This window comes from Planococcus notacanthi, from assembly GCF_030407825.1.
Classification (GTDB): domain Bacteria; phylum Bacillota; class Bacilli; order Bacillales_A; family Planococcaceae; genus Planococcus; species Planococcus notacanthi.
The window spans coordinates 628,647-686,317 of sequence record NZ_JASDCQ010000002.1 but is presented as its reverse complement, the minus strand read 5'-3'; the positions used below and the strand labels follow the sequence as shown (position 1 = coordinate 686,317).

Below are 57,671 nucleotides of genomic sequence, written 5' to 3'. Positions count from 1 at the left end.
ATATCCGTCGCCAGTACATTGTCATTGCCGTAGATGCTGCGCATTTTCCCGACAAGCTCCGACCCTATCTGTCCTAAAGCACCTGTAATCATAATTCGTTCCATTTTCAACACTCCTTTTCCGAAAAACATTTGTCCTGTGTAAAAAAACAAAAATTATCTTATAAACCTTGCTAATTAAACCTTTATTATCTAGCTATTATAAGTTGTTCTCTTTAAAAACACAAATACTTTATCGGAAAGCTTTGGTGAAAATGTCTTTTCTTTATTTAAAAGAAAAGCTGAAAAACTGCTATCTTCTGCTGTTCACTTCATTTGAGACTGTTGCGAAGGCGTGCTATAATAAATCAGCTCTAGGATTTCTGTTGGATTTCAAAACGGATTTTCCTTTTTTTAATCCTTAAACCAACTAATCCAGTTGGTTATAATGGCTTTATTGATATTTCATTTATTTGGATTAAATCAAAGAGAATGAAAGCCAGCAAGGAGTCTCGGAAACAAAATACAAACGAAACGAGGAGATTTACATGAAGAAATTCAGTTTGGCGTTTTTATTAGTCTTAGCAATGTTGGTTTTAGCTGCCTGTGGCGGTGGATCCCCTGAAGAAGACCCGACGACGGATGATGCGGCGGACAACGGAGGATCCGGAGAAGATGTCCTGGCTAAGGTCAAGGAAGAAGGAACATTGGTCATCGGTACGGAAGGAACCTACCCTCCTTTCACTTTCCATGACGCTTCCGGAGAATTGACTGGTTTTGATGTTGAAATTGCACGCGAAGTCGCCGAGCGCCTGGGTGTCGAAGCTGAATTTCTTGAAACCCAATGGGATGCCATGTTTGCAGGATTGGACGCCGGACGCTTTGATATGGTCGCCAACCAGGTCGGAATCAACCCTGAGCGCCAGGAAAGCTATGAGTTTTCAGATCCATACATCACTTCCACTGCGGTTTTGGTAGTTGCTGAAGACAATACGGAGATCCAAAGCTTTGAAGACTTGGATGGCAAATTGTCTGCACAATCATTGACAAGCAACTATGCTGAAACAGCCACTTCTTACGGCGCGGAACTTGAAGGCGTCGAAGGGTTTAACCAAGCGATTGAATTACTGAATTCCGGCCGCGTTGATGCGACCGTCAATGATAACTTGACCGTTTTGGATTTCCTGAAACAGCGCCCGGATGCAAAAGTGAAAGTTGTCGATGAATCCGGAGATGCTGCACAAAGTGCATTATTGTTCAGAAAAGACAGTGGCGCAATTGTGGATGAAGCGAATAAAGCGTTGGCTGATATGATCGAAGACGGCACGTACGATGAAATTTCCGAAAAATGGTTTGGTGAAAATGTACTTGAATAGTATTTTCTCAGATCCGGTCAGAATGGAACGGCTTGTGGATATTGCGCAATCCTCATTTCTTCCATTAATCGAAGCCACGCTGCAATTCACGTTGCCTTTATCGATCATTTCCTTTATTTTTGGATTGATTTTGGCGATTTTGACTGCTTTGGCGCGGATTTCGACGGTTAAAATTTTCCAGATCATTGCCCGTGTTTACGTATCGATCATACGCGGTACGCCTTTATTGGTTCAATTATTCATCCTGTTTTACGGATTGCCCACACTCGGCATCACCATCGATCCGTTTCCTGCGGCAGTGATCGGCTTCTCCCTGAACGTCGGAGCTTATGCTTCCGAAGTGATCCGGGCAGCGATCCTGTCGATTCCAAAAGGCCAATGGGAGGCAGCCGACACGATCGGCATGTCCTATACACAATCATTGCGCCGCGTTATTTTGCCTCAGGCGTCACGTGTTTCATTGCCGCCCTTGTCCAATACGTTTATCAGCTTGATCAAAGATACGTCACTGGCATCGCTGATTTTGGTTACCGAGATGTTCAGGGTCGCCCAGCAAATCGCCGCAACCAACTACGAGTTCCTGCTGCTGTACGGGCAGGCGGCATTGCTTTACTGGGTCATCTGCTTTGCCTTGTCGCTGGTCCAAGGACGGCTTGAACATCGCTTTGACCGCTACGTTTCCCGATAATACAAGCAGTTCACTGATTGCAGTAAGGAGTCCGATATGATTTCAATCAAAAATTTGCATAAAAAGTTCGGTGACCTCGAAGTATTGAAAGGCATTGATGCAGATGTCCAAAAAGGCCAGGCAATTGTAGTTATCGGCCCATCCGGTTCAGGTAAAACGACATTTCTCCGTTGCCTCAATACATTAGAAACACCCACTTCCGGTTCTGTAACGATCGACGAACAGACCGCCGACTTCTCCAAACCTTTGTCGAAAAAGCAGATTATGGCTTTTCGCAAGCAGTCGGCCATGGTCTTCCAGCACTACAACCTATTCCCTCACATGACCGCTCTTGAAAATGTCATGGAAGGACCCGTTACTGTCCAGAAGCAGGATAAAAAGCTGGCCCGAAAAAAAGCCGAGCAGCTGCTGACGAAAGTCGGGCTCGGCGAAAAGATCAATGACTACCCGTTCCAGCTGAGCGGGGGGCAACAACAGCGTGTCGGCATCGCCCGGGCACTGGCACTTGAGCCAAAAGTGATGCTTTTTGATGAACCGACCTCCGCGCTCGACCCCGAATTGGTCGGCGAAGTGCTGCAGGTCATGAAAGATTTGGCCGCTGAAGGCATGACGATGGTCGTAGTGACTCACGAAATGCGTTTTGCCAAAGGCGTCGCGGACGAAGTGCTGTTCATGGACGAAGGACGCATCATCGAACGCGGCAAGCCCGAAGACATTTTCAACCATCCGACAGAAGAACGCACAAAACGTTTCCTGAGTTTGATCCAGAAAACGGATGTCATCTAAAAACTCGCGGACCCAATGGGCCCGCGAGTTTTTTATGTTTATTTTTCTATAGTCCATTTCTTGACCGTCAGTTTTTCCAATTGTACTGGATCCACTTCTACGCCTAATCCGGGTTTGCCGGATAAGAAAACGTATGGATGTTTATAAGTCAAATCACCGATTTCCTCGCTGAACAGCAGCGGTCCCGTCAGTTCCGTGCTTTCAATATTGATGCGCGACATGGCTACATGATAGCCAGCGGCAGATCCGACGGAAGATTCCACCATGGAGCCGATTTGGCACTTCATGCCCGCTGCTTCAGCGGTTTTCGCCATTTGGGCCGCATGGAAAATGCCCGCACATTTCATCAGCTTGATATTGACGACGTCTGCCGCCTGCAAGCGGATGATTTCCAAGAGGTCTTCCATTGACTGAAGGCTTTCGTCTGCCATGATCGGTACAGCGGTCTTCGAACGGACTTCGGCCAATCCGCGAATGTCGCCCATACGGATCGGCTGTTCGATCCAGGCAATGTTCGCTCCTTCGAGCTGTTTAATGGCTGCAACCGCTATCCCTGAGGACTTCCACCCTTGATTGACATCCACGCGGATCGGCATGTCCTTGCCGACCGCTTCACGAACTGCCAAAATCCGGTCCACATCTTCCTGCGCCTGCCCTTTCCCTACTTTCAGTTTAAGGGAAGCATAGCCCATTTCAACAGCTTTCTTGGCTTTTTCCGCCATGATTTCAGGCGCTTCAATGCTGAGCACTTTCGGGTAATCAAGATGTTCCGTCGCCTGTCCGCCGATCAGGTTGTATACTGGTTGGCCGGCCGCCTTGCCCATCAAGTCGTAGCAGGCAATATCCACAGCAGCTTTGGCTGCAGGGTTCCGTGCCATCAATGCGTTCATTTTTGAATGAATCGATTCGATGTCGAACGGGTTCATGCCAATAATGGCCGGCAGGAACAGTTCTTTCAACACCTCAAAAGCAGCCGTGAAATATTCTCCAGTTACATGTTCATCCGGAACGGCTTCTCCGTATCCAACCAATCCATTGTCGGTTTCCAGTACTAGAATCAATGCCGGCATATCCGGGTACGTCGCATAGGAAATGATGAATGGTTCGTTGAGTGGAAATCTGACCGCATGCAATGACGCTTTTGTGATTTTCATTTGACAGCCTCCATTAAATTTAACTTATTGTATACTTACTACTATAGTGAAATTCGCGAATGAATGGTATTTTATTTTCATCACAAAGGAGTTTTGACAAATGACGTTAACTGAACAGATCCGGTCGCTCTACGGCGAAATGGTGGAGACCCGAAGATATTTGCATATGCACCCCGAATTGTCGCATCAAGAAATCGCCACGCCCGCTTTTATTGCGGATCGTTTGGAAAAATTGGGTGTAGAAGTTCGCCGGGACGTTGGCGGACGCGGTGTTGTCGGGACGATCCACGGCGGAAAGCCTGGCAAAACGATTGCATTCCGTGCAGATTTCGATGCTTTGCCGATCGATGACCAAAAAGACGTTTCTTATAAGTCCACGGTTCCGGGTGTGATGCACGCCTGCGGCCATGATGGCCATACTGCCGCTTTGCTGGGCTTCGCCAAAGCGATGGTGGCCATTCAGGAAGAACTGCCGGGCACAATTGTCTTGATCCATCAATTCGGCGAGGAACTATCGCCAGGCGGTGCACGCGCCATGATTGAAGATGGCTGCCTGGAAGGCGTCGATGCGGTCTACGGTGCTCACCTGCAAAGCAAGATGGACAGCGGCAGGATTTATGTGCGCGACGGATTCCTTCAGGCTTCTGAAGATACCGTCAAAATTATCGTCCACGGTTCCGGAACACACGGGGCAGAACCGCACAACGGCGTCGATCCGATTTTGGCAGCGAGCCATATCATGGTTGCTTTGCAGTCCATCGTCAGCCGCAATGCCGATCCATTGAAAGAACTGGTCGTCTCAATCGGCAAATTCCATGCCGGCGATGCCGATAACGTCATTTCGAGCAAAGCAGTGCTGGAAGGCACAATTCGCGTATTCGATCCCGAACTCCGCGCGCTCGCCAGCCAGCGCCTTCGGACCGTTGTGGAGAACGTCGCCATCGCCATGGGCGCCACCGCAGAAGTGATCATCGAAAATGGCTACGATTCTCTTTGGAACCATGCGGAAGAAACCGATCGTGTCCGCATTGCCGGACGCGGGGTAGTGGGAGTTGAAAATGTGGTGGAAATCGATCCGGTCATGCCGGTCGAAGATTTCACTTATTTTACACAGGCCAAGCCCGGCGCCTATTTCTTTGTCGGCGCGAAAATGGATGATGAACAGGCTGTTTACCCGCATCACCATGAAAACTTCGATTTTAATGAAACCGCTATGCTGGTAACAGCGGAAATGTTCGCTGCGATTTATTTTGAGGAGCAGAAATTGGCGTTGGACAGTATTGTGCCTGTTTTGGACAGTAAGTAAGCTGATTTCGACAGTGCTTCGCCAATTTGGACTGTATTTCACCCAACCAGGACTGTATATCCTATATCTGGAAATAAAAACACGCCCGGCAGCATAAAGCCGGGCGTGTTTTCGTGTTTTAGTTGATGACGCCTAATTCTTTGCCGACTTTTTCGTAAGTGGCAATGGCTTCATCCAACATTTCTTTCGTATGGGCAGCTGTCGGCATGTTGCGGACGCGTCCAGTGCCTTTTGGAACCGTTGGGAAGACGATTGATTTCGCGTAGACGCCTTCTTCGAACAAACGCTTCGAGAATTCCTGCGTCAACTTTTCGTCGCCGATGATGCAAGGAGTGATCGGTGTTTCTGAATGGCCGATATCGAAGCCTAGTTTATCCAGGCCTTTTTTCAAGTAATCGCCATTGTCCCACAATTTATCGTGCAATTCCGTTGAGTCGATGATCATTTGGACTGCCGCTGTGATAGCTGCAACGTCGCCTGGAGTCACCGCTGTCGAGAACAAGAATGGACGCGAACGAACTTTCAACCAGTCAATCAGATTTTTCTTGCCGGCCACATAACCGCCGACAACGCCGACTGCTTTGGATAAAGTACCCATTTGCATATCGATTTCTTTTTCAAGGCCGAAATGCTTCACGGTGCCTTTCCCTTTGCCGGTAACGCCTGAACCGTGCGCATCATCCACGTATGTGATCAAGTCGAATTCTTTGGCGATTTCTACAATTTCCGGAAGCTTGGCAATATCGCCATCCATCGAAAAGACACCATCTGTGATGACCATGACTTTATTGTAAAGGCCGGATTCAGTCGCTTCTTTCGCTTTCAGGCGAAGGTCTTCCATATCCGAGTGCTTAAATGCGATGATTTTCGCTTTCGACAAGCGGCAGCCATCGATGATGGATGCATGGTTCAACTGGTCAGAAAGAATCGCATCGTTCTTGTCCATGACAGCTGAAATGGCCGCCATGTTGCAATTAAAGCCGGATTGATAAGAAATAGCCGCTTCTGTACCTTTGAATTCAGCTAACTTTTCTTCCAACTTCACATGCAGATCCAACGTTCCGTTGATTGTACGGACTGCCCCTGCGCCGACACCGTATTTGTCGATGGCGTCTTTCGCCACTTGCTTCAAGTCTTCGTTGGTCGCAAGCCCCAAGTAGTTATTTGAAGAAAGGTTGATCAGTTCCTTGCCGCGCACTTTGATGATCGCGCCGTTCGGTCCTTCAACCGGATCGATTTCATTATAGAGGCCCTGCTCTTTTAATTCTGTTAAGTTCTCATCTAAAAATGCATCTAATTTTTTCGACAATGTCCTCTTCCTTTCACAAACAATCTCAGTTTCCATCTTACCATAAGGGTCATTTTCTCCAAAAGAAAAAGCGGACCGAGGTCCGCTTTTGCCTTATTTATTGCCTTTTCCGTTGTTCTTGCCTTTGCCTTTGTTCGGGTTGTCCTTTTTGTAGACGACTTCATAAGTGAATTCTTTCGCTTCTTTTTGCCCTTCTTCAGCAGCATAAGAAGTGATCATTTTCACATTGCCTTCACGGAGAACTTGTTGAAGATCCAAGGCTTGTTTCTCCGTCACGTTATACGGATCTACGTGGAAGACGCGTTCTTTGCCATTTTTCTTGGTTTGGATGAATGTTGTTGTAAAGTTGACGTAGTCACCTTTCAACTGCCCCAATGACTTGAAAACATCCGTTGACGTGCCGTCAGCCGAGAAATCACCTAATTTAATGTTCTTGATGAACCAGCCTGGGTTGTTGGAACCCCAGTCAGTCAAGTTACGGAATGAAACCAGGACATCTTTTCCTGCGTAAGCCGACAAGTCAAATGTTTCTGTTGCCCAGTCGCCATTTGTTCCCGTGAAGCCAGGTACGTTTTCCTTGATGGTCGGGTAGCCTTCTGCCACTACGTCACTGCGCGTATTGGCGTTTTCAAGCGAAGTCCATGTATCACCATTGTCAGTCGATACTTGAACCATGCCGAAATCCCATTGCTCTTCAATATCGTAGTAATGCTCGAACGTCAAAGCCGCGTTGGCAGCAGGCACTGTTGCTCCAAAGATCAATTCCTGATCTGCTTCGTCTCCGTTATTTGCATGCAATACTTGTGCACCAGACCCTTTTGGATCTGCTACAGTTTGCCATTGCAATGGCAGGAAGTCGACGCCGTCAAATTCCAGGCCGCGGACATCTTTGCCGAAATTGAACTCTTTAAAGTCGCCGCCCCATGCCGGAACGCCTTCTTTTTCAAATGTTTTCGCTTTTTCAAAGTCTACAGTTTTGCCTCTTACCTCACTTGCAGTGCCAACTGGCAGATTGCGAAGATCAATGCTGTCGATATTGTAGTCGCTGCTGACGTTTGAATTATCCAACGTCAATGCCGTCATGAAGTTCTGGTAAACTTCCGTGAATGTTTTACCAGTGCCATAATCTTTCAGCACTTTGTCGACGCTTGCCATCCCTTGGCTGTCGCCGTCTGTTGCCAATTCACGAATAAATTCCTGTCCGAATTTGTCGTACATGTATAGAGTGAACAGGTAGACCTGGCCATAATCTGCAATTGTTTCCGGGCCAGTTGCTGCTGTTCCATGCTCATCCCAGTTGACCAATGAGTTTTCCGGGTGATCCAAATAGAAGTTGATCGATCCTTCTCCATGGCCATAACCGCCCAGGAATTCAGAGAATGTCGACATGCCTTCGTTCAACCAGGTTTCCTCAGCGCCGTCGTTGTCGGCTTGGATCAAATGCTGCAACTCATGGATGGTTGTGCCGAAGAATGTGCTCTCCAAACGCGTTTCCCATGAATTCGTATCGATGGTGATGATGTTGCGGTCTGTGTAGTTTTCAAGCGTCTGCCAGAAGAAACCGGCAACAAAGAATGGATAGCTCGGGTCGTTCCAGCCTTCATCCTGGACATTGTCGACCAGCATGATGACTTTGTCAGATCCTTCGTAATAGTCATCAGGTAGTCCTACTATACCTGGAACAGTAGCCTTTGATCCGTCCAATTGGTCCGGTGTTCCAAAGAAATCCGTCGCTACCGGATAGATATTGCTGTCGAATTCAGCACGTAATTTATCCACCTGCGCTTGTGTTACCACATCGGCTGGTTTTGGGTTTTTCGGTCCATAAGCCAAATCATTGGCTACCCAGATTTCCACATTGTCGCCAATGCTGCGCAAAGTAAATTCTTTAAAGCTTAAGTTGCGGTCCAGGAATAATTTCGTTCCATGGTCTTCTGTAAATGCGCTGTCTGCTTTTGAATCAGACTCTCCGCCTGCCACTTCATCAGCCTGCGCCTTTATCTTTTTATCTGCTTCTTTTTTGAAATTTTCATCTTGCGTCAACTCATTCAGGCTTTGGTCGATATCGATCCGGTCCCCGTATCGTTCACTGTTCCAGTCGTTCATTGATGGCACTGCTTCGGTCGGTGCCGCTGCAGCTGCTGGCGCGAATAAAGATAGGGTTAACGCACTAGCCGATAAGATCGATACCCATTTGCTGTTTTTCATGTTGAATCCCCTTCCGAACTGTCAGAATATTATTTCTTTGAAAATCTTACCATGACAGAATAGTCAGAAGAATAGGCTATAAGATGTATTTCGAGTTACGAAATTTCAGGTAATATGGTTGTTTTTTCTAACAATCAACTAGTCCATATGGTTTCAATAACTTTAAAAGAACATAAAAAAACCGCCTGAAGTAGGCGGTTAGTCACTTATTTTAAAGCATTTTCCAGATCTTCAATCAAATCTTCCACATCTTCTATCCCGACTGAAATGCGCACAAGCCCTTCGACAATGCCCAGTTCTGCACGGCGTTCGATAGGAATGGAAGCATGGGTCATTTGGGCCGGTACAGAAATCAAGCTTTCAACAGCTCCTAAGCTTTCAGCTAAGGTAAAGTATTTCAGTTTGGCCAATAATTCTCCAGCTTTCTCTCTACTGCCTACATCAAATGAAATCATACCGCCAAATCCGTTCGCCTGCTTCTGCATTAATTCACGTCCCGGATGGCTTTCAAGCCCTGGATAAATGACTTTGCCGACCGCTTCATGCGCTTCCAGGAATTCAGCAATTTTCTGTGCATTCGAATTGGCTTCTTCCATGCGCAAGCCCAATGTTTTCAACCCGCGAATCAGCAGCCATGAATCCTGAGGCCCTAAAATAGCGCCGATGGAGTTTTGCACAAAATGTACTTGTTCCGCAAGTTCTGCTGAATTGACGACTACCAGTCCTGCTACAACATCACTGTGGCCGCCGATGTATTTCGTCGCGCTATGCACAACAATATCAGCGCCCAGCGAAATCGGATTCTGCAAATAAGGCGTCATGAAGGTGTTATCGACAATCGTCAACAAGCCCTTCGATTTCGCAAAGGCTGAGACAGCTTCAATATCCGTCACTTTCAATAGTGGATTGGTTGGTGTTTCAATAAAAATCGCTTTCGTATTTTCTTTGACCGCCGCTTCCACTTCTTCCAAATTCCCCGTATCAACAAATGTGAACTCCAAACCAAAACGGTTCAGCACTTTATTGATGACGCGGTAAGTTCCGCCGTAGACATCATCTGTCAGAACGACGTGGTCTCCCGCAGAAAACAGCATCATGACAGACGAAATGGCAGCCATTCCTGAACCGAATGCAAAGCCGGCGTGGCCGAACTCAACATCTGCAATCAACTCTTCGAGCGCGTGGCGTGTCGGGTTTCCTGTACGTGAATATTCGTAGCCTTTGAATTTACCGACAGCTTCCTGCTTGTAGGTGCTGACCTGATAAATTGGTGTAGATACGGCGCCTGTCGCTTCATCGCCGACAATGCCCCCATGGATTAATCTTGTTTTCGGTTTCATTCCTGATCCTCCTTAAAAGTTCGGCCATAAATATCCTGGCTCATATAGCGTTCACTCGAGTCCGCAAACACGGTGACAATATGGCTTCCCGGTTTGGCAGCTTCCGCTTCCCGCAACGCTGCCACATAAGCGGCGCCGGAGGAACTTCCGACTAATAAACCCTCGTTTTTCGCCAATTCCCGGACTGCCATGAATGCTTCTTTATCCGTGATTGTGTAGATCGCTTCGAAATAACGGTCATCCATGTAATCCGGCAAAAATTCCATGCCGATGCCTTCAGTCAAATGTGGTCCGGATGGTCCGCCATTCAAAATCGAGCCTTCAGGTTCCACTATTACTGTTTTAATGGCTTGTTTTTTTGATTTCAAGTAACGCGCAGTCCCCATGAATGTGCCACCGGACCCTGCTCCCGCAATAAAGACATCGATTTCTCCATTAAGCGCTTCCCAGACTTCGGGTCCAAGCGTTCGTACATAGGTTTCGGGATTTGCCGGATTGGAAAATTGGGAAGGGGAAAATGCCCCTTCTGCTTCCACCAATTCCTTGGCTTTTTCGATGGCGCCTTTGATGCCTTTTTCAGTCGGCGTGTTGATGACTTCTGCGCCTAAGGCACGCATCAACCCTTGTTTTTCCTGGCTGAATTTCTCAGGCACCACAAACTTCACGCGGTAGCCCTTGCCGATGGCTGCGATAGCCAGGCCGATGCCGGTATTGCCGGCCGTCGGCTCGATCATCGTGCCACCCGGTTTCAACACTCCGCGCTTTTCTGCATCTTCAATCAATGAAACACCCAATCGGTCTTTGACGCTGCCGCCGGGATTGAAATATTCCAGTTTGGCAAAGATGCGGCAGCCGTTCGGAATTTTGCTGTGTGTCAGTTCCAGCAACGGCGTATTGCCGATCAATTGCTGAATTTCAGTTACATAGTTCATCGTAATTCTCCTTAGATCGCTTCATCCGCGAAGACTTGGCTCCATTGGTCTTTTTTCGCCAGCATTTCACGCGCCAGTTCTTTAGCGCCTTCTAAGCTATGGCTTGCAGCCCATCCGCATTGCACTTCGTTGCATGCCGGCACTTCGTCCGCTTCAATGACATCTTTCAAGGTGTTTTCCAAAATGCGCAGAATATCTTCGAAATCGTCATGGTTGATAACCGATAGGTAGTAACCTGTCTGGCAGCCCATTGGCCCGATGTCCACAATGCTATCCGAATGGTTGCGGCTGTGTTCAGCCATCATGTGCTCAAGGGAATGAAGTGCAGGCATATCCATATGCTCTTTGTTCGGCTGTTTAAAGCGGATATCGTATTTGCGGATCGTATCGCCTTTTGCGCCGGTTTTTTCTCCTGCCAAACGCACATATGGCGCCACTACTTTTGTATGATCTAAGTTAAAGCTTTCAACATTCATTTTTTTCATTGCAATCGCTCCCTATTCCTTATTTTTTAGTTGCGTCAATCAGATATACGTAATTGTTCATCTTCGACAATTCCACCGTAAACCCTGCATCTGTCATCAGTTTTTCCATTACAGGAACCGTTGTGTAATATTCACGGTTCAAGTCCTCTACTAGATTAGCATGACCTCTCGCTTGTTCAAATGCAATTATTTCCTTTTTGGCTGCTTCTGAAGCAAAGAGCGTGTCCGCAAAAACCACTTTGCCGCCCGCCGGCAATTGCTCGGCGTATAGCTGAAAAGCCTGGGCTTTTTCCGCGTCCGTCAAATGATGGAACGCGTATGAGCTGACAAAGCTTTGTGGTCTGATTTCTGTCTCAAACTCCAAAAAATCACCGTCTATGACAATCAGGTCTTTCAGCTTTTCCGCAACCACTTCACGCATCGCCTGATTCGGTTCGATTCCGACCACTTCCAGGCCACGGTGAAGAAGTTTTACCGTTAAGTTGCCTGTGCCGACACCGAATTCTATAACCGAACCAATCGCTGCATCAGCCACTGCCTGCAAGATTTCGTTATATTTCATGAATACATCTTTGTATTCCTCATCTTTTCCACTTACTGAATCATCATAGGTATGAACCCATTCATCAAAAATTCCCACAAACTCGCGTCCCATTGTTCAAGCCCCTTTTCTTATATTCAATAAAACCAATAGAGTTACTCGGCTTTATTTATAACATATTGGCAGAAAGGATTCAACTAATGACAATGGTCATGAGATTTGGGTTTTAGCATAGTAGAGCAAGAGACTGAGCACGTACCCGATCTCTGGCTTTACTTAGCTTTTAGGCCATTCATTTAAACCTTAAGGACTGGCGGAATGTCTTCTTTTTTACCGATGAGCGTCACCAGCAGTTTTTCAAATTGCGGCAAGGATACTTGGACAATTCTGCCCGTCAGCAACGCGACCGCGATAGTGCCGATGCCAACCGGTCCGCCGAGCATCCAACCAAGCAACGCCACCCCGACTTCGATCCCTGCCCGAACGACGCTGATGCTGAGCCCGGTCTTTTCAACGAGCATCATCATCAGACTGTCGCGCGGACCTGCACCGATTTTTGGCGACACATAGAGGCCGACGCCATAGCCTGACACGACGATTCCGGCTGACAAAATCAAAATTTGCCCGACCAGCGTATGGATGTCCGGAATCAGGAAATTGAAAATGTCGATAAAGACACCGATCAGCAACATATTCAAAAAAGTGCCGATCTGTGGTACTTTCCGTGTGAAGATAGCGGTACTGGCAATCAGCGCAAATCCAGCGATCACCGACCACGTGCCGATGGTCAACCCGAAGTTCAGATACAGGCCGACATGCAGCACATCCCATGGCCCGATGCCCAGCTTGCTGCCTTTGATGGTCATGGTAAACCCAAGTGCGAGAACAATCAATCCGACAATAAAAAACAGCCAACGGTAAAACAGCGAACGCTTCATCCAAATCCTTCTTTCTTTTATTATGATATGAAAAATCCACCCATTCAAAACGAATGGATGGAAGCTTCATTGACCTGGAGCTGTCAATTCCGCAAAGTGGCCTTTTGTCGCAGCGGCCAGTTCCGCAGGAGCCAGTTTCAACTGCATGCCGATTTTACCGGCAGAGACAATCATTTCAGGCAATTGCTCCGCTTCAACTGACACGAAAGTCGGATAGGGCTTTTTCATCCCGACAGGCGAACAGCCGCCTCGAATATAGCCGGTGAGTGCAAGAATATCCTTCACCGGTGCCATCTCAATTTTCTTTTCGCCGGCCGCTTTGGCCGCTTTTTTCAAGTCCAGTTCTGCCGCAACCGGAATAACAAACACATATGGCTGCTTGGAGGCACCAATGGCCACCAAAGTTTTATAGACGAGTTCTGCCGAATGGCCAATTTTGGCAGCGACAGAAACGCCGTCCACTTTGCCGTCTTCGGCACTGTAATGAAGCAGTTCATAGTGGATCTTTTCTTTGTCGAGCATACGTGCTGCATTGGTTTTTGCGATTTTTTTAGCCATGGCGTTTTCTCCTTATCTGAAAACTTGCTTCTTCACAGCATACCATCATCAGCAGCGGGATTCTATTCGGTTTGGCCCAATAATTTTTTCAGTGCATCAGCCATCGCCGTATTTTGCGGCGCTTCTTCCTGCTGGTTCAAGTATTTATTGACGTCTTTTTTATTAGCTTTAGATTGACCGGATTTTTTGCGTTTTTCAAAGGCTGACAACTTCTCGCGATGTCCACATTTGCAGACGAAAATCTTGCCGTCTCCTTCACCTTGCATCTCTAACTTCTTGTGGCAGTTTGGGCAGCGCGCATTGGTCTGCATCGCCACTTGCTTTTTGTAGCCGCAGTCGCGATCCTGGCAGACATTCATTTTGCCGCGCTTGCCGTTGACTTCAAGAAGCGGTTTGCCGCAATCCGGGCACATTTTGCCGGTGATGTTGTCATGCTTGAACTTTTTGTCGCTCTTCTTGATATCCGATACGGATTTTTCAGCGAAGACAATCATTTCTTTAATAAATTCTTCTTTTTTCAATTGGCCTTTGGCGATCTTGGTCAATTGCTGTTCCCAATCTGCTGTCAGCTTCGGCGACTTCAAGTCTTCCGGAACAAGTTCCAGCAACTGGCGGCCTTTTGAAGTGATCGTCAGGTCCTTGCCTTTTTTCTCAATCAGGAAAGTATTGAACAATTTATCGATGACATCGGCACGCGTTGCAACCGTACCCAGTCCACCGGTTTCGCCGAGCGTCTGAATCAGTTCTTTCGACTCGCCGCTCATGAACTGCGTCGGATTTTCCATAGCGCCAAGAAGCGTCCCTTCATTGAAGAAAGCGGGCGGCTTGGTTTTTCCATCCGTCAGCGCGATGCCTTTGATCGCCAGCTTCTGCCCGTTTTCAAACGGCGGCAGCGTAGTATCGTTGTCGTCATCTTCATCTTTGTAGATGCGTTTCCAGCCTTCATTGCGGATCGTATTGCCTTTTGCCTGGAACGTTTCCCCGCCGGCAGTCAGTTTGACGGTCGTCTGGTCGTATTCGTACTGCGGGTAAAATACCGCTAGGAAGCGCTTGACGATCATGTCGTATAATTTAACCTCTTTATCGGAAAGATCATGCAGCGGCGGCGTTTCTTCCGTCGGGATGATGGCGTGGTGATCGGAAACTTTTGCGTCGTCGATCACGCCTTTCTGCGGCGCTACCGGATTTTTCAAGATCATCGCGGCCAGGCTGCGGTAAGGACCCATTTGCACCGCTTTGACGCGGTCCTTCAAGGTATCCCGCATGTCGCTCGTCAAATGCTTCGAGTCGGTCCGCGGATAGGTCACAATTTTGTAGCGCTCGTAAAGATTCTGCAGCGTGTTGAGCGTCTCTTTCGCCGACCAGCTATAGCGCTTGTAGGCTTCTTTCTGCAGTTCGGTCAAGTCGAATAAAGGCGGTGCCGGCTGGCGTTTCGGCGTAATCTTGATATCCGTCACGGTGCCTTCGTGGGTGTTCTGGAGTTTATTGAACAAGCGGTCGATTTTGTCCTTGTCGAAGGATTGCGTCGAGTTGCCGTCCGTCCAGGTGAATGCCGCTTTGTCGGTAATCGCCTGCATGCCGTAATACGGCTTCGGCTGGAAATTGCGGATCTGCTTTTCGCGTTCGGCGATCATCGCCAGCGTCGGTGTCTGCACGCGGCCAGTTGACAATTGCGCATTGTATTTGACGGTCAGCGCGCGCGTCGCGTTGATGCCGACTACCCAGTCCGCTTCCGCACGTGCAACAGCTGCTGCATAGAGATTCTCGTAAGCCTTGCCGTCCTTCAAGTTGTTGAAGCCGTCTTTAATGGCTTTATCGGTAACGGACGAAATCCACAGGCGCTTCACCGGCTTGCGCGTATTGGTCTTCTCCAGAATCCAACGCGCCACAAGCTCGCCTTCGCGTCCAGCATCTGTCGCGATGATGACATCTTTGACATCGCCGCGCTGCAGCTGGGATTTGACCGCGTTAAACTGCTTCATTGACTGTTTGATCGGCACCAGCTTGAACGGCTTTGGAATGATCGGCAAAGTATCCATTTTCCATTCCTTGAAGTCGTTGTCGTATTGCTCCGGCTGCGCATGCGTCACCAGATGGCCAAGTGCCCACGTGACGATATATTGCTTGCCTTCCAAATATCCATTGCCTTTTTGTTCGCATCCGAGAACACGCGCAATATCACGCGCCACGGATGGCTTTTCTGCTAAAACTACTGATTTCATTTAAATTCACCCTCATTTCTGATGTGATTATTGTAACATTTTCTGTTGAAGCTGGCTTTTGGGAGGGGTTTTTGTCGGTTGGAAAGTATTTAGCTTCCAATGGAAAGTAAACTCATTTTATTGGAAAGTATTTATAGCCTTTTGGAAAGTATTTTGACCCAAACAGAAAGCATTTCCAAATAACTTCCAGAATCCTTGAAACAGTATTGCTATCCCTAAGAATTTACGCTATATTGGAGCAGATTTATAAAAAAGGAGAGGATAAATTGATTTTTAAAGATCGAAACAAACCGCAAGAAATCTTCCAGCTCGAAAGCCTGCTCCAGCGCATATCACCCGTCCATCCCCAAGCTCCCTACTGGACCGAAAAACTCCGCCGCATCACTGCCGGTTACCACGGCGAATTGCGCGTCGACTCCCTTTGGCACGAAATCGATCTCCCTTTGCCGCATTACTTCATCCACGACTTATTCATCCAAAAAGAGAAGTCTTCCCATCAGATTGACAGCGTCCTCATCACCAGCCGTTTCATATTGGCATTGGAAATCAAAAGCATTTCCGGCCTGCTCAACTTCGATCCCCAACTGAGGCAATTTTCCCGTACCAATAAAGACGGCAGCATCGACGGCATGAAAAACCCGGATGACCAATTGCGCCGCCACGAAAAATGGCTGGAACAGTTTTTATTCCAGCAGCGGGTAAAGTTGCCTGTCATCGGCGTCATCGTCTTCACTTATCCTTCATCGGTCGTTCAATCGCGAGCCGGAAACCGTTTGATGGTCCAGGCTTCCGGCCTCCCCCACCTAATGGATCGATTGTTGGAAAAACATCCGCAAGAAATCTTATCAAAGAAGAAAACAGAATTAATCGCCCATAAATTGTTGGAGCTTCATTCTTCAAAACCTTCAGCACCTCTGGGTCTTTCGAATTCACTTTTGAAAGGTATATTCTGTCCTGATTGCTCGGACCGCTTACTGAGTTACCGCCGGGGGAAGTGGCGCTGCGAAACGTGCGCCCATGGTGACCCGGTCGCTCATCTTGAAGCATTGTTGCAATACCGGACACTGGCCAATACGACGATCAGCAATCGGGAATTCCGGGAGTTTACTGGACTTCACTCCACTACCACCGCCTCCAAGCTATTAAAATCGACGAATATGCCCTTTGCAGGAAGTTATAAAGATCGAATATATGCTATTCCTGAACTTTTTGAAGGCATGGAAAGTATTTAGAGTTTATTAGAAAGTATTCAATCATTTACGGAAAGTATTTGCTCCTAAACAGAAAGTATTTGACTCTTAATAGAAAGTAAGCTCTTTTAATGGAATAAAACAAATCATTTCTTCAAACAAAATCCAAAATAACACCAAAAAAACCTCCCAACCAGGGAGGTTTCTTCAATCAATCAATGATTATCCAACGTTTCCTTCGACAGGTGTTTGCTCATCTCCGCATATTGCACGAATACGCGCGCCAGTTCGCGCAGGCGGTTGTGGACGTCGTCGTTGGTGATGGTGTTGGTGTCGTCAAAATGGCTGCTGTGGGTGTAGACGTAGTTGGGCGTCACCAGGCAGCGGAAGTAATCGAGAATCGGCTTGAGCTGGTTTTCGATGACCAAGTGATGCTGGTAAGTGCCGCCGTTCGCCACAATCGATACCGGCTTGTAGCGCATGGTGCGCGGATGCAGCATGTCGAATGTATTCTTCAGGACACCTGGAATCGAACCCTGGAAAATCGGCGAGGCAATGATATAGCCGTCGGCTTCTTCAAAGCGGCGGACAATTTCCTGCATGCTGTCATTGTATTCACCAAGTGGACGGCCATCGACAAACTGATGGTCATAATCGGCCAGCTTCAATATCGTTAATTCCATTTCAGGAGCGAATTCCTTGATGTAAGTCTGCACCTGTTCCAGAATGGCACCGGTTTTTCGTCCAAGAATCGTTCCGTCTACTAATAAAACTTTCATAATTCTATGTCCTCCTCAAAATGCGTAAGTAACGAATCGGTTGTATGTGTGTAAATCCACGTTATTGCAACTAAATCCGCAGCAACCCGTTTGTTCCAATCATAACAAACCCCGTTTCACATTACGCATCGAAAAGCTTACATATGGATGATTTCATTCTTTAGACTGAGTCGCAATTTTAACCCGTTTGTTTTCCAAACGTTCTTGCGTGCGCTCCGATTGGCGTGCAGGAGAAGTAAAGCTGACAACTACATCCCCAGCTTTTGGTTCAAGTTTATTGCTGCCCTCAAAGAACTCAATTTTCCCTTGGGACCTTTGAATAAAGAGCGGGATCATCTCATCTGACCATTTTCCTTTGAAGTCCTCGAAGCTGAATTGATCCGTCAATTGCGTCTTGCGCATCGTATAGCCTTCTTCGGTCTTCGCCTCCAGTTCATGGATATTCCATTGTTCTGCGAATAACGTCCGCCCGCTCAAGGAAACATGGAAGTCAGACGGATCCCCAATATGGATCGCTGTCTGGTAAAGGTTCGTACGACCCAGTTCCGGAACGAAATTATTGACGACAAGAGAGTTGTAGGAATCGGTCTCTGTAGCAACAATCATCGTCTCGTAAGGCGTTAACTCCACTTCATAATCCGTATGCTCCGACAGGATTTCACCAGCATATGTCTTCAATCCAGCTTGGCGCGCCCCTTGCAGGCGACCCCAGGAAGGATCCACAATCAGGACATTTTTATTGAGATCAGCCAGTGCTTCTCCAAGCTTTGTAGCAAACCGGCTGGCTCCCACAATAATGACGCCCGGATCTTCCGCTGTCGCCAGCCCAAGTTTTTTGCCGAGCCAACTGATGGTAAAGCCGTGTGCGATGACCGTCGAAAAGACCAACGCAAAAGTCAGTGCCGTCAGCAGTTCCGCGTCTGCAAATCCGGCTTCCAGCAAAACGCCCGCAAAATACCCGGAAACCGTTAAAGCCACAATGCCGCGCGGCGCAATCCAGCCGACCAAGGTTTTTTCCTGAATCGTCAAATCGGTGCCGATCGTCGACAGCCAAATGGACAAAGGCCGGACGACAAACAACGTCGCCAGGACGAATGAAACAATCTGCCAATTGAAGATGCCAATCAGGACTTCAAGGCTTAAAGACGCAGTCAGCATCACAAAAATACTGGAAATCAGCAAGACGGAAATATTTTCTTTGAAGTGGCGCATGTCGTTGATCGAAGCGATGTTCATATTGGCCATCATCATGCCCATTGCCGTTACAGCCAGTAGTCCCGTTTCATGCATAATCAAATCCGACACGACAAAAGTCAGCAATACCATGCCAAAAACCATCGGCGCTTTCAGAAATTCCGGAACCTGCCCTTTCTCGAACATCAGCCCCATCAACCCTCCCGCTCCTGCACCAAGTCCTGCCGCAAAAAGGGATGCCAGGAAAAACAGGCCAAAGGCGGCCGCTGTTTCGTCACCATTGGCAAACAATACAAACTGGAATGCAAATAAAGCCAGCAACGCCCCGAAAGGATCGACAACGATGCCTTCCCATTTCAGGATGGCTGCCGGGCGTGATTTTAACTTTGCTTGCCGCAATAGCGGCAGGATAACGGTGGGCCCGGTTACGATAAACAGCCCGCCGATAACAAATGCCACTGCCCACGATAAACCGGCGATGTAATGCGCAGCCAGGGACCCGGCGATCCAGGCAATGAATGCGCCGAGTGTGACGATCCGTAAAATCGGCTTGCTGAAGGTACGGATTTCCTTGAAATTCAAGTTCAAACTCCCTTCAAACAAGATGATTGCCACTGCCAATGAAATAAAAGGGTTGAACAACTCGCCGAAACTTTCAGCAGGATGGATGATTTCGAAAATCGGACCGACAAGGAGGCCGGCAATCGACATCAGTACAATTGCAGGAAGCTGAAGACGCCACGCAATCCATTGGGAAAGCACTCCCAAAAATATAATGAGCATTAAATCGAATAATAAGGTGTCGATGGCAAATCACTTCCTTTGGTTCTTTTTTGGAATTATACAGGTTTTATATTGTGAATGAAAATCGTAATAGATTCAAATTTTGTGTTTTTGTGTTACAATGATAGAAAAATAAGGGTGATTTTGTGAACAAACAGGAATTGGAATACGCGATTGCTGAGCTCAAGATGGATTATGTCCGCCACCAAGGCGATATCGAAAAGCTGGAAACGACTGGACATGCCGGAATGGTTGAGAAAGCGGAATTGCGTTTGGAAAAAATGGAACAACAACTTGCGGAATTAAACCAAAAACTCGCGGATCTGTAACCGCGATTTTTTTTATGATAATGGAGGAATTTATTAAATGAGTTTATTGACAGTAGAAAATTTAAGCCACACTTTCGGTGACCGGACCCTTTTCAACGATGTATCTTTCCGATTGGTAGAAGGCGAGCATGTCGGATTGGTTGGAGCGAACGGCGTCGGAAAATCGACGATGATGAATATTTTAACGGGCAAAATCATCCACGATGATGGCCGCGTTGAATGGCAGCCACGGACGCATTACGGATATTTGGATCAGCACACGCAACTGCAGCCTGGCCGTTCAATCCGCGAAACCCTTCAGGATGCATTCCTGCCTCTTTATAAAAAAGAAGCGGAATTGAACGATATCGCCATGCAAATGGGCGATGCCGATCCTGAACGGCTCGAAGAATTGCTTGAGCAAATGGCGGAAGCGCAAGACGCTTTGGACGCTGGAGATTTTTACACGCTGGACGGCAAAGTGGAAGAGATTGCACGCGGTTTAGGCCTTGATGCCATCGGCCTTGACCGTAATGTAGAAGCCTTATCTGGCGGACAGCGCACAAAATTGTTGTTGGCGAAGCTGCTACTTGAAAAGCCGAAAGTATTGCTTTTGGATGAGCCGACCAACTATCTGGATGAAGAGCATATTCAATGGCTCGTCAACTACCTGAAAAACTATCCGCATGCGTTCCTATTGATTTCGCATGATACGGAATTCATGAGCAGCGTCACCAGTGTTATTTTCCATTTGGAATTTTCACGTTTGACGCGCTACACAGCCACTTACGAAAAATTCATCGAACTTGCTGAATTGAGCAAGCAGCAGCATTTGGATGCTTATGAAAGACAAGAAGACATGATCAAGAAAACCGAGACTTTCATTGCGAAAAACAAAGCGCGTGCGTCGACAACCGGCCGTGCTAAATCCCGTCAGAAACAACTGGATCGCATGGACCGCATCGACAAGCCGGAAATTGCCGCAAAACCGCAATTTGCTTTCAAAGAAACACGCAGCCCGAGCCGTTACGTAGTTGAAGCGGAAGCTCTTTCCATCGGTTACGATAAACCGCTTCTGCCGCCGTTGACGTTTATGATTGAGCGCGGCGAAAAAATCGCGCTTGTCGGCATGAACGGTGTCGGGAAATCGACGTTGTTGAAAACGATGCTCGGCAAAATCAAACCATTGGACGGCGATGTACTTCGCGGTGAATACTTGACGCCAAGCTATTTCGAGCAGGAAGTCAAAGCGCCGACGCATACGCCGCTTGATGAAATTTGGGCTGCTTATCCAAGTATGGACCAAGGCCAGGTACGCGGTGCCCTTGCCCGTACTGGATTGAAGAACGAACACATTTCCCGTCCGATGACACAGCTGAGCGGTGGCGAACAAGCCAAAGTCCGTCTGTGCAAATTGATGATGGAAGAAAGCAATTGGCTCATTTTCGATGAACCGACCAACCACTTGGACATCGATGCCAAAGCAGAATTGAAACGCGCCATGCAGGCTTATAAAGGCACCATCGTTCTGGTAAGCCACGAACCTGACTTCTACGAAGGACTGGCAACGAAAGTCTGGAACGTCGAAGAATGGATTTCAGCCGGCAAACCTGTACAATCGTAAAAACTGCTTAATCGAATAAAAACAAAAACGCCTCTTCTGTTTTTCAGAAGAGGCGTTTTTTTAATAGGTCGTTAATTTGAACAATCTTTGGAAGCCGTAGATTCCGCGTTGCCAGAAAGTGAAATCGTTTTGGTATTCATCGGTTTCCAGCGTGTAAAGAGCGTCTTCGTTATTCCATAAGCGATCAAAATACGCCTCCATGTCCTGGGTCATTTCACTGTCGTTTGGAGCCACAATCCGGATATTGCTTTCCAGGTTGTAGTCATTGAATGCCCGCTCCGTGTAATTGGTCGAGCCTCCTGAGACAATGGTTTCCTTGTCGGTTTGGATCATGATCGATTTAGTATGGAACTGCCCGACCACAGCGTTGTACCAGCGGACTTGCAGATGCTCATCTGATTCCGCCAACATCTCATGGACCACCGGCCGGTTCGGCAAACCGGTCTTTTCGGTTCCAAAGGCATTTTCATTGGCATCAAGAATCAAACGGACATCCACTCCGCGATTGGCAGCTTCTGATAAGGCGTCCACCACACTGCTTTCTGCAATGTAAAACATCGCCAAACGGATGGCATCCCCTTTTGCCGTCTTTTCAATATCGGAAAGCAGGGCATCGAGCACTTTGCGTTCGGTCAGGTATTGCACCTGGTAGTCCCCTTGTTGTTCAGCTACTTCTACTCTAGGCAAATCGGGCCCTCCCGATAAACGGGATACGGCTTCTTCAGCCTCCAGGATGTCATTCACTACTGGGCCGCTGACTTTGAAGGCCATATTGCCGTGCAAACCGCTGGCATTATGAGGATTCGCTGAACTGATCAACGCTTCTTTTTCCGTAATCACCGCTTTTCGATGATTGGCTTTAATGTTCATCATTTTCAAGTAGGAAGATACCGTTAAATCAGGTGCATCACTCGACATGCCATTCGGAACCCAGCCTCGGCCTCCTGCATCAAACCATTGAAAAATCACGCGGTAGAATCCGGAGTAAAGCGGCGTGGAGTCTCGCAGCTTGTCCAGATCCGTAGTGATGACTTCGACTCCCTCATCTTCCAGCGTACCCAAAAACTGATTTTCATAGGAACCATAGCCATAATTCAATGGATCGGTAATGAAATAAATCGGCATATCGGGATTTTCAGCTTTTTTATCCAATAAATGATCTGTTAAGGTTTCCGCTACTGCGGGAAAATCCATGTCCTGGTCATTGTAATTGTCAAAGAGAAAGAGATCGATGACGATGAATTCTTCTGCCTGATCGATCATGTCGTTTATTTCATTGAAGATCCGCAGTTCGCTTTCTGTTTTTGTACCTTCTTTATCTTGTGCATAGGATAAATCATAGATCATTTCCACCTCTTCGGCCGCATGGAGGTCGCCTGCGACTGAAATTCCCTCAGGCAATGGCTTGAAAGTATGCCAAACAATGACCGTAATATACAGGAATGCCAAAATGCCGACGCTGCCCATGGCAATTCGCCGCCTTTTGCTCCAATCCTGAAACTTTCTCTTTTTCATGAATCTTCCTCCTCGTGTTTCTATTATACCTGCTCCAGAGAAAAATTCTTTTAATATTTTCCATAAAAAAAACAACCGAAAATTCGGTTGTTTCAGGTAAATTAAATTGCCACTACGTATTCACGTGTCCGATCGTCTTCCATCAGCATGTCCTTCAGGCGTTGCTTGCCTCGGAACAAACGGGATTTCACTGTGCCGATTGACACTTTCATCGCATCGGCAATTTCAATCAGTGAGTATTGGTGGACATAGAAATAAAGAATGGTCGTGCGGTAGATCGCATCCAGCTCGGAAATCTTATGGCGGATCATCACAGAGACATCCTGTTTTTCCAATAATTCAGAGACACCTGTTGAATCTGAAGGAATCAAGTCAAGCAAGGAAACATCCAAGCCTTCAGGCTGCTGGATCAGATGCTTGCTTCGCCGTACATTTTTGCGGTAACGATCACGGAACGTATTCATACAGATTGTCGTCAACCACGCCTTTACATGATCCACTTCAGCAATTGAAGATTCGTAGCGTACAACTTTTAACCAAACTTCCTGCATCAAATCTTCCGCTTCGGCTTTATTGCGTGTCAGCTTCAAGCATAAATGATAAATATAGCGATTGTATTCTGTGTATAACGTTTCCATGATCGTGCCCCCGTCCGTTCTGCTTGTCCAGCGAAGTGATTTTCGCTTTCTCTTATAACCTTATAATGACGGAAGTCCATCTTTCACTCTATCGCTTCTGCTTTCATTTTCCTTACAAAGGTGTAATAAAGGGAACTTTTTCAAAATCCAGTTGTTAAAAAGGAAAAACCCCTGTCCAAGGACAGGAGTTTTCTATGCTAGCGCTTCTTCTTTATCTTTTTTTGTGATGGTTAAACGCACAATACGGTTACGGTCCATTTCATTGATTTCTACGTGAAGATTTTCATACACAAACTCTTCGCCTTCATCCGGGACATGCCCCAGCTGTTGCATAACGAAACCGGCAATGGTGTCATGGTCATTCGGCACTTCCACTTTGAACATGTCGTTGACATCTTCAATTTCCAAGCGGCCGTGGCAAGACAATGTCGTGTCGGTCATTTCAAAGACCAGTTCGTCGTCTTCTTCATCTGTTTCATCTTCAATATCCTGGCCGATCATTTCTTCAATAATGTCTTCATGGGTGACAATACCAAGGGTGCCGCCGTATTCATCCAAAATGACAGCCATGTGCTTTTTCTTCGCCATCATCATTTTAAAGACTTTTTCAACGCTGACCGATTGAACCACGAACAATGGATTATCGTCCATCAGCTCTTCTAGCGTTAAATTCGGATTCATCGACCATTCAATCAGTTTCTTCGAATAGAACAAGCCTACAACATTATCCATGCTGTCTTCATAGACTGGATAACGGGTATACGAAGAATCCAGGATCAGGTCGCGAACCTCTTCATAAGTGGAATCGATGGCAATCCCTACCGTATCGGTTCTGTGGGTGGACATGACATCCGAAACGTCTTTATGCGGGAAATCCAAAACGCCTTTAATGCGTTCGGATTCATCCTCTTCGAACGTCCCTTCAGTTGAAGCGATGTCGACCATCGTCCGCAACTCTTCTTTGGTCATGGTCGCTTCTTTAACTGTTCCTTTGGAGATGATGCGAATGAAGATATTGGTGAACTGTGCAAGCAGCCATGTTAACGGCGTCAAAAGAACGACCAAAAAGCTGATGACCGGGAATACAATATAAGCCACTTTGTCAGCAAAAGTCGCCGCGATGGTTTTCGGCAGCACTTCACCGAAAATAATCAAGATCACCGTTAAAATAGCTGTTGCAAGTCCAACTTCCCATCCTCTTGTAATGGCAATCGTCGTCACCAATGTAGGCAGCATAATATTCGCTATGTTATTACCGATTAAAATCGTTGTAATCATTCGGTCCGGCTTCGCAATTAACTTCTGCAGTTTCTGAGACTTGACGTCACCCTGCTCGGCGCGAAGATGGACCTTCATCCTATTTACTGCCGTTAATGCCGTTTCGCTTCCCGATAAGAAGAACGACATGAATAGAAAGATACCTAAAGCTATAAACAATTTCATTTCCTCCAGTGTCAAAAACACAAAATTTTACGAACTCTTTCCGTATTAAACACTATACCATAGCTAATTTCCACTTGTCGAAAACCAAAACCTGGTATGTTATAATTTTTTCATAGTTAAATCCAATGAAGCGAGGGATCCTGATGAATGCTCAAGCAGTTGATCAATACTTTAAAGATAACCGTGAAACACATCTGGAAGAATTAAAAACGTTCTTGCGCATCCCTTCCGTCAGCTCCTTATCCGAACACAAAGCCGATATGCGCAAAGGCGCCGAATGGCTGATTTCCGCAATGGAAAGCGCTGGACTGGAAAATGCAAAAATCGATGAGACCGACGGACATCCTGTGGTGTATGCCGACTGGCTACACGCAGCAGGCAAACCGACCGTACTGGTATATGGCCATTATGATGTACAACCGGTCGATCCGCTTCACCTGTGGGAATCCGCACCTTTTGAACCGCAAGTCCGCGACAACAAACTTTATGCGCGCGGCGCAAGCGATGACAAAGGCCAAGTATTCATGCACTTGAAAGCTGTGGAAGCATTGCTGCAATTGAACGGCGAGTTGCCGGTCAACGTCAAATTCATCATTGAAGGCGAAGAGGAAATCGGCAGTCCAAGCCTTCCGAAATACGTAGAAGAAAACCAGGAATTATTGAAATCCGATATTATCGTCATTTCGGATACCGGCATGCAAGGGCCGGGACGCCCGGCTGTATGCTACGGCTTGCGCGGTCTTGCCGGCATCCAAATTGATGTCAAAGGGCCAAAAGGCGATCTCCATTCCGGACTATACGGCGGCGCGGTACAGAATCCGCTTCATGCCATCGTGGAGATCCTTCAATCGTTCCGGGACCAGGAAGGATTGATTCAAGTAGAAGGGTTTTACGACGACGTACTCGAAGTTTCCGACAAAGAACGGGAAGAGTTTGCGGCGCTTGAGTTTGACCTGGAACACGAGAAACAGGAAATCGGCATTTCAGAGGATTTTGGCGAGAAAGGCTATTCCTTCGTCGAACGTACATGGATTCGTCCGACTCTTGAAGTCAACGGCATTACAGGCGGTTTCTCAGGCGAAGGCATCAAAACCGTGCTGCCTGCAGAAGCCAGCACAAAAATCACTTGCCGTCTGGTACCAAACCAGGACCCTGATGATATCGTCGCAAAATTGAAAGCACATGTTGAATCCCATAAGCCTAAAGGGGTAACCGTCGAGATTTCTGAGTTCGACAAAGGCAAACCATTCCTGACGCCTTATGACCATCCTGCCATTCAGGCAGCCGGCCGCTCTTATGAAAAAGTATATGGCGTACCGACCGCTTTCACACGCATGGGCGGATCCATTCCAATCGTTGCCGCTTTCGATGAAATTCTTGGCTTGCCTGTGGTTTTGATGGGCTTCGGTCTTGCATCTGAAAATTTCCATGCACCCAATGAACATTTCCATCTTGAAAACTTCGATAAAGGGCTTCGCGTCATCAGCGAATACCTACACCAAGTTGCAGAGTTGGACTGATTTTCCCATAAAGGCCTTCCCAGCGTATCGGGAAGGCCTTTCTATTCTGTTTTTATTTTGAAATTGGAGGTCTCGCTTATGATCGTATACTGGCTACTTTCCTATATTATCGGCAATTTCCTGACAGCCTGGTGGATCGGCAAATGGAAAGGCGTTGACTTGCGCCAGCAGCGCAGCGGCAATCTCGGCGCCAGAAATGCTGGCGCTATCCTCGGCAAAACCGCCTTTGTCCTGACTTTTCTTGGCGATGCCGGTAAAGGTGCCCTCGTTGTCTGGATCGGCTTCTTCTACCATTTTTCCATCTGGGAAATTGCTGTGGCTGGCTTCGCCGTTGTCCTGGGCCACTTATTCCCTTTCTGGCTCAAGTACCGAGGGGGGAAAGGAATCGCCGCTTTCATCGGGGTCACATTTTGTCTAACACCGGATTTATTTTTGGCGATGTTCATATTGTTCCTGGCATTTTTTCCTTGGCTTAAAAGTGCGACTTTATCGATGCTTGCCAGCTTTGCCGGGTTTATCGCAATGGCCGTAATCCTCAATGTCTGGTTAGTCATTTGGCCATTGATTGGAGCCATAATTATTATTGTGATTAAACATAAAACCGATATCGAGGAATCGTTCAATGGGCGTTTCCGCTCTTCTTCTCTATAGGAACTTCTGCTTTTACAGCTATTGCTACCGCAGAAATATTATCCGTGTTATAGTTTTTGTATTCGAACTATTCTAACAGAAAAGGGAGTTTTTTTATGAAGAAACCGATTGCATGGGTAATGGATACAACCGGGTTTGTCACCGAAGAATTTAAAGCTCATCCGGATGTCTATATTGTGCCGTTGAATATTCATTTTGGCACAGAGGAATTTATTGATGATGGCGTGGATTTGACGAACGATGAACTTTACCGGCGCATAAAAGAATCAACCGAATTCCCTAAGACCTCACAGCCTGCTGCAGGAAAATTTGCAGAGCTCTATGACCGATTGAAAGAAGAATATGAATGCGCCATCGCCGTGCATGCATCGGCGAAGCTCAGCGGAACTATCGCATCTTCCACTGCCGGTGCCGAGATGAGTGAATTCAAGGTCTACGCCATTGACTCTCTGGCGCTGTCTTACGGTTTATCTGGGTTGATTGAACGCGGGCTCAAACTCCAGGAACAAGGAGTTGAGGCAGAAGAAATCGCCCAACACCTGGAAAAAGAAACCGCTAATTTCCGCAATTACATTCTGATCGGCAATTTGACACAGCTTTACAAAGGCGGCCGCATGAGTGGCGCCCAGTACTATATCGGCAGCCTGCTGCAGATTAAACCGATTGTCCAGCTCACTTCCGATGGCGAACTTCAGCCGATCGATAAAGTTCGTTCACATAAAAAAGCGATTCAGTATTTGATCAACCACGCCAAAAAAGATTACGATGAGCACGGTGTGCGGCGTTTCCAGATCATGCACGGCCATGTTGTGAAAGAAGCCGAAAACCTGAAACAGGTCTTGCTTCAGGAAATGCCGGAAGCTGAAATTTTAATCGGCGATTTAAGTTCTTCTCTTGCTGTCCATGCCGGGGAAGGAACATTGGCATTTCAATGGCGACGGGAAGTTTCGTAAAGCTTCTCCGTGACTAATGACACATAGCCCATAAGAATTTTCAGACTTTTCGTCTAAACTGACCGTTCTTGGACGGCTATTCCATCTCTATTCTGCTACAATAAGAGGAGAAGATTGATGGTGAGGTGGATTTAATGCAACATGTTGAACGAGAGCTTACTGAATACGTAAAACTTTGTGATGCAAGAGGCCAATTAAATCCAAAAGCCATTGGTTATGCCAAGCAGCCTTTGGTGGAAAGCAATTTAAGCGGAAATTTCATGCGTAAGAAAAAATGGAATTATTGGTGTGTATTCGGGGATGAAATCCTGTTTTCAGCCACTATTTCCCATTTGGATTATGCGACTGTCTGCTTTGTGTATTTCCTTAATTACGAAACCCAGCGCTTTTATGAAAAAACAGTCGTGCTTCCTTTTACACGTCACGTGAAGTTGTCTGAAAATGCTTTGGATCCCTGTTATTTCCGGAGCGATACCATGACGATTGAATCCATATACAGCCAGGATGCGACCCATTTAACAGTCAGCGTCAAGGATTTTGATGGAGAAGACTTGGAAGCGATCCTGGTCATTTCTCATCCTAAAGATTACGAATCCTTGAATGTTGTTGTCCCATGGAATCGCCAAACTTTCCAGTTCACTGGGAAGCATACGTCACTGCCAGTCAATGGCATGGTGAAAATCGGCAGCCAACGGTTTGAGTTTGAAAAACTCGACAGTTTTGCGGTATTGGATTATGGCCGTGGGGTTTGGCCTCGGGAATCTCTTTGGAATTGGGGTATGGCTTCCCAACGCTCACTCGGGAAAGTGATTGGCTTGAATTTAGGCGGAAAATGGACTGATGGGACTGGAATGACGGAAAACGCTTTTTTCGTCAATGGCAAAATGACGAAGATCCATGAAGACATTTTGTTTCATTACGACAAAGAAGATTACAAGAAACCCTGGCTGATCCATACCAAATTTTCTGATGATGTCCAACTGACGTTCTCTCCATTTTTTGAACGCGTCTCCAAAACCGATGTACGCCTCGTCAAATCGGAAGTCCATCAACTAATCGGCTATTATAATGGTTATGTCCGTTATTCCGATGGCAAAAAACTGAAAATCACCCGGCTTCTCGGTTCCATCGAGGAGCATTACGCTAAATGGTAAAAAGAAAAGACGAATTGGAGAAACATCCAATTCGTCTTTTTTCGCCTTCTTTAGTGGCACTATTTTTTTCTGCATCCTAGTCTTTGAAAGCCCGACTCCTGTTACTTCCGACTCTATTGTCCGAAATGTTCCAGCATCTTTTCGGGATGATCGGTAAAAATTCCGTGGACGCCGATTTTCTGCAGTTCTTCCGCGTAGCTCAGGTCATTGACCGTATAAACATAGACGATGGCGCCTTTTCGCAAAGCGTCTGTTGTCATTCTTCTGAAAGCGGATGGCAAGGAAATATGAATGCGTTTTGTTCCGATAACGCGGGCATAGTCGTAAACGTCAACCAGCACTTCAAAAGTCAGGATGGCGCTTTCAACCTGTTTGTCCTGCACAATCGACAGAATATCTTCGTGGTTGAAAGAAGAAATCAGCACACGATCCGTGAACCCGCGTTTTGCAGCGAGGTCGACAACTTTATCCGCTAAGCCATCATAAGGAAAGACATCGGTCTTTAATTCGATATTCAGCCTGTGGTTGGTCTCTTCAAAAATATCAAAGATTTCATCCAGTGTCGGAATCTTTTCGCCGCTCCATTCTTCGGAGTACCAGGAACCGCAATCCAGTTCACGAAGTTCTTTTAAGGTCTTATCTTTTACATAGCCTTTGCCGTTGGTGGTTCGGTTGACTTTTTCATCATGGATGACGACGATTTCTCCATCTCTGGTTAAATGCACATCAATTTCGACGCCTGTAATCGGCAATTCAGCTGCTGCACGAAAGGCCACTAATGTATTTTCCGGATAGGCCCCTGAGCAGCCTCTATGTGCGTAAATCTTCACAAAACCCCTCCTAAATATCTGTTCGTATCTCCCATAATTCCGGGAAAAAGTATTGATCCAGAACCTTTTTCAAGTAATTGACTCCCGACGAACCGCCCGTTCCTTGTTTGAAACCGATGATACGTTCCACTGTTTTCATATGGCGGAAGCGCCATTGCTGGAGCCAATCTTCAATGTCTACTAGTTTTTCAGCCAGCTGGTACAGTTCCCAATGCGTATCCACGTCACGGTAAACCGTTTTCCAGGCATCGCGTACACTTTCATTCGATTCGTAGACCATGCTGACATCCCGCTCCAATATCTCTTTATCGATAGCAAACCCGCTTCTGGCCAGTTTTTGAATCGCTGCATCATAGAGCCCTGGAGCGTTAAAAGCTTTTTCAAGCTCGGCGTGAAGCGGCGCATCTTTTTCGTAGATTTTCAACACATGCTTGGTTTTATAACCAAGTGCAAATTCAATCATGCGATATTGGTAGGATTGGAATCCACTGGCATTGCCGAGATCGTCCCTGAACTCCATGTATTCAGCAGGCGTCAATGTCGACAACACATCCCAGCCCTGGATAATCTGGGATTGGATACGTGAGACCCTGGCCAATTGCTTGAACGCCGGCTGAAGATCATCTTTATGGATATTGTCGATAGCTGCCTGCAGTTCATGCAAGATCAGCTTCATCCACAGTTCCGATACTTGGTGGATGATAATAAACAAGGTTTCGTCATGATGGCCACTGACGCCATCTTGTGCCGTCAAGAGCTTGTCCAGATGAAGATAGTCACCATATGTCATGCTTTCCTTAAAATCTGTGCGGATATTCTTCTCAGCGGCAGCGGCGATATTCTGTCCATTTTCATAGTTGTTCATCAAAGTTGCTCCGTTCATTCTCGGCTTGGGCTCTGCTGGTCTGTTTTACCGTTTCGTCTGCAAATGATTAAATTCTCAAAAAATCGGGAAAGTGCATACTATACCAATTCCCCGAAAGGATGTTAGCAAATGACTGGTAACAAAAAAAATCTATTGGCTCCCATACTTTTTTCTTCGGTGCTGCTTCTTGCTGCCTGTGGGGATGACGAACAAGTGACCGAGCCTGTAAATAATGAAAATCAAGGACAGCCTGCTGATGCCGGTGGAACCAGCAACGCTTCTCCTGAAGGCGGCCTGGACGAAGGTAGCATCGGCGGTGAAACATTCGGTTTTACTGAACTTGATGTTAATGTCGATTTCCCCGACATGGACGACATGATTGAAATCAATTATGAAGAAGACCATGACAAAGTGGAAGCTGAATACCAAAACAAAATGACGGAAACGAATTTGTCAGGAAATGATGCCATGGATGAAATCGAACCTGGCCTCAGCCAATTGGAACTGACAACGGACACTCCAGATGATGAAGCCATCTCACAGGTCGTCGAAGCCTTTGGCATCGATAGTGGTTATACCGAAATCGAAATTGAAGTCAGGTACCCGGACGGCACCGATAAAGAATATAAACAAACCGGCAATTGATTTAAAAGCAGCTGTTGCCGACAGGGAAACCATTCGCATAAGCGGATGGTTTTTCATTTTTCTAAGCTGTTTCCCGTTTCCAATATGAAATTGTCTGCAGTCTGTGAAAACCTGATTTCTCATAGACATGGAGCGCATCATTCTCTGTTTCGACATCCAAAAGGACTTTTTCAAGGTTACGCTTGAAAGCCAGTTCCCGGCACCATTTCAAAAACAGCTTGCCATAGCCTTTCCCCTGCTGATCCGGATGGACAGCAAATGCCGTTACCCATAATGCATCTTCTTCTGTCAAAAGCGTTGCCGTGGCAAGGGGCTGCCCGCCTTTCTTGAACAGCCATATTTCTCTTTCCGGAGCCTCCATATTATGCTCCAATATCGGCAGAATGCTGTCGTCGAATGCCGTAGCCAGCAACTCAGTCAATTCCTCCGCTTCTCCTGCATAAGGAACCACCTGAAACTCTTCCGGCAGGCTACTGCTTGGCAGCGGTTCTGCAGATAGCAGGATCTCCTTGAAATCCGGGCGGAAGCCAAGGCTTTCCATAAATGCCGCGATGTCCGAATTGTTGACGAAAGCCGCCAGTTCACTTTCCGCCTGGCGCTGCGCCAAAGCATGAGCCACACCGTCTGCCAGCGCTGTTCCAAGCGAAAGCCGGCGGTAATCCGGATGGACGAAAAGCGACCACTCATAATGATGAAGGCCCACCATATCCGCTGCCGCAGCAAACCCGATCAATTCATCCTCAGCGGTATAGGCAATCACTGCGAAACCCCTGGATTCATCCGCTCTCCATAGCGATGGATGGAGAACTGTCCGATTCTCGGATGGCAGATGTTCGAGCAATTGCGCCATGTCGCTGGCAGTTTGCTCATCTATCGGAAATGAAACGATCGATAGCGATAAATCCATTTTCCAACCTCCTGTAAACGATATCCTGCTAATGCAATGCGCGGGAATGGCTCCCGTTTTTTCAGTATTTCTCTGTATTTTCATCCTATCACATCAACTGGACAAATCGAGCTTGAAAAGAAAGAAAAACATAGACCTTTTCAATCAGAAAGACCTGCTCCGAATTTTCCGGAACAGGCCTTCTAGTTATCCGATACAGACGCTCAGTGGGGAAGACCCCACTGAGCGAAGTTTCTCTTTATAATTTCGCATCAGCCAGCATATTGGCGTAAATGCCATTTCCGTTCAATAATTGCTGCTGCGTGCCTGATTCCACCAGTCTTCCCATTTCCATAACCAAGACCATATCGGCTTTTCGCACCGTATTCAATCGGTGGGCGATGACAAAACTGGTTCGCCCTGCCATCAAGTGCTCCAGCGCTTCCTGGATTTTCAGTTCGGTAACCGTATCGATGCTGCTCGTCGCTTCATCCAGCAACAGGATAACCGGATCGGCAATCAACGCACGGGCAATCGACAGCAATTGCTTCTGTCCCTGGCTGATCATGGAGCCGTCTCCTGTCAGGATCGTGTCATAACCATCTGGCAGCTTCTCGATAAAGTCATGGGCATTGGCACCTTTTGCTGCCTCCACTACTTCTTCATCCGTTGCATCCAATTTCCCGTAACGGATATTGTCGCTGACACTCGCTTCGAACAGAAACGGATCCTGCAGCACAAAAGCGATCTGTTTGCGCAAGGTTTCACGCGGCATCTCTGCAATCGGGGTGCCGTCAAGACGAATTTCGCCTTCATTGGCATCATAGAAACGCGCCAAGAGCTGCATGATTGTCGTCTTGCCTGCCCCAGTCGCACCGACAAGTGCTGCAGTTTGGCCGATGCCGACGGAAAAGCTGACATCACGAATGGTCCAATCTTCTTCTGCGCCTTCATACTTAAACGACACCTGGTCGAAAACCACTTCGCCTTCCAACTGTTTTTCCACGTTGAGGACCTGGTCGTCTTTTTCTTCTGTTTCATCCATAATCGAGAAAACCCGTTCAGCTCCAGCAATTGCAGACAAAACGGTGTTGAACTGATTGGCTAAATCGTTTAATGGACGGGTAAATTGTCGGGAGTACTCTGTGAAAATGACAATGACACCGATCGACACGGACCCGTTAAGCGCCAGGATGCCTCCGACACCTGCCACGATGGCAAAACTGCCGTTGTTCAGGAAGTTCATGACTTTTGGAATAAAGCCGGCATAGGTCCATGCCCAAAAACCGGCACGCCGAAGCCGTTCGCTTTTTTCGCGGAATTCTTCCATGACACGGGGTTCCTGTGAAAACGCCTTAATGATTTTTTGTCCGGAAATCGTTTCTTCGATCATGCCGTTCAATTCACCGATTGCTTTTTGCTGTTCTTTATAGAGCCTGCCAGTGCGTTTGGTGATCCATTGGATCGAAATGTACATAAGCGGAATGATGATCAAGGTCAACAACGTCAACAACGGGCTCAGGGTCAGCATGACGATCGCCGTACCGGTCAAAGTCAAAATACTCGAAAACACCTGGATAAAAGACGTATTCAAGGTCGAAGAAACGTTTTCGATATCATTGGTCATACGGCTCATCAGTTCCCCATGCTGCCGTTTATCAAAAAACGATACCGGCAGGCGCTGAAGATGTGAAAAGAGCCGCGTCCGCATGCGGAAAATCACTTGCTGGGCGATTCCCACCATCCAGAAATTCTGCAGATACAGCGAAACGGAATGCCCGATATAGACGACAATCAACCACGCGACGACGATGCCCATGCCATTAAAACTCTGGGGAACGATGTATTCATCAATGATGAAGCCGATCAAATAAGGTCCCAGCAAGGCAAGAGCCGAGCTGACGAACACCAGCGACAAGACCACAATCAGCAGGAAGCGCTGCTCGTCGACCAGTCTCCAGATCTGCAGCAAGGTTGATTTCCAGTTTTCTGCACGTTCGTTCTTCTTCTCATCCTTTTTCTTCAAGTCTTCTCTCGAAAAAAGCGGTTCATGGCCGAATGGGCGGCGAATGGCATTAAACATATTCATCAACCTCCTCTTCCTGTTGGGACATCGCAATCTGGCGATACAGCACAGAACTTTCCAAGAGCTCGGCATGGGTGCCGTAACCGGAAATTTGGCCATCTTCCAGCAACAGAATCCGGTCCGCCCTCATAGCGGTCCTGATTTTCTGCGTAACCACCAGCATTGTCGCTTGTTCCTGTTCCAACTCTTCCCATAATGCTGCTTCGGTTTTAACATCCAGTGCACTTGTGCTGTCATCCAAAATCAAAATGGACGGTTTGCGCACCAAAGCGCGGGCGATCGATAGACGCTGTTTTTGGCCGCCGGATAAATTGACGCCTTTTTGACCCACGCGGGTGTAATAGCCTTTCGGAAAATGTTCGACCGTTTCGTGGATCTGCGCTTTGATCGCCGCGTCAGCCAGTTCATCCTGCACCACTTCGTCTTTCCCCCAAGATAAGTTATTGGAAATGGTCCCTGTAAAAAGGAGCGATTGTTGGGGCACAATGCCGATCGTTTTTCGCAGAGCCCGCAGCTGCCATTTCGTTACATTCCTGCCATGGATTGAGACCGTTCCTTCGGTGGCGTCATAGAAACGCGGAATCAGCTGCAGCAAAGAAGATTTGCCGGAGCCGGTCGCTCCCATAATTGCCAGTTTTTCATTGGCTTTCAAATGGAAGGAAATATTGTGCAGCACCGGCCTTGAAGTTTCCGGGTACATGAACGAAACATTCTCGAAACGGATTTCACCGCGGTGCACTTCTTTGGATTCGCCGCTCTCATCTTTTTCACGGACATCCTCTGCCAGCAGCACTTCCTCAATGCGCTCTGAGGATGCTTTCGCACGGGCAAATATCATGATGATGAAAGAGAACATGGTGAAAGCACCCGTCATCCGCATCGCGTAATTGACAATGGCGACCAATTCACCGATTTGGGCACCGCCACTGCGGATTTCAAAGGCGCCAAACCATAAAACAGCCAATAAGGACAAGTTCATGCCGAACAATAAAATCGGCAAAATGATTTCCATGATGCGAAATGCTTTTACTGTATCAATTTTCAATGAGCCTGCCACTTCCGAAAAACGGTTGGTTTCATATTTTCCGCGCAGATAGGCTTTGATCAGGCGCACAGCCTGCAGATTTTCCTGAACAATCCGGTTGACCCGGTCCAGACGCTTTTGGACAAAACCGAAATAGCTGACTCCTTTTTTGACCATGGCATACAGGAATATCAATAAGAATGGAAAAACAATCACCAAATAAAAGGCCAGTTTCGGATTAACGACAAATGCCATAATCATGCTTCCGATGACAAGCAAAGGGGCGCGCAGCATAATCCGAAGCCCCATATAGAGGACTTGCTGCACCAACGTGACATCACTGGTCAATCGTGTAATCAAACCCGAAGCCGGGAATTTGTTGAACATAGCCAGTGAAAATGATTGGATCCGCCCATAAAGAGCCTGCCGAAGATCAAACGAAAAACTTTGCGAGGCATGTGCTGCAAAATACGAATTGACGATGCCCGATACAAAGGCGATGACCGACAAGCCCATCAGCACTAAGCCCAATTGAATGATAACGTCCTGATCTCTCGCCACGATCCCTTGGTCGATAATGCTCGCAATGACAAGCGGCTGAAGCAACTCCACTGTCAATTCCAGAAGCATTAAAATCAATGCAATAACAATATAAAATTTATATGGTTTGGCGTATGAAAAAACTGTTTTCATGGGAGTGCCTCCTAAACGTTTCGAAACTCGAACCTTTATATTGACTAGTATGCCATAATTTTCAGATATCGAATAGGGATTTCTATTTTAAAGCAAACATCAAGCAGCCCGATTCTTCATTCCTTTTGATCGCTATAGCGGAATAAGCCAGAAAAGCGATGCCTTTTTAAGGGGCATCGCTTTTTCAGGTGATAGGTATCATTCATTACCATTTTGCTTTTATTGATCATATTGATCCGCGCCAAAGAACCGAATCCTTATGCTAATTCACCTGTGCAGTTTTCTTCTTTGGATTGCCGGCAAGCGACAACCAGGTGACAAACACCAGCATGGCGAATGCCCCAAACAATTGAATCGGCGACAGCACCTGCCCGAACCAGAACACGGAGATGACCATTGCTGTCAACGGTTCCATGGATGAAAGAATGCTGGTTTCGACGGCCGTAATGTAGCGCATGCTGCTTAGAAACAAGATAAAGGCAGCTGTGCCGACGACAATGATGGCACATATGGATCCAATTACCGGCCATTGGGCCAAGACCGGCCATTCATCTGAAAGGAAGATAGGATTTACCAGCCCTAAAAAAATTCCGCCAAAAAGCATCGACCAGCCGACAACGAGCAGGACGCCCCATTCCTGCATAAGCTGTGCAGGGTAAAGCGTATAAAATGTGAAAGCCAGTCCGACGAGAATTCCCCAGAAGAATGCTTCTCCGCTAATAATCAGTTGGTCAGGCCTGCCATTGGTCAGCAACAGGAACAATCCCGCTAATGTTCCTGCCATTCCGATAATTTGGTAGACCGGCGGCAATTTTTTATGTGTTAGAGAAACAAAAGCAATAATATAGACAGGCGCCAAAAATTGCATCAAAGTGGCGACTACTGCATTGCTTGCTTCGATGGCAGCGACAAAACTATACTGGACACCCAACATTCCCAATACGGAAAATATCAGCAAAGGCCGGATCCACATTTTGTTGCGGAAAATGGCCGTAATCCGCACGCCTTTCAGCTTCAAGAAAAGAAGCAGGAAAAGGCCCGCCACCGTCAATCGTATAGTTAAAAGAAATGGAACGGAAATCCCGTAAACTTCCATGGTCCATTCCATCAAAGGACCCGAGGCTCCCCACAGCATCGCTCCGATTAATATCATGGCTATTCCTTTTAGACGTTCCATATCAGCTCTCCTTTCCTTCCAATAGAAAAACCAATCCCGAAAGATTGGCCATTAATTATTTAGAATGACAGATTCATCATTAAGCCCACGTAGAAACAAATGATAAAGCCGAGACTGAACAGCAATGACAGCCAAGCATTCAGCTGTCGGAAAAAACTCAACAGCATCATAGCCAATAGCAGCAAGCCAAGCCCCATCAGCAGTGAGCCGTTCAATGTCCAATCCAATCCGGCTGCCAGCGGGATATATAATGGTCCCGCCAATCCCTCCAAAAACCAAGCTCCGCCTTCAATCCGGAGTGTGTCATTAACGTCATGAGGAGGAGCCTGTTTGCTCATAAACGCAGTAAAAACAAAAACAAGCAGCAACAGGGTACTTTCAAGTTTTAGCCAAGACTGCCGGAAAACTTTTTGCTTATTGAGAAAGCCATTGATCAAAGCCGCCAACAGCACCGGAATAATGCTTAGGTGCTTCAGCAACAGCAATTGGCCATAAGGCAATGCCCAGGAATTCGCATAATCGGCCGGCGCCACAAAAAAGAACATAATAATGATGCCGCTGCCTATGACGGCTGCCACACAGAAAAACGCAAAAGGCGTAAACCAGGACAGAAAGCGCCGCCAATTTGAGCCATCCTTTGCGAACCAGCTTACATGGAGCAGAACCCCCGCCCACATTGCCATGAAAAGAACATGGATGGAATGAAGAGCGAAGCCGGCCCACAAATCAAGCGTGGAAATGTGGCTGTAAAAGCCCACGGTCAAAATAAGTAAAAATAAGTACAGCGCCTGAATATAACGGCTGCCCCCCAAATAGATGGAGATTCCCAAAATGATGCTGAGCAGCACTGTGATCAACCAGCCTTGCCCTACCCGGAACCCGGTAATGGCATTCTGATAAGCCTCGCCCCATCCTTGGCTGCTCTGCAGGAATAAAGCCAATTCATAGACCGGCATAAAGGACAGCACGATAACACCGGCCGTACTGAGCAGCAGCAGAATTTTGGAAGTGGATAGCGATGGCTTTCGGTCATCCGGGATAAACTGGAGTACAATCGAGCCTGCGAGGTACGAAAAAGCGACATACAGCAAGACATCGGCAATTGCGGAGAAAGACATCATTTTTTCTTCTTGAGCAACTTAAAGATTCCGTAGACGACTAAAACAGCAGCCGCCACAAGCAGAATCGTTACCAGTAAATTGCCGCCTTCTTCAGGCTGTTGTTCTGCCACTTCTTCTGAAGGTGCCGCAGATTCCTCTGCCGGCTCTTCGGCTGTTTCAGCGGCAACCGGAGCTTCCTCTTCTTCAACAGTTACCCCAAAAGCGATTTCCCCTTCTATCGGGTGTCCATCTTCTCCAATGATATTCCAAAGAATACGATAAGATCCATTTTCCAAGGTTTCACTGAAAATGCCGTTCATTGTATCCCCTTCAATAGCAATACTGTCGAATTCAAAAGAACCGTTTTCTCCTTCAATTGTCATCGTACTGCCTTCTTCAATTCTTGTTCCAAAAACCAGTTCCGCCTCTTTTAAGGCTTCCGTCAAATTTTCACCTTCAGCAGGTGTCGATGACAATAGAGTCGTATGTGCCAGAGTTGAAAAAGGAATTATAAAAATCAGGAATAATAATACAAAAATTTTCTTTAACATACTCTTACCTCAATTTTCTTATGATTTATGCCTATTCTCTCACGATTATCGGCTAAAGGATAGTGAAAAAACCATAAACTTGTCATAGAGATTATTTTGAAAAGGATGACGATAGACCTTTTCTTCTCTATAATAAGAATAGACTACGGTTAAGGAGCGTCAAAGAATGAGCGAATTGCAAGGAAAATTAGCCGATACCCTCGTTTTCAACCATATTCCATTCCCCATCATCATCATGGATAAAAATGGGTTCATTGCATGGTGCAATCAGCATGCTGAACGTGTTTTCCAAATAGAATCCGAAGCTGTCAAAGGACAGCTCTCTCCTTATATGAATCCCGAAAAAGCAGCGTTGAACAAGCAGTCCTGGGACAAGTTACTAAAGACTAAGGAACCGGTCAGATTTGAAGATGTGGAAATCGAAATGGGCGACGGAGTAAAAGCATATACAACAGTTGTAGCCAAATCCTATACAGCCGACGACGAGCAGTATGTCATGACCATCTACGAACTGGACGAAACCGATGAAGACGGTTCTCCCGCTAAAGAATTAAACCATTTGCGGAACGGTCTGGACGACTCTTTCATGTTGCTTTATTTCGATCAGGAATTTTTGATTACCTATGCGAACCCACTGTTTTTGAAGTTGAGCAAGTGGACACCAAAACGTATTTTGGGCAAGCCTGTTTGGCATATGTTCGGAGACAGTGAAGAAGACGTTCAGTTTGTCGATTCAATTTTGTCCACTCTCAGACAAGGAAATGTCTGGAACGGTGAAGCGAAAAAAGTGAAAAAAGATGGAGAAATCTACTGGGTGGACTTAACGGCCATTCCGATGCAGCTTTCCGGTGATGATACTTATTACATTTTCCTGGAAAAAGACATAACCGCCAATAAGAAAGCCCAGCAGCATCTCGAAGAAATTGCTTTTATTGATCCGGTTACCGGCCTTGAGAATCGCCATCGCCTTGAACAGGTCGTAAATGAATACATAGAAGAAGAACGTCATTTCTCCTTTGTTTTCCTGGATATTGACCGTTTTTACACATTGCGCGACGTCTCGGATACGGATACAGAAAACGAGCTGCTCATCGAGTTCACTAAGCGCCTTCGGATGTATTTTTCCGATTCGATCATCACGCGTGCTGGCCTGCACGAATTTGCATTGGTTACACCGTTGAGCAACTGGTTTATCGAAGGCTTCCTTCATTACCTGAAGCAGCACCCGATTTACCTTCAAGGTACAGCAGTGCCATTGACCATCAGCGGTGCCATCACGAAATACCCTGAAGATCAGCAGAATTTCATGCATTTGATCAAAGCTTCCTATGCGACCATCAAAAAAGTGAAAGACCGTGGAGGCAGTGCCATTGCCGCACTGACATCTGATGACCACGAGCGGCTGAACCGTAAAGCATTTATCGAAAAACGGCTCATCTATGCCTTGGACCGCAAGAACTTACAGCTCCTCTACCAGCCGCAGGTCAATTTGAACAACGGCAAAGTGGAGCGCGTAGAAGCGTTGGTGCGTTGGACTGATTCGGAAATCGGTGTCATTACACCGGACGAACTGATTCCGATTGCTGAAGAAAATGGCTTGATCAATGAAATCGGCAGCTTTGTCGTCGAAACTGCCTGCCGTCAATTAAAAGAATGGCAAACCAAGGACATCGACTTGCAAATCAGCATCAACTCTTCTATCCGTGAGTTCAGAGACAAAGACATGGCGAAGATGGTACTTGAACAATTAAAAATCAATGACTGCAAAGCAAGTTCCTTGATGATCGAGATCACAGAGAAATTTGCACTTGAAGCAGAAGCGGAACGTTCGATTATGTCTCAAATGAAGACTCTTCAACAAGAAGGCATCAGTTTTGCGTTAGATGACTTCGGAACAGGTTACGCCTCATTCCGCTATATGCTTATGCTGCCAATTTCTTCATTAAAAATAGATCAAACGATTATTCAATCCATCACTAAACAGGAAAAAATACAAAAACTGATCAACGGCATGATTCAGTTCGGCAAATCACTCGACTTCCAAGTAACCGCTGAAGGCGTTGAAACCAATGAACAGTTTGAACTGTTGCGCGCCATGGGCTGCGACAGCCTTCAAGGCTACATCATCGGCCATCCGATGACAGCAGCAGATTTGGAGAAATGGTTGAACTAACTAGAAAAGCGGAAACGCCTGTTCAATCTCTCATTTCCACAAATTAAAAATGGGTCTGACTAACAAGAATCACTCTTGTGTCAGGCCCATTTTTCTTTGTATTCTTTTTGCCTGCCGCTTGAAGAACAGTTGCATCATCACTTCTGCAAAAACCAGTCCCATTGCCACAGCTCCGGAGATCATTAACGCTTCGGATGCGAAAGCGATAGCTTCCAGGTAATTGTTTTCAACGATGTTGCGCATAGCGTTGTATGCCTTGCTTCCCGGAACCAATGGAATGATTCCCGCGATACTGAATATGATCATGGGCATCCGGAACTTCTTCGCCAGCAAATGTGCCACAATTGAAACAGCAAAGGCTCCAGCAAAAGAGGCTTGGACCGAATCCTCAAAGATCAGAAAGAAGCTGCGGTAAATGAGCCATCCGCTCATGCCCACCAGTCCACAACTGACCAGGGTCCGGCGCGGGGCATTGAAGATGACGCCAAATGCGCCTGCCGCCAAAAAACTAAGTAGCGCTTCCAATGGCCAATTCATTTGATTTCCTCCTTAAAACGATATGACTAAAGCGATTCCTGCACCGATGGCAAAGGCCGTCAAAAATGCCTCAGCTCCCTTGGACAAGCCGGATACAAAATGGCCCGCCATCAAATCCCGTACAGCATTTGTGATCAATAATCCCGGAACGAGCGGCATGATAGAACCGATGATCAGCGTATCCAAATTGGTCGCAATCCCTGAATAGACAGCGAGGGATGCAAGTATCCCGATTACAAAAGCCCCGATAAATTCAGCAAATATCTTAACACGCGTTTCTTCCAGGATCTTTTCCACAATGATGAAGCCGATTCCTCCGATTACAAAAGCAAATGGAAGGTTGATCCAACTGCCGCCCAATAAAATAAAAAAGCAGGCACTCGCCACTGAAGCCGCCAGGGTCTGCACCCATATACTGGATCGATAATTGGTTTGGTCAATCATCAGCATTTCATCATAAGCCTGTTGCAATGTATATTCACCGGACACCAGGTTTCGTGAAACGGAATTGACGAGTGCCACCCGTTCCAAATCGGTGCTCCGATTATTGATTCGAACAAATCGAGTTGCCAGCTCTTCACTTGGAGAAAACATGATGCCTGTTGGTGTAACAAAGCAATGGGAGTTCACCATATTTTGCGATACCGCCATCCGGATCATTGTGTCCTCGACTCGATAGGTTTCGGCCCCGCTCTCCATCATGATTCTGCCCGCCAGCAAAAAACAATCCAACGCGAGTTCGCGCCGGGTCTCTCCTATTTGCGCCACGTGTCTCTCTCCTTTCGCGGTCGGTTTCTGTACTCATCATAACGCACATGGACAAAAAATTAAACGCCCCAGGTCGTCGGGGCGTTTAATGGTGTGTTGGAGATGAATCGATAATTATGGTTTCAAGACGACTTTTGTACAATTATCCTGATGGTCGTTGAAAATCTGATATGCGTCTGCGGCACTTTCCAGTGGCACAATATGTGAAATGATTTCACGCGGATCGAATTCTCCGTTTTCGATTTTTTTGTACAGCATCGGCATTAGGTGAATAACTGGAGCCTGTCCCATTTTCAAGGTGACGTTCCGCTCGAACATATTTCCAAGAGGGAACATATTGTACGTCAAGCCATAAACTCCTGTGAGCTGAATCGTACCAAATTTGCTGACGGCATCTTTTGCAATATCAATCGCACTGAGAGTACCACCTTGCAGCATCAATTTTTGCTGAGCTGCTTCTGCCGGCGATTTCTTGCCATCCATCCCTACGCAATCGATGACAACATTCGCCCCGCCTTGCGTGATTTCATGGATTAAAGCCCCTGTATTGTCATGTTTACTGAAATCAACAATTTCGACATTATTCATTTTTTTAGCAAGTTCCATCCGGTAAGGAATTTCATCCACCGCAATTACGCGGCTGGCGCCTTGCATCCAGGCGAATTTCTGTGTCATGAGCCCGATAGGACCACAGCCTAACACAACAACCGTGTCGCCTTTTTTCACTCCTGCGTTTTCGACACTCCACCAAGCAGTCGGCAGAACGTCAGACAGGAACAGGAGTGATTCATCTTCCAACTCAGAGGATTCCGGGATGACAAGCGGCATGAAATTTCCGTAAGGTACACGCAAATATTCAGCTTGTCCACCAGAATAATCTCCATAGCGTTCCGTTAAGCCGAAATAGCCGCCTGTGTCGAAATGGGGGTTGCCATTTGAATTATCACACTGGCTCTCCATTTCATGGCTGCAATAAAAACAATGGCCACAGCTGACGTTGAAAGGAAGTACAATGCGATCTCCTTTTTTCACTTTGGTGACGCCTGACCCTACTTCTTCGACAATCCCCATCGGTTCATGCCCAATGACTGTATCTTTTGTCGTCGGCAAAGCGCCCTGATAAATATGCAAATCTGTTCCGCATATAGCCGTGGAAGTTATTTTCACGATAATATCATCATTTTTCTGGATTTCAGGATCTTTTACTTCTTTCACCTGCATGTTTTTTGTTCCTTGGAATGTTACGGCTTTCATCGGTATCCCTCCATTTATAGTTTTCAGAATACTTCTCAACTTCCCTTTTTCTGCTAATTAAAAACATATAAAAAAAGAGACGGATAAAAATCCGCCTCTTCTTTGCTACTGATCAAATTTCAGAATGCTGATGGGTTCAAATGTCTCCAGACCATAGCTCTTAATTTCACCATTCGCGACTGTATAAAGCGTGTCACCAACATAGAGGATCCGCTGTACAGCAGTGTTCCAATCTTCGTACTGATTGTCGGTTTGTTCGACCAAGCTTGCGGTTTGTGAAATGCCTTGGGCCGTGATGGTGTAGATCAACGCACCTTCGCCTTCAAATTCCACGTAATCGCCTGTAGTCTCTTTATAAATGGCAGCTGGAAAACCGAATAAGTTTTTCTCCTTATGCGTAAACAGCGCTTTATGGTCGTATTGAAGCGCTGAGTAAGTGCCTGCCCCTCCAATGATTTCCGTATCTTTCTCTACTGGGGCATTAAAGTTACTGACGTCAAACAAAGAAATTTTCATGCCCCCTGTGACTACGCGCGGTTCTCCATTTTTTTCAGGCACCAGTTTCGTATCATAGCCGAAACCAATCAAATGATTGTCGTCCAAAGGATGCAAGTAATTTGAGAAGCCCGGTATTTTCAATTCTCCTAGCACTTGCGGAGAAGAAGGCGCCGAAATATCAATGACGAAAAGGGGATCGGTTTCTTTGAAAGTCACCATATAGGCCTTATCTCCAATAAAGCGAGCGGAATAAATCCGTTCTCCAGGCGCCAAATCTTCCACTGATCCAACCTGCTTCATTTGTCCATCCAGAACGAACAAATGATTTTTCGATGGTGTGGTGAGATCCCAAGCAATCCCTTCCGTGGTCACCACTCGGAAATAACCGTTGTGTTCATCCATGGAAAATTGGTTAAGAAGAGAACCCGTTATTTCTGAAGAAGCCAGGAACTCCACAGCCGTCCCGTTCAACCCGAATTTAAAAATCTCGGTATTGGCTTGTTCCGGAATCCAAATCATTGTTTCTCTGCCGCTCCGTACCGATTCATCATCCAACGGAACATAGGCCGAAGCGGTCAGATACAGATTTTCTTCATTCATGTAAAGCTGCTCACTGCCGCCCAAAAAACCTTCTGTCGAAATGTCGTTGGTTTCAGGTGCAGCAAGGTCGATCGCCGTGATGACGCTATAGTTGCCTTCCATCGTTCCAGGCAGAATCGCGATACTGTCGTAAGGGAGCGGTTGAAGGGTCCCGCCTTCTTTCGAATCATAGTGATGCGGCCGGAGTTCAGACTCACTCTGTTCTTCCAAGATCCAATAATCCGGGTAAACATTGGTGACAAAGTAAAGGACATTGTTCGTCAGCCTTGCACCGTTCAAATTCCCTTCACTGCCAAACTCGCGGATCAGCTGAGGGGAAGTGGGCTTGCTGACATCGTATAAAGAAACAGATGTGACGTTCAAATGCGGCAACTGGTTCTCCGGCAGCTGAAAGTCATCTGTTGGCATGGCAGAAAAGCGGCTGCCCATAACCACCAAGGTGTCGCCTGATAAGAAAAGCTGCTGCGGATAAGTTTCTTCTGTAAATGGCAGCTCGGCAGCCACTGTCATTCCCTGCGGATTTCGGACATCCGAAATCACCACTCGAGACTCACTGATCGAGTAGACATACGAACCATCCGTTTTCACCAAGTCCGCTTCATCCACCCCATCCACCTGATTATTGGTGCTTGAATGACCTCCACCAGAACCTTCAGCTTCGCCTGCTGCAGAGTCGGAGGATTCGGCCGTCTCTTCACTGTTCTCTGCAACGGCCCCACCGTATCGCGGATTATTTCGCTGCATTTCCATCAGCCGGGAAAAGTACATGCGCAGCTCTTCTTCCTCTGACAGCTTTTCCAATTGTTCCTGAACAACGAACGTTATTTCAGTAGCTGCTAAGCTTTTTACAAAACTGTTTTGTAAGGCTTTTTTTTTGATATGCAATCGATATTCGCCTGTGGCCAGCCCCGGCACTTCCAAAGTCTTGCCATTGGCGTGGATGATCATTTCGGCAGCTATGTTTTCACCTTCTGCATCCGTGATGTACAGATCGCCGTTATTTACAGCATCCTGCTGAAGTGCAGAAGAAAAATTAGCTTTCCAGCCCTGCTCCGCTAACGCCACCGGAGATGCGCTCACCGACACCTTATCATTGAGAAAAACAAAAGCTAGAATAAGCGCTGTAGCCACGACAGCTGCAATGGCCCAGATTTTCTTCTTCATGATGCTTCACGCCCTTTCAGACATCCCTTTTCCCATTAGACAGCAATCCGCTGGAAAAGTTACACAGTTTATCCGAAATTCTTTACCATTGTCCGAAAAATCTCCTGGAATCTTTCTGGTGCTTCAGCAGTCTTGCCACCGCCTTGTGCAAACTGAGGATTGCCGCCGCCTTTCCCATCCGTCAATGCCAGCAGTTGCTTCAGCACTTCCCGCATATCGCCCGGCGCCTGTTCACCTTTTGCACAAACAAAACGCACATCATCCCCTGAACGGCTGATGAACAGCACGGTCGCCGCATGATGCCGGCTGATTACATAACGGGCGAGCTGTTGCAGCTCTTTGATCGGCCGGTCTTCAAACAATTTTTCGACAACGCCATTGTCTGGAAGAATCGCTTCCGCTTCCAGATTCAATAATTGTTCCTGCAAGGTTTTGATTGTTTTATCAGCTGTGGCTTTTTCAGCCAGCAAAGCCCCGGCAGCTTCGGACAATTCAGAAGCCGGCGCATTCAACTGAACAACCAATTTGTCAGTGGTGTCCATCAAAAAGTTAAAATACGTTAAAGCCCGATTGCCGCATAGAAAATAAACCCGTGTGCCGCCTTTCGCTTTTTCTGTGGAGATGATCTTCAACAGGCCGATGTCTGACGTGTTTTTGGGATGAGTGCCTCCGCACGCATTCAGATCAATGCCATCAATTCCAACCAAACGGATGTCGCCTTCAACTGCCGGCGGCTTTCTCAACTTTAATTCTTCGGCTTCTGCAGGACTGACCCACTTTGTGGAAATCACAAGGCGTCGGCTGATCGTTTTGTTGGCCATATCTTCGACTTCCTGCAGCTGTTCTTTTGTTACTGTATCCAAATCCAGATCGATGGAGACACGTTCTTTTCCTAAATGAAAACTTTGCGTTTTCAAACCATATACGTCATCAAACAATGCACTTAATACATGCTGTCCGGCATGCTGCTGCATATGATCCCATCTTTTTCGCCAGTCCAATTTTGCAGCAAAACGTTCTTTTGGAAGCTCGACATCGGTATAATGGCGGATTTCTCCTTCCACTGTCTGGACATCCAGTACGTTTGCCGGTCCGATGTTGCCGGTATCTGCCGGTTGGCCGCCGCCTTCTGGATAGAAACAGCTTTGGTCCAAAACAGCATAAGAGCCTGCTTTATCTTTTCCAGTCTTTATCACTTCTACCATTGCTTCTGAAATCTCCGAATCCTGATAATATAATTTCATCGTCATGCTGACACCTCATTTTTTGTAGTCTGCCATAGTTTACGGGATCTGTCTTAGTGGGAATAGATATATAAATAGAAGTACAGGAGGGCACATGAAATGCCTAAGTTCAATCGTTCCGTTTTATTGTATAACGGCAACGCAGGAGCGTCTACGATAGACTCCGTACTGCGAATGGCCGTTCCGCACTTGGCTGAAGCCTCCAAGTCACTCGAACTTATCCAAACTGGATCACCCGAAGAGTTCGAAAATGCCTGCCAGACAGCTGCAACCCATGCAGATATTTTGTTTATCGCTGGAGGCGATGGGACGGTCCATTCTGCAGTCCGTGCCTTATCAGCTATTCCCGCCCCTCCCCCGATGGCTATATTGCCAAGCGGCACGTGCAATGATTTTGCACGCACCTTGAATATCCCTTTAGACTTGAATTTGGCAGCGGAAGAATTGGTCAATGGGGAATTCCGGGATATCGACACGGGTCGGATCAATGGTGGATCTTTCCTTAACTTTGCTGGCATCGGGCTGATCACGGATGCGTCTTCAAATATTGATCCTCATCTAAAAGAGCGTTATGGCAAGCTGAGCTATTTTATGAGTGCGCTGCAATCCATGCGACAGGCAGAGCCATTCCCAGTACAGCTGAAGATTGATGGCATTACCTATGCGGAAGAAGGCGTGCTGGTTCTTGTCATGAACGGCAAATCGATCGGTACGCATAACTTCCCGCTGGCCACAATCGATCCGGCAGATGGCCTACTGGATCTATTTATTATCCAAACATCTTCTTTGGCTGCACTGCGTGAATGGTTTTCATTGTCGCAGCCCGAAGTGGTGGCTGAAGAACTGGAGCATATCGTCCATTACCAAGGAAAATCCATTTCCATCAAAACAACAGAAGAATTGGATGTCGATACCGATGGTGAGATCTACTTAAAGACGCCGCTCGATATCGAAATTCAGCCGGGCAGTTTGAAAATGCTGGTGCCCAAACGAGCAGAAGAACTGATATAAGCCGAAAAAAGGCATGGCTCCAATAGGAACCGTGCCTTTTCACTGTTCGCTTTTAAAACGGCCAGAACTGAGTCCATCAACTCTGGAAAGCCGAACGATGGACAGTCTCCTCAATGTTTACTCCGCGCTTGGCCATTTCTTCGATATACGCATCTCCCGGGACAATCATTTCCGGCGGATAGGCGCCCCGTTTATCAATAATCCCTTTGCCGATCATCTGCGCTACGACTGAAATCGTATAGGCAGTCGCACGGGCCATTGCCGTTACACCTGTCTTCGGGTCTTTCACGGTCACCATATTGTATTCGTAGGTGATTTCCTCTCCTTCTTTCACTCCTGATACCAACACCCGCAAGACGACGGCATCCTGCTTGTCTCCAAGTGCGGTTATCGGTTCAAGTACCGCTTTTAGAACAGCGCGAAGGTTCACTTCCCGTCCATCCACTTCCACGGTTTTTTTACGATCGGTAAAACCGAGATCCACCAATAGCTTAAATTTCTTGGCATGCCCCTTATAGCGCAAAGTTTTGTATTCCAAAGAATCGACATCACTGAAGGTATCCGTCAAAGTCGAAGTCCCGCCCGAAGTATGGAAGGCCTCCAGTTCACCAAAATTCTTAAAAGTGACATGTTCGATTTCGGATAATGATTCAACTTCCAGCAGCTTGCCGCTGCGAATGACATGGGATTTATCTGTGTAATGGTCAAAGACCCCTTCCAATGAAAAGACATGATTATACTCAAGAGGCGGTTCTGGATGAAGTGGGATGCCTCCGACATACAACCGTATATCTGATACTTGGTCCAGTTTGCCCGCACCATAGCCAGTCAGGATGTTGATCATTCCTGGAGCCACGCCCAGATCAGGAATCAGCGTGACTCTTTGTTGCTGGGCTTTTTCGTGCATGTCCAGGACAGCATCTGTAGCACCTCCAATATGGCCACCCAAATCGACAACGTGAACCCCGTATTGAAGGGCGGTGGCCGCCACTTTTTCATTGAAAGTATAAAATAGCGCATTGATGACAATGTCGCCTTTATTGATAGTTTCTGCCAATGCAGCATCATCAGCAGCATCTAGTTTCAGTACTTCCAGTTTATCGCTGCCAAGCTGCTCACAGAACAATTTTGCCTGGCTGATGTTGCGATCCGCTAAAAAGACTCGTTCCACCGCTTCCTCTTCAACCAGGTCCCGAGCCGCTTGTTTGCCCATCAATCCTGCGCCTAATACGACGATTTTCATCTCCCGCATCCCCTTTCGCCATTAAATGTCATTATCAATCTGAGCACGCTGCAATTTTCCGCTGTAATCGATATAGACACTTTTCCATTCAGTAAAGACATCTAAGGCAGCAACTCCCGAATCGCGGTGCCCGTTGCCTGTTCCTTTTGTCCCGCCGAACGGCAAGTGGATTTCCGCTCCTGTCGTACCAGCATTGATATAAACGATTCCAGTATCCAAATCACGCTGCGCTTTGAATGCCCGATTCACATCAGCGGTGTAAATGGAACTGGATAACCCATAAATCACGCCATTGTTGACATCGATCGCCTCTTCGAAACTTGATACTTCAATTATTGACACGACGGGCCCGAAAATTTCTTCCTGTGCAATGCGCATATCCGGCTTAACATCTGTAAACAATGTCGGAGCGTAATAGTTCCCTTTATCATAGATGCCCCCAGTCAGGATCTCGCCGCCCACCAGCAGTGTAGCTCCTTCCTGACGGCCGACTTCAATATAGGAATGGATTTTTTCAAGTGCCTGGCGATTGATGACCGGCCCCACTTTGACGGACTCGTCCATTCCATCTCCAATCGTCAGCGCTTCCATCTTGGACAGCAGACGCTTCTGCAGCTCTTCTTTAACGCCTGCATGAACAATCACCCGGCTGCATGCCGTACAGCGCTGGCCGGCGGTTCCGAATGCACTCCACAGAATCCCTTCCACCGCCAAGTCCAGATCGGCATCTTCCATGACGATTACAGCGTTCTTGCCTCCCATTTCAAGCGATACTTTCTTCAGGTTGCGGCCACCTGCCTCTGCCACTTTGCGCCCGGTTTCTGTAGATCCTGTAAATGAAATGACGCGAACGCCTTGATGCTCAATAAGAGCTGTCCCGACTTCTTGGCCCGATCCGAAGACAATATTGGCGACTCCTTCCGGAAGCCCGGCTTCTTCGAATATTTTCGCCATTTCGTAAGCCATCATTGGCGTTTCGGTGGCCGGTTTCCAAACGAATGTATTGCCTGCCACAATAGCCGGAAACGACTTCCATGTGGCAATCGCCACTGGGAAATTCCAAGGCGTGATCAATCCTACAACGCCGATTGGCGAACGGATGCTCATGGCAAATTTATCCGCCAGTTCTGATGGTGTCGTTTCACCAAATAACCGCCTGCCTTCCCCAGCCATGTAATAAGCCATATCAATTCCTTCCTGCACTTCACCGCGCCCTTCTTCGATGACTTTCCCCATTTCTTTCGTCAATACTTGAGCCAGCTGCTCTTTTCGTTCTTTCATCAGCCGCCCGATTTCATATAAATAAGCTGCACGTTTGGGAGCTGGCACATTTGCCCATTTTTTCTGCGCTTTTAGAGCCGCTTGTACTGCCAAGTCGACATCCTGTTCAGTAGACATCCGCACTTGCGCCAACTCTTCTCCATTTGCAGGATTCAAGACAGGCCTGAATTCCGCCTGCTCTGTCTGTTGCCACTGTCCGTTCACGAAATTGGTCAATTTCATCATCATTGCCCCTTCCCCCATCCCATTTTTGAGAACGCTTTCATTTTCATTATTTCACAAATAACCAGAAAAACCTATCAGATTTCTGAAATGTTTGTTTTTTATCTTTGGATTGATTATATTTTTGTTTTTGGAGGAGAAACTTTATGCTCTACCTTTAAGGTTTGGGTTTTCACATGAACATTTCGGCTGGCTGCCTGCACCTTTTCTATTCTTTCCAGCTTCCATACGCAAAAAAAAGTGGACTTTCATGTTAGAAGACAAATACTTCATGTAAAGAAGACATTAGGTGAGATAGAAATTTCAAAACTTCATTTACAAACGCCCAATCTCAGCCTAGAAAACAAAAAAGTGACTTACAGGATTTTTTCTTCTTTGTTTCGCTCATTTTGTAGAAATCCCTTTTTCAATCCTTACTACCGGACCAGTACAAAACATTTTAACGTCTTTTTCTTTAAACTATTGACACTAACGGTGCGTTATAGTGTATTTTAGAGAGAGAGGTGATTAGATTGTACAAAGTACAAGAAGTGGCAAAAATAGCGGGCGTCAGTGTTCGGACCCTCCATCACTATGACAGCATCGGTTTATTGAAACCGTCTAATATCGGCACCAACCGTTACCGCTACTACAATGGAAAAGATTTGAAGTTGCTTCAACAGATTTTATTCTTGAAAGAATTGGATTTTTCGCTGAAGAAAATCCAGGAACTTGTGGCTGATGGCTTTGACCAGGAATATGCATTGTCCCAGCACATTGGATTGCTTGAACAAAAGAAACAGCGTATTGAAAGTCTGATTGAAAATGCACAGCAAACTCAATTGGAACTGCAAGGGTTGCAGAGTTTGTCGGATACAGAACGTTTCTCCGCATTCACAAGCCAAAAACAGGAAGATCTGCTTAAGAAATACCACAAATCTGACATGGATATTTCTGTCCCAGAACAGAGTGAATCACCGATGGAAGCTTATCAAGCTGTACCGAGTTATGACAAAGAGGACTCAGCAGTTGCCGTTGCGATTGCTCCAGTTGAAACAGCTTTGCATGAAGAACCTGAACCTGCAGCAACTTACAGCGAACCGGTCAAAGTGGAGAAAGAAGAAGAGGATTTGGACGAAATCAACCGTGAAGGGGACCGCATTTACAATACGGTTGCAAGTTTGATGCATTTGCCTCCAGAGGCTGCTCCTGTCCAAACGGAAATGAAGGCTTACTATACACTTTTGAACCGCTTCTATGAGTGTTCGCCGAAAATGTTCCGTGGCCTGGGTGACTTGTATGCATCCGATAGCCGTTTCGCCAACAATATCGATCAGCATGGCGAAGGATTGGCCAAGTATCTTAAAGAAGCCATGTATGTCTATGCTGAAGGTTTACAGGATGCGTGAACTCATCGGGCCTTGCAGCAATTGTGGTAAAGACGTTTATTGCCGTGATGGATTTCTCGATGGAGTTTATGTTGATGGAGAATTGGTCTGCTTTGACTGCCAGGAAGAAGTAGAAAAATAAATGGAATCTAAAAAAGCTGCCGAATCGGCAGCTTTTTTAGATTCCATTAAACGTTAGTCGTTTCTTTCAACACATCCAAACGCTCCTGTACTTGTTCTCCAGTTAAGCCATGTTCAAAAGCATAGCGGTTGCGTGGGTGTTCACGGCATTCATCTGAACATGAACGCATATACTTATGTTCGTTTTCTTCGGAAGCTAAAATCTTCGCGTTGCAGTCAGGGTTGGCACAGTTTACATAGCGTTCACAAGGTTCACCTGTAAAATGGTCTCTTCCGACAACGACGTGCTCCAACTGGTTTACCGGCACGGCAATACGCTCATCAAAGACATACAGTTGTCCGTCCCATAGATCGCCTTTCACTTCAGGGTCTTTACCGTAAGTGACAATGCCGCCATGTAATTGAGCAACATCTTCAAAGCCTTCTTTTTTCAGCCAGCCTGAGAATTTTTCACAGCGGATGCCGCCTGTACAATACGTCAAAATTTTCTTGCCTTCGAATTGTTCTTTGTTGTCACGGATCCATTCCGGAAGGTCACGGAAGTTTTCAATATCCGGACGGACCGAGTTGCGGAAATGCCCAAGATCGTATTCGTAATCATTGCGCGCATCCAAGACGATAGTGTCCTGCTGCTGCATCTGCTTGTAAAATTCAACCGGCTCCAAGTAAGTGCCTGTCAGTTCATTCGGGTTGATATCTTCTTCAAGTCCAAGGTGAACGATTTCTTTTTTCGCACGAACATGCATTTTTTTGAATGCATGGCCTTCAGCAGCGTCAATTTTGAAAACGATGTCTGAGAAGCGCGGATCGCTTTTCACCATTTCCATATAAGCCTCAGTTTGTTCAATAGTTCCTGAACATGTACCATTGATTCCTTCTTCAGAAACAAGGATACGCCCTTTCAGCTCAAGCTCCTTACAGGCCGCCAAATGCTCAGCCGCAAAAGCTTTTGGATCTTCAATCGGTGTATATAGATAATAAAGTAAGACGTTGTGTGTATGATTTTGCATGAATCATACCTCCTATTTCTTCTATTTGATTCGTTGCCGAAAAGGCAGCAAAAACCTCAATCATTTTACAATAAATAACGGCAAACTTCAACTCTCCTTCCGCAGGAAAGACGCTTTATCCAACTTCGACAACTCATTTTCGGTTTTTCGTACTAAAAAAGGCAGCTGAATACCAGCCGCCTTGTCTTGCCCGCTATCAGCAGACCCTATTTTTCACCGACCGGCTTTCCAGACAAGCGCTGATTGCTTCGGCATTCAATGCCATCATCTCCAGACGGGTCTGAATCGTTGCACTGCCGATATGCGGCAATACCGTAACATTCGGCAATGTCAGCAGCGGATGATCCAGCGGCACCGGTTCCTGCTCAAAAACATCGAGGCCGGCGCCCCAGATTTTATTGTCTTTCAACGCTTCGTATAAAGCCATTTCGTCGACAATGCCGCCTCTGGCAACGTTGATCAAAGAAGCGGTTTCTTTCATCAGCGCTATTTCATCCGCTCCGATCATTCCTTCAGTTTCCGGTGTCAGCGGCGTCAAGATCACTACATAATCCGAAACCTTCAGCAATTCCTCGAATCCGGCATAACGCACATCTTCCAAGCTTCGGCGCGTCCGGTTATGATACAGGACGTCCATGCCAAATCCTTGCGCACGGCGAGCCACCGCTTCGCCGATACGTCCCATGCCAATGATTCCAAGCGTTGCCCCGCCAACATTCTGTCCCGTCATCCCCATTGGGGTCCAGGATTTCCATTCACCTGAGCGAACCGTCTTTTCCGCTTCAATGATTCTGCGGGCTGTTGCCAGGAGTAAAGCAAAGGTCAGGTCTGCAGTAGCTTCCGTCAAGACATCAGGTGTGTTGGTGACGGTCACACCATGTTTGCGGGCTGCCTCCAAGTCAATATTGTTGTAGCCAACTGCCAGATTGCTGACAATTTTCAAGTTAGGTGCTGCTTCAAATACTTCATTATCGATTTGGTCGGACAGCATCGTCCAAAGCGCATGCGCTTCTTTCGCTTCTTCAAGCAATTTTTCGCGTGGTGCGTGGGTGTCTTCTTCCGGCCACATCCGGACTTCATATTGTTCCTTTAATCCAGCTACTGCCTGATCCGGCAGTTTTTGTGTGATGAATACAATCGGCTTCATAGAAATCCCCCATTCTCTGCTATGCCCTGATTATAGCAATTAAAAAAACTGCGGGCAATTGCCAGCAGTTTCCTGTTAGTTGCGTGCTCTAATCTTCTTAAAATAATACCAAATAGCCGCGATACCGCATAATGCTATCAAAACATAGACTACGTTGGAGTAGAGTTCCAATTGATGCATGATTTGCTCTCTATTATCGCCTACTGCTTCTCCGACAAACACCAATACCGTATTCCAGATCAAGGTGCCAAGAGTCGTAAAAGTTAAGAATAGCCAAAATTTCATATTCGACATCCCTGCAGGAATTGAAATGAGACTGCGCACTAAAGGAATTAACCGTCCGAAAAACACTGTCCATATTCCAAAGCGGTCGAACCAGGCATCTGCTTTATGTATATCAGACTTCTTCACACGCAACCAATTGCCGTACTTATCAATGATTTTTTCCAATCGCTCCACGTCCAGCAACAAACCGACACCGTATAAAGCAACTGCACCCACAACCGATCCGGCAGTCGAGGCCATGATCACTCCCGGTATAGTCATCGTTGTCGTTGTGGTCATAAATCCACCGACCGTCAAAATCACTTCTGACGGTATCGGCGGAAAAACATTCTCCAGCATAATCAGCAGAAAGATGCCGAAATAGCCATAATCCGACATGACTGATGTAATCCAATCTTCCATCTAAACACTCCTTTTTACGAAGAAGGCCGGAAATTCATTTTCACCGACCATAGTTCTGAGCGGCTTCCAATGCGCAAAGGCGGTCCCCAAAAGCCGAAACCCGAAGATACCACGAAATGCGTCTTCTTTATTAACCGATACCCGTAATCCAATTCAAAAATCCTTCTTGTCAATAAATGATTGGGCCACATCTGTCCTTTGTGGGTATGGCCTGACATATGGAAATCGGCATCCAGTTCCACCGGTTTTTTCAGATCAGAAGGTGTATGGTCCATGATAATCCACGGCATTCCGCCTTTTTCCGGCTTCAGCTGAGCCAGCGGATGGCGCTTGCCGTTCGTCCGGTCTTCACGCCCCGTCAAATAGAAACGATTTCCCACAAGAATAGTTTCATCTCTTAATATATTTACTCCCGATTTTTCCATCAGCCTTACCAGCAAAGGAATTTTTTTGCCGTAATATTCGTGGTTCCCCAATACTCCGTAAACACCAAGTGAAGGATGCAATTGCGCCATTACCTCGCCCATGCCATAGCGGGCAAACCAGACAGGATCATCGTCCACGAGATCACCAGCTAAAAACACTACATCCGGATCGAGCGCATTGGTCTTGTCCACGAAACGCTGCAAATGGCTTTTCCCTGATAAAACCCCCAGATGAAAATCGGAGCCGATGACCATATGCAAAGGATCGGCTTCTTTTCCATCTACTGTGATTTCCAGGTTCCGGACGACCGGACTATAAGCCAAATAAGTGCCCACAATAAATATCACCAGCAATATTATCGCAGCAGCACTGCCGATAATGAACACATCGTCCATAAACTCAACTGCCAGTACGAGGACATTCGCAACCGGAATCACCAGGATCGCATACTGTAAAAATGCGAACCAATAGGAACCCAGAATCGTGAAACCCAACCACTTGTGGCCGATTCGCCCAATGATGTAACTATAGGCAACAACCAGCCACAGAACCGCAAAAACCCATGGATTCGCCCCTTCCCAAAAACTGGCCAGCCAACTATAGACCGCCCAGCCAAGATACGCAATGAGTGATGTATAAACCAATAAGGCACCACCGATGCCCGCCAGTATTTTCATAGAGGACCGCCTCTTTCTTCTTATAAAATAGATCCCATTTGAAATGGTTAATGTTTTATTGGAGTAGAAAATAGTATAGCACTTCACCTCCCAATTTGCGGTACTTAGACGCTTCTACGCCTCAGGTCCTAGTAAAAGATGCAGTCAGAGACCGTATTGGAAAATGCGCATGCTTAGTATGATTAGGTTAGAAATTGAGAGGAGGAAAAAAGATGAACAAATTTTGGTTAATTACCCTCGGCATCATTGCCGGAATCGTCGCACTTTCCAACCTGGGCCCAATGATCGGACTGGCAGTATCGTTAGTGATTGTCTATGCGGGGGTGCATTATTACTTAAGAAGCACCACGGCATTGGCGAAATTCTGGTGGGCATTTGTTGGTGTCATCGGCGGACTTGCAGCCATATCGAATGTGCCTGCATTGATCGGCGCCGCTGCACTGGCTGGCTTGTGGATGATCTACCGCCAATGGAATGGCCAAAGCGTTTCACTTGAAGCTGTGAAAGAAAGCGATCCATTTACGAACTTTGAACAGCAATGGAATAAATTAAACAAATAAGGAGGAAACGAATATGACAACTTTATGGGAACGTTTCAAATTTGCCGTCGCAACTGACCTGGATGCGGTCGTTGCAAAGAAAGAGGAAAAGAATCCACTCGCATTATTGAACCGCTACATCACAGAAGCTGAAAATCAGACAACGGCTACAGGGAAATGGGTAGAGCGCCAGTCCCAACTCAATGGTAAACTGGAGAAAGAACTGGCTGAGGCATCTGCTATGCTCGACAA

General features: G+C 46.7%; 53 protein-coding genes (2 of these 53 cut by a window edge). 18 read left to right on the top strand and 35 right to left on the bottom strand.

Annotated elements, in window-relative coordinates; all coding sequences use genetic code 11:
- A protein-coding gene (locus tag QMA01_RS10920) for an L-threonine 3-dehydrogenase (RefSeq protein WP_203339027.1) crosses the window boundary here: on the bottom strand, positions 1-104 show its 5' end (the start). 841 nt of this gene lie to the left of the window's left edge; only the first 104 of its 945 coding nucleotides appear in the window; its start codon is at positions 102-104; its stop codon lies off the left edge, out of view.
- A 422-nt stretch (positions 105-526) separates the two neighbouring features.
- Here QMA01_RS10920 and QMA01_RS10915 point away from each other — a divergent pair, with 422 nt between their 5' ends.
- Genes QMA01_RS10915 through QMA01_RS10905 form a run of 3 tightly spaced genes read left to right on the top strand, consistent with a single transcriptional unit; the run spans position 527 to position 2,828 of the window.
- The gene (locus QMA01_RS10915) at positions 527-1,354 is read left to right on the top strand and encodes an amino acid ABC transporter substrate-binding protein (RefSeq protein WP_203339026.1); all 828 of its coding nucleotides are present in this window, start codon (positions 527-529) and stop codon (positions 1,352-1,354) included.
- Positions 1,341-2,042, top strand: coding sequence for an amino acid ABC transporter permease (locus QMA01_RS10910; protein WP_191714458.1), 702 nt, complete (start codon positions 1,341-1,343; stop codon positions 2,040-2,042). Before QMA01_RS10915 ends, QMA01_RS10910 begins: the two co-directional genes overlap by 14 nt.
- 36 nt (positions 2,043-2,078) lie before the next feature.
- Positions 2,079-2,828 carry an amino acid ABC transporter ATP-binding protein gene (locus QMA01_RS10905; RefSeq protein ID WP_203339025.1) on the top strand — a complete coding sequence of 250 codons (750 nt, stop codon included), beginning with the start codon at positions 2,079-2,081 and terminating at the stop codon, positions 2,826-2,828.
- Positions 2,829-2,866: 38 nt separating this feature from the next.
- Here the strand turns inward: QMA01_RS10905 and QMA01_RS10900 are convergent, their stop codons facing one another.
- Entirely contained in the window at positions 2,867-3,982 is a 1,116-nt protein-coding gene (locus tag QMA01_RS10900) for a mandelate racemase/muconate lactonizing enzyme family protein (RefSeq protein WP_290214968.1), read from the bottom strand.
- Positions 3,983-4,082: 100 nt separating this feature from the next.
- On the opposite strand from QMA01_RS10900, the gene QMA01_RS10895 reads away from it, so the two are divergent.
- Positions 4,083-5,288 carry a M20 metallopeptidase family protein gene (locus QMA01_RS10895; RefSeq protein ID WP_290214967.1) on the top strand — a complete coding sequence of 402 codons (1,206 nt, stop codon included), beginning with the start codon at positions 4,083-4,085 and terminating at the stop codon, positions 5,286-5,288.
- Positions 5,289-5,406: 118 nt separating this feature from the next.
- On the opposite strand, the gene QMA01_RS10890 is transcribed toward QMA01_RS10895, so the two are convergent.
- From QMA01_RS10890 to QMA01_RS10850, 9 genes are all read right to left on the bottom strand, one after another.
- Positions 5,407-6,597 carry a glycine C-acetyltransferase gene (locus QMA01_RS10890; protein ID WP_191713493.1) on the bottom strand — a complete coding sequence of 397 codons (1,191 nt, stop codon included), beginning with the start codon at positions 6,595-6,597 and terminating at the stop codon, positions 5,407-5,409.
- 93 nt (positions 6,598-6,690) lie between these two features.
- Positions 6,691-8,805 (bottom strand): M6 family metallopeptidase, encoded by a 2,115-nt coding sequence (locus tag QMA01_RS10885; protein WP_290214966.1) that lies wholly within the window; start codon positions 8,803-8,805, stop codon positions 6,691-6,693.
- A gap of 206 nt (positions 8,806-9,011) precedes the next feature.
- Positions 9,012-10,145 (bottom strand): bifunctional cystathionine gamma-lyase/homocysteine desulfhydrase, encoded by a 1,134-nt coding sequence (locus tag QMA01_RS10880; RefSeq protein WP_290214965.1) that lies wholly within the window; start codon positions 10,143-10,145, stop codon positions 9,012-9,014.
- A complete protein-coding gene (locus tag QMA01_RS10875; RefSeq protein ID WP_290183975.1) occupies positions 10,142-11,077 on the bottom strand; it encodes a PLP-dependent cysteine synthase family protein in 936 nt (311 codons plus the stop codon). The genes QMA01_RS10880 and QMA01_RS10875 overlap by 4 nt, the downstream gene beginning before the upstream one ends.
- Positions 11,078-11,088: 11 nt before the next feature.
- Positions 11,089-11,562, bottom strand: a complete 474-nt coding sequence (locus QMA01_RS10870) for an S-ribosylhomocysteine lyase (RefSeq protein ID WP_191713489.1) — start codon at positions 11,560-11,562, stop codon at positions 11,089-11,091.
- 19 nt (positions 11,563-11,581) lie between these two features.
- Positions 11,582-12,217, bottom strand: coding sequence for a class I SAM-dependent methyltransferase (locus QMA01_RS10865; protein ID WP_290214964.1), 636 nt, complete (start codon positions 12,215-12,217; stop codon positions 11,582-11,584).
- A 182-nt stretch (positions 12,218-12,399) separates the two neighbouring features.
- Positions 12,400-13,041, bottom strand: coding sequence for a YczE/YyaS/YitT family protein (locus QMA01_RS10860; RefSeq protein WP_290183973.1), 642 nt, complete (start codon positions 13,039-13,041; stop codon positions 12,400-12,402).
- A 66-nt stretch (positions 13,042-13,107) separates the two neighbouring features.
- Positions 13,108-13,599 (bottom strand): Cys-tRNA(Pro) deacylase, encoded by a 492-nt coding sequence (gene ybaK / locus QMA01_RS10855; RefSeq protein WP_191713486.1) that lies wholly within the window; start codon positions 13,597-13,599, stop codon positions 13,108-13,110.
- A 62-nt stretch (positions 13,600-13,661) separates the two neighbouring features.
- Positions 13,662-15,821, bottom strand: coding sequence for a DNA topoisomerase III (locus tag QMA01_RS10850; protein WP_290214963.1), 2,160 nt, complete (start codon positions 15,819-15,821; stop codon positions 13,662-13,664).
- Between the two features lie 266 nt (positions 15,822-16,087).
- On the opposite strand from QMA01_RS10850, the gene QMA01_RS10845 reads away from it, so the two are divergent.
- The gene (locus tag QMA01_RS10845) at positions 16,088-17,053 is read left to right on the top strand and encodes a nuclease-related domain-containing protein (protein ID WP_290183971.1); all 966 of its coding nucleotides are present in this window, start codon (positions 16,088-16,090) and stop codon (positions 17,051-17,053) included.
- Positions 17,054-17,226: 173 nt separating this feature from the next.
- On the opposite strand, the gene QMA01_RS10840 is transcribed toward QMA01_RS10845, so the two are convergent.
- Both QMA01_RS10840 and QMA01_RS10835 read right to left on the bottom strand, forming a co-directional pair.
- Positions 17,227-17,790, bottom strand: a complete 564-nt coding sequence (locus QMA01_RS10840) for an NADPH-dependent FMN reductase (protein WP_191713483.1) — start codon at positions 17,788-17,790, stop codon at positions 17,227-17,229.
- 153 nt (positions 17,791-17,943) lie between these two features.
- On the bottom strand, positions 17,944-19,767 hold the full coding sequence (locus QMA01_RS10835; protein WP_290214962.1) for a cation:proton antiporter: 1,824 nt from the start codon (positions 19,765-19,767) through the stop codon (positions 17,944-17,946).
- Between the two features lie 146 nt (positions 19,768-19,913).
- Between QMA01_RS10835 and QMA01_RS10830 the strand changes: the two genes are divergently transcribed.
- Positions 19,914-20,096 carry an SE1832 family protein gene (locus QMA01_RS10830; protein WP_203339013.1) on the top strand — a complete coding sequence of 61 codons (183 nt, stop codon included), beginning with the start codon at positions 19,914-19,916 and terminating at the stop codon, positions 20,094-20,096.
- Positions 20,097-20,133: 37 nt separating this feature from the next.
- Positions 20,134-21,699: an ABC-F family ATP-binding cassette domain-containing protein gene (locus QMA01_RS10825; RefSeq protein WP_191713480.1), complete on the top strand. Its 1,566-nt coding sequence runs from the start codon at positions 20,134-20,136 to the stop codon at positions 21,697-21,699.
- Between the two features lie 60 nt (positions 21,700-21,759).
- On the opposite strand, the gene QMA01_RS10820 is transcribed toward QMA01_RS10825, so the two are convergent.
- From QMA01_RS10820 to QMA01_RS10810, 3 genes are all read right to left on the bottom strand, one after another.
- Positions 21,760-23,214: a phospholipase D family protein gene (locus tag QMA01_RS10820; RefSeq protein ID WP_203339011.1), complete on the bottom strand. Its 1,455-nt coding sequence runs from the start codon at positions 23,212-23,214 to the stop codon at positions 21,760-21,762.
- Between the two features lie 101 nt (positions 23,215-23,315).
- Positions 23,316-23,852 (bottom strand): RNA polymerase sigma factor, encoded by a 537-nt coding sequence (locus QMA01_RS10815; RefSeq protein ID WP_191713478.1) that lies wholly within the window; start codon positions 23,850-23,852, stop codon positions 23,316-23,318.
- Between the two features lie 192 nt (positions 23,853-24,044).
- Positions 24,045-25,289, bottom strand: a complete 1,245-nt coding sequence (locus QMA01_RS10810) for a CNNM domain-containing protein (protein ID WP_191714457.1) — start codon at positions 25,287-25,289, stop codon at positions 24,045-24,047.
- Between the two features lie 149 nt (positions 25,290-25,438).
- Here QMA01_RS10810 and QMA01_RS10805 point away from each other — a divergent pair, with 149 nt between their 5' ends.
- The 4 genes from QMA01_RS10805 (at position 25,439) to QMA01_RS10790 (ending at position 29,573) form a co-directional block, all read left to right on the top strand.
- Complete coding sequence (locus QMA01_RS10805) at positions 25,439-26,815, top strand: dipeptidase (RefSeq protein ID WP_301610864.1); 1,377 nt, start codon at positions 25,439-25,441, stop codon at positions 26,813-26,815.
- A gap of 78 nt (positions 26,816-26,893) precedes the next feature.
- Positions 26,894-27,466: a glycerol-3-phosphate acyltransferase gene (locus QMA01_RS10800; RefSeq protein WP_290214961.1), complete on the top strand. Its 573-nt coding sequence runs from the start codon at positions 26,894-26,896 to the stop codon at positions 27,464-27,466.
- A 95-nt stretch (positions 27,467-27,561) separates the two neighbouring features.
- Entirely contained in the window at positions 27,562-28,419 is an 858-nt protein-coding gene (locus QMA01_RS10795; protein ID WP_290214960.1) for a DegV family protein, read from the top strand.
- 134 nt (positions 28,420-28,553) lie between these two features.
- Positions 28,554-29,573, top strand: a complete 1,020-nt coding sequence (locus QMA01_RS10790) for a DUF2804 domain-containing protein (RefSeq protein WP_191713475.1) — start codon at positions 28,554-28,556, stop codon at positions 29,571-29,573.
- A gap of 113 nt (positions 29,574-29,686) precedes the next feature.
- Here QMA01_RS10790 and QMA01_RS10785 read toward each other — a convergent pair whose 3' ends face one another.
- Both QMA01_RS10785 and kynA read right to left on the bottom strand, forming a co-directional pair.
- Positions 29,687-30,403, bottom strand: coding sequence for a glycerophosphodiester phosphodiesterase family protein (locus QMA01_RS10785; protein WP_191713474.1), 717 nt, complete (start codon positions 30,401-30,403; stop codon positions 29,687-29,689).
- Positions 30,404-30,413: 10 nt separating this feature from the next.
- Positions 30,414-31,268, bottom strand: a complete 855-nt coding sequence (gene kynA / locus QMA01_RS10780) for a tryptophan 2,3-dioxygenase (RefSeq protein ID WP_191713473.1) — start codon at positions 31,266-31,268, stop codon at positions 30,414-30,416.
- A 129-nt stretch (positions 31,269-31,397) separates the two neighbouring features.
- Here kynA and QMA01_RS10775 point away from each other — a divergent pair, with 129 nt between their 5' ends.
- The gene (locus QMA01_RS10775) at positions 31,398-31,913 is read left to right on the top strand and encodes a YusW family protein (RefSeq protein ID WP_290214959.1); all 516 of its coding nucleotides are present in this window, start codon (positions 31,398-31,400) and stop codon (positions 31,911-31,913) included.
- A 61-nt stretch (positions 31,914-31,974) separates the two neighbouring features.
- Here QMA01_RS10775 and QMA01_RS10770 read toward each other — a convergent pair whose 3' ends face one another.
- The 6 genes from QMA01_RS10770 to QMA01_RS10745 all read right to left on the bottom strand — a co-directional run bounded on the left by QMA01_RS10770 (position 31,975) and on the right by QMA01_RS10745 (position 39,430).
- A complete protein-coding gene (locus QMA01_RS10770) occupies positions 31,975-32,820 on the bottom strand; it encodes a GNAT family N-acetyltransferase (RefSeq protein ID WP_290214958.1) in 846 nt (281 codons plus the stop codon).
- A 238-nt stretch (positions 32,821-33,058) separates the two neighbouring features.
- Positions 33,059-34,882, bottom strand: coding sequence for an ABC transporter ATP-binding protein (locus tag QMA01_RS10765; protein ID WP_290183962.1), 1,824 nt, complete (start codon positions 34,880-34,882; stop codon positions 33,059-33,061).
- A complete protein-coding gene (locus QMA01_RS10760) occupies positions 34,875-36,602 on the bottom strand; it encodes an ABC transporter ATP-binding protein (RefSeq protein ID WP_290214957.1) in 1,728 nt (575 codons plus the stop codon). Before QMA01_RS10760 ends, QMA01_RS10765 begins: the two co-directional genes overlap by 8 nt.
- Before the next feature lie 262 nt (positions 36,603-36,864).
- Complete coding sequence (locus QMA01_RS10755; RefSeq protein ID WP_290214956.1) at positions 36,865-37,779, bottom strand: DMT family transporter; 915 nt, start codon at positions 37,777-37,779, stop codon at positions 36,865-36,867.
- Between the two features lie 59 nt (positions 37,780-37,838).
- Positions 37,839-38,900, bottom strand: a complete 1,062-nt coding sequence (locus tag QMA01_RS10750; RefSeq protein ID WP_191713467.1) for a copper resistance D family protein — start codon at positions 38,898-38,900, stop codon at positions 37,839-37,841.
- On the bottom strand, positions 38,897-39,430 hold the full coding sequence (locus tag QMA01_RS10745) for a copper resistance CopC family protein (protein WP_203338999.1): 534 nt from the start codon (positions 39,428-39,430) through the stop codon (positions 38,897-38,899). The genes QMA01_RS10750 and QMA01_RS10745 overlap by 4 nt, the downstream gene beginning before the upstream one ends.
- Positions 39,431-39,596: 166 nt before the next feature.
- On the opposite strand from QMA01_RS10745, the gene QMA01_RS10740 reads away from it, so the two are divergent.
- On the top strand, positions 39,597-41,603 hold the full coding sequence (locus QMA01_RS10740) for a bifunctional diguanylate cyclase/phosphodiesterase (protein ID WP_191713465.1): 2,007 nt from the start codon (positions 39,597-39,599) through the stop codon (positions 41,601-41,603).
- A 69-nt stretch (positions 41,604-41,672) separates the two neighbouring features.
- Here the strand turns inward: QMA01_RS10740 and QMA01_RS10735 are convergent, their stop codons facing one another.
- The 5 genes from QMA01_RS10735 to QMA01_RS10715 all read right to left on the bottom strand — a co-directional run bounded on the left by QMA01_RS10735 (position 41,673) and on the right by QMA01_RS10715 (position 47,674).
- Positions 41,673-42,140: a threonine/serine exporter family protein gene (locus QMA01_RS10735; protein WP_191713464.1), complete on the bottom strand. Its 468-nt coding sequence runs from the start codon at positions 42,138-42,140 to the stop codon at positions 41,673-41,675.
- Between the two features lie 12 nt (positions 42,141-42,152).
- Positions 42,153-42,908 (bottom strand): threonine/serine exporter family protein, encoded by a 756-nt coding sequence (locus QMA01_RS10730; RefSeq protein ID WP_191713463.1) that lies wholly within the window; start codon positions 42,906-42,908, stop codon positions 42,153-42,155.
- 114 nt (positions 42,909-43,022) lie between these two features.
- A complete protein-coding gene (locus tag QMA01_RS10725; protein WP_191713462.1) occupies positions 43,023-44,162 on the bottom strand; it encodes a zinc-dependent alcohol dehydrogenase in 1,140 nt (379 codons plus the stop codon).
- Positions 44,163-44,267: 105 nt separating this feature from the next.
- On the bottom strand, positions 44,268-46,424 hold the full coding sequence (locus tag QMA01_RS10720; RefSeq protein ID WP_290214955.1) for a beta-propeller domain-containing protein: 2,157 nt from the start codon (positions 46,422-46,424) through the stop codon (positions 44,268-44,270).
- 68 nt (positions 46,425-46,492) lie between these two features.
- Positions 46,493-47,674, bottom strand: coding sequence for an alanyl-tRNA editing protein (locus QMA01_RS10715; RefSeq protein WP_290214954.1), 1,182 nt, complete (start codon positions 47,672-47,674; stop codon positions 46,493-46,495).
- Between the two features lie 93 nt (positions 47,675-47,767).
- Between QMA01_RS10715 and QMA01_RS10710 the strand changes: the two genes are divergently transcribed.
- Positions 47,768-48,679, top strand: coding sequence for a diacylglycerol/lipid kinase family protein (locus QMA01_RS10710; protein WP_290183957.1), 912 nt, complete (start codon positions 47,768-47,770; stop codon positions 48,677-48,679).
- 76 nt (positions 48,680-48,755) lie between these two features.
- Here QMA01_RS10710 and QMA01_RS10705 read toward each other — a convergent pair whose 3' ends face one another.
- Entirely contained in the window at positions 48,756-49,922 is a 1,167-nt protein-coding gene (locus QMA01_RS10705; protein ID WP_290214953.1) for a saccharopine dehydrogenase family protein, read from the bottom strand.
- Positions 49,923-49,943: 21 nt separating this feature from the next.
- Positions 49,944-51,425 (bottom strand): aldehyde dehydrogenase family protein, encoded by a 1,482-nt coding sequence (locus QMA01_RS10700; protein ID WP_290214999.1) that lies wholly within the window; start codon positions 51,423-51,425, stop codon positions 49,944-49,946.
- A gap of 512 nt (positions 51,426-51,937) precedes the next feature.
- Between QMA01_RS10700 and QMA01_RS10695 the strand changes: the two genes are divergently transcribed.
- The gene (locus QMA01_RS10695; protein WP_290214952.1) at positions 51,938-52,813 is read left to right on the top strand and encodes a MerR family transcriptional regulator; all 876 of its coding nucleotides are present in this window, start codon (positions 51,938-51,940) and stop codon (positions 52,811-52,813) included.
- Positions 52,806-52,934, top strand: coding sequence for a hypothetical protein (locus QMA01_RS10690; protein ID WP_006829150.1), 129 nt, complete (start codon positions 52,806-52,808; stop codon positions 52,932-52,934). Before QMA01_RS10695 ends, QMA01_RS10690 begins: the two co-directional genes overlap by 8 nt.
- 46 nt (positions 52,935-52,980) lie before the next feature.
- Here the strand turns inward: QMA01_RS10690 and trhO are convergent, their stop codons facing one another.
- The 4 genes from trhO to QMA01_RS10670 form a co-directional block, all read right to left on the bottom strand.
- The gene (gene trhO, locus QMA01_RS10685) at positions 52,981-53,943 is read right to left on the bottom strand and encodes an oxygen-dependent tRNA uridine(34) hydroxylase TrhO (RefSeq protein WP_290214951.1); all 963 of its coding nucleotides are present in this window, start codon (positions 53,941-53,943) and stop codon (positions 52,981-52,983) included.
- A gap of 196 nt (positions 53,944-54,139) precedes the next feature.
- Positions 54,140-55,090, bottom strand: coding sequence for a 2-hydroxyacid dehydrogenase (locus QMA01_RS10680; protein ID WP_290214950.1), 951 nt, complete (start codon positions 55,088-55,090; stop codon positions 54,140-54,142).
- A 75-nt stretch (positions 55,091-55,165) separates the two neighbouring features.
- Positions 55,166-55,777, bottom strand: a complete 612-nt coding sequence (locus QMA01_RS10675) for a DedA family protein (RefSeq protein WP_191713454.1) — start codon at positions 55,775-55,777, stop codon at positions 55,166-55,168.
- Between the two features lie 14 nt (positions 55,778-55,791).
- Positions 55,792-56,880: a metallophosphoesterase gene (locus tag QMA01_RS10670; protein WP_191713453.1), complete on the bottom strand. Its 1,089-nt coding sequence runs from the start codon at positions 56,878-56,880 to the stop codon at positions 55,792-55,794.
- Positions 56,881-57,092: 212 nt separating this feature from the next.
- On the opposite strand from QMA01_RS10670, the gene QMA01_RS10665 reads away from it, so the two are divergent.
- A complete protein-coding gene (locus QMA01_RS10665) occupies positions 57,093-57,440 on the top strand; it encodes a lmo0954 family membrane protein (RefSeq protein WP_290183950.1) in 348 nt (115 codons plus the stop codon).
- Between the two features lie 13 nt (positions 57,441-57,453).
- Positions 57,454-57,671, top strand: the start of a protein-coding gene (locus QMA01_RS10660) for a PspA/IM30 family protein (protein WP_191713451.1). Its footprint extends 421 nt past the window's final position; the window shows 218 of its 639 coding nt (coding positions 1-218); the start codon lies at positions 57,454-57,456; the stop codon falls past the right edge of the window.

Excerpts from the sequence above, each read along its gene's own strand:
- QMA01_RS10915 (WP_203339026.1), top strand. The coding sequence starts at position 527 with ATGAAGAAATTCAGTTTGGCGTTTTTATTAGTCTTAGCAATGTTGGTT.
- QMA01_RS10910 (WP_191714458.1), top strand. The coding sequence starts at position 1,341 with ATGTACTTGAATAGTATTTTCTCAGATCCGGTCAGAATGGAACGGCTT.
- QMA01_RS10905 (WP_203339025.1), top strand. The coding sequence starts at position 2,079 with ATGATTTCAATCAAAAATTTGCATAAAAAGTTCGGTGACCTCGAAGTA.
- QMA01_RS10900 (WP_290214968.1), bottom strand. The coding sequence starts at position 3,982 with ATGAAAATCACAAAAGCGTCATTGCATGCGGTCAGATTTCCACTCAAC.
- QMA01_RS10895 (WP_290214967.1), top strand. The coding sequence starts at position 4,083 with ATGACGTTAACTGAACAGATCCGGTCGCTCTACGGCGAAATGGTGGAG.
- QMA01_RS10885 (WP_290214966.1), bottom strand. The coding sequence starts at position 8,805 with ATGAAAAACAGCAAATGGGTATCGATCTTATCGGCTAGTGCGTTAACC.
- QMA01_RS10880 (WP_290214965.1), bottom strand. The coding sequence starts at position 10,145 with ATGAAACCGAAAACAAGATTAATCCATGGGGGCATTGTCGGCGATGAA.
- QMA01_RS10875 (WP_290183975.1), bottom strand. The coding sequence starts at position 11,077 with ATGAACTATGTAACTGAAATTCAGCAATTGATCGGCAATACGCCGTTG.
- QMA01_RS10870 (WP_191713489.1), bottom strand. The coding sequence starts at position 11,562 with ATGAAAAAAATGAATGTTGAAAGCTTTAACTTAGATCATACAAAAGTA.
- QMA01_RS10865 (WP_290214964.1), bottom strand. The coding sequence starts at position 12,217 with ATGGGACGCGAGTTTGTGGGAATTTTTGATGAATGGGTTCATACCTAT.
- QMA01_RS10860 (WP_290183973.1), bottom strand. The coding sequence starts at position 13,041 with ATGAAGCGTTCGCTGTTTTACCGTTGGCTGTTTTTTATTGTCGGATTG.
- ybaK (WP_191713486.1), bottom strand. The coding sequence starts at position 13,599 with ATGGCTAAAAAAATCGCAAAAACCAATGCAGCACGTATGCTCGACAAA.
- QMA01_RS10850 (WP_290214963.1), bottom strand. The coding sequence starts at position 15,821 with ATGAAATCAGTAGTTTTAGCAGAAAAGCCATCCGTGGCGCGTGATATT.
- QMA01_RS10840 (WP_191713483.1), bottom strand. The coding sequence starts at position 17,790 with ATGAAAGTTTTATTAGTAGACGGAACGATTCTTGGACGAAAAACCGGT.
- QMA01_RS10835 (WP_290214962.1), bottom strand. The coding sequence starts at position 19,767 with ATGCTCATTATATTTTTGGGAGTGCTTTCCCAATGGATTGCGTGGCGT.
- QMA01_RS10825 (WP_191713480.1), top strand. The coding sequence starts at position 20,134 with ATGAGTTTATTGACAGTAGAAAATTTAAGCCACACTTTCGGTGACCGG.
- QMA01_RS10820 (WP_203339011.1), bottom strand. The coding sequence starts at position 23,214 with ATGAAAAAGAGAAAGTTTCAGGATTGGAGCAAAAGGCGGCGAATTGCC.
- QMA01_RS10815 (WP_191713478.1), bottom strand. The coding sequence starts at position 23,852 with ATGGAAACGTTATACACAGAATACAATCGCTATATTTATCATTTATGC.
- QMA01_RS10805 (WP_301610864.1), top strand. The coding sequence starts at position 25,439 with ATGAATGCTCAAGCAGTTGATCAATACTTTAAAGATAACCGTGAAACA.
- QMA01_RS10800 (WP_290214961.1), top strand. The coding sequence starts at position 26,894 with ATGATCGTATACTGGCTACTTTCCTATATTATCGGCAATTTCCTGACA.
- QMA01_RS10795 (WP_290214960.1), top strand. The coding sequence starts at position 27,562 with ATGAAGAAACCGATTGCATGGGTAATGGATACAACCGGGTTTGTCACC.
- QMA01_RS10790 (WP_191713475.1), top strand. The coding sequence starts at position 28,554 with ATGCAACATGTTGAACGAGAGCTTACTGAATACGTAAAACTTTGTGAT.
- kynA (WP_191713473.1), bottom strand. The coding sequence starts at position 31,268 with ATGAACAACTATGAAAATGGACAGAATATCGCCGCTGCCGCTGAGAAG.
- QMA01_RS10775 (WP_290214959.1), top strand. The coding sequence starts at position 31,398 with ATGACTGGTAACAAAAAAAATCTATTGGCTCCCATACTTTTTTCTTCG.
- QMA01_RS10770 (WP_290214958.1), bottom strand. The coding sequence starts at position 32,820 with ATGGATTTATCGCTATCGATCGTTTCATTTCCGATAGATGAGCAAACT.
- QMA01_RS10765 (WP_290183962.1), bottom strand. The coding sequence starts at position 34,882 with ATGTTTAATGCCATTCGCCGCCCATTCGGCCATGAACCGCTTTTTTCG.
- QMA01_RS10760 (WP_290214957.1), bottom strand. The coding sequence starts at position 36,602 with ATGAAAACAGTTTTTTCATACGCCAAACCATATAAATTTTATATTGTT.
- QMA01_RS10755 (WP_290214956.1), bottom strand. The coding sequence starts at position 37,779 with ATGGAACGTCTAAAAGGAATAGCCATGATATTAATCGGAGCGATGCTG.
- QMA01_RS10750 (WP_191713467.1), bottom strand. The coding sequence starts at position 38,900 with ATGATGTCTTTCTCCGCAATTGCCGATGTCTTGCTGTATGTCGCTTTT.
- QMA01_RS10745 (WP_203338999.1), bottom strand. The coding sequence starts at position 39,430 with ATGTTAAAGAAAATTTTTGTATTATTATTCCTGATTTTTATAATTCCT.
- QMA01_RS10740 (WP_191713465.1), top strand. The coding sequence starts at position 39,597 with ATGAGCGAATTGCAAGGAAAATTAGCCGATACCCTCGTTTTCAACCAT.
- QMA01_RS10735 (WP_191713464.1), bottom strand. The coding sequence starts at position 42,140 with ATGAATTGGCCATTGGAAGCGCTACTTAGTTTTTTGGCGGCAGGCGCA.
- QMA01_RS10725 (WP_191713462.1), bottom strand. The coding sequence starts at position 44,162 with ATGAAAGCCGTAACATTCCAAGGAACAAAAAACATGCAGGTGAAAGAA.
- QMA01_RS10720 (WP_290214955.1), bottom strand. The coding sequence starts at position 46,424 with ATGAAGAAGAAAATCTGGGCCATTGCAGCTGTCGTGGCTACAGCGCTT.
- QMA01_RS10715 (WP_290214954.1), bottom strand. The coding sequence starts at position 47,674 with ATGACGATGAAATTATATTATCAGGATTCGGAGATTTCAGAAGCAATG.
- QMA01_RS10710 (WP_290183957.1), top strand. The coding sequence starts at position 47,768 with ATGCCTAAGTTCAATCGTTCCGTTTTATTGTATAACGGCAACGCAGGA.
- QMA01_RS10705 (WP_290214953.1), bottom strand. The coding sequence starts at position 49,922 with ATGAAAATCGTCGTATTAGGCGCAGGATTGATGGGCAAACAAGCGGCT.
- QMA01_RS10700 (WP_290214999.1), bottom strand. The coding sequence starts at position 51,425 with ATGAAATTGACCAATTTCGTGAACGGACAGTGGCAACAGACAGAGCAG.
- QMA01_RS10690 (WP_006829150.1), top strand. The coding sequence starts at position 52,806 with ATGCGTGAACTCATCGGGCCTTGCAGCAATTGTGGTAAAGACGTTTAT.
- trhO (WP_290214951.1), bottom strand. The coding sequence starts at position 53,943 with ATGCAAAATCATACACACAACGTCTTACTTTATTATCTATATACACCG.
- QMA01_RS10680 (WP_290214950.1), bottom strand. The coding sequence starts at position 55,090 with ATGAAGCCGATTGTATTCATCACACAAAAACTGCCGGATCAGGCAGTA.
- QMA01_RS10675 (WP_191713454.1), bottom strand. The coding sequence starts at position 55,777 with ATGGAAGATTGGATTACATCAGTCATGTCGGATTATGGCTATTTCGGC.
- QMA01_RS10670 (WP_191713453.1), bottom strand. The coding sequence starts at position 56,880 with ATGAAAATACTGGCGGGCATCGGTGGTGCCTTATTGGTTTATACATCA.
- QMA01_RS10665 (WP_290183950.1), top strand. The coding sequence starts at position 57,093 with ATGAACAAATTTTGGTTAATTACCCTCGGCATCATTGCCGGAATCGTC.